This window comes from Embleya sp. NPDC127516 (genome assembly GCF_044765325.1).
Lineage (GTDB): Bacteria > Actinomycetota > Actinomycetes > Streptomycetales > Streptomycetaceae > Embleya.
The window spans coordinates 228,651-285,307 of the sequence record NZ_JBIWJT010000012.1; the positions used below are offsets into that span (position 1 = coordinate 228,651).

Below are 56,657 nucleotides of genomic sequence, written 5' to 3' on the forward strand. Positions count from 1 at the left end.
GGTGGGTGATCACGATCCGGTTGCCGAACGCGCCCGCGCTGCCGGCGGAGGCTATCTTCCCGGCGGCGGCGGCCTTGATCGGCGTACCGGCGCGCGCCGCGAAGTCCAGCCCGGTGTGCGTGTGCGCCCAACGCGAGCCGCTGTTGCCGAAGCGGCCGGTCAGCGTGTAGTCCGAGGTCGGCAGCACCCATCCGGCGGCCCGCTGGGCCTTCGCGCGCTCGGCCTCGGCCTGCTCGGCCTCGGCCCGCGCCGCCGCCTGCCGCTCGGCCTCCTGGGCCTGCTCGGCCTCGCGGGCCCGCTCCGCCTCCCGCTCCGCCTCCTGCGCGCGTTCGAGTTCCTGCGCCCGCTCCGCCTCCGCTCGTGCGGCCGCGTCCGAGGCCGCCGATTCCTTGGCCTGCTCCCCGGTGGCGCTCAGCGCCGCGCGCTCCTGGGAGCGCGCCGCGACGTCCGCACCACGATCGGCAAGCCGCTGCGCCGTGCCGGGATCGGCGCTCGCCGACCCGGCCGCGTGCTCCCGGCCCGCTCCCGAACCCGCCGTCTGGACGCCGGTGGTGACCGCGACGGCCAACAGTGCGAGGCCCGAGACCACGGTGACCGAGCGACTCGGGCGCAGGCCCTTGAGCCGCGCGACGCGGTCGATCGGCCCGGATGTGGGCGTGGGCGTGGACGGAGCTTCGGGGGAGAGCGGCACGAATACCTCGGGGTTTCGACGACAAGGCCGGGATCAGTGGTAGCAATCCGCCGCATATAGACCAAGTCGTAACGGAGCGGCCACTACGACGCCGCGTAGTAATCCCAGTGCGCTCCCGGGCAGCGCGGATCATCGCTTGCGACAAATCCGGACGAATCCATGTCTACGATGCCGCGTAGGAGATCGCGCGACGAGCGTGACGCAGTTCACCGCGCGACCAGGTTTCACGAAGGGCCCGCCATGAATCGTCTCGGTGAACTCGAAACCCAGGTGATGCTCCGCGTCTGGTGGCTCAATCGCCCGTCGTCGGTGCGCGAGGTGCAGGAGGCGCTGCTGCCGGATCGTGAACCGGCCTATACGACGGTGATGACCGTGCTCGACAAACTCTTCCGCAAGGGCTTGCTGCGCCGCCGCTTGGCCGGTCGGGCCTATCTGTACGAAGCCGTGCGCTCGCGCGACGCGTATACCGCCGAGTTGATGCGCGCCGACTGGGCGGCGGGCGACAGTCGTGCCGGTGCTCTCGTGCACTTCGTCGAGGGCATGACCCCGGAACAGATCGAGGCGTTGCGCGACGCGTTGCGGGTCGCGCTGCCGTGAGTCGACCCGCCTGGAACGCCGGATCGGCCGCGACTTCGGGACTTTCCTGGGCTGACCGGAGGTCTTGTTAATTCGTTCGGCGCAGCCGCAGTGCCCCCGGGGCGCAACTCTGCGTAATCGTATTAATGATCTACGTAAGAAAATGCGGACTTCTGCACAGCGGAACGGAAAGTGGGCCGACATGATGCGAGCGAAAACCCGAGCGAGGCACGCCCTCGCGATGGTCACCGTCGGCGTGACCGCCGCGTTGGGCGCGAACCTGGCCGCGGCCGGCCAGGCGACCGCGGTGCCGCAGCTCCTGCCGCAACCGGTCGAGACGTCGTACGGCACCTCGTACACGACCTCGTCGGGCGTGTCGTACGGGACTTCCCAAGGGTGGACGCTGTGGTCGTCCTCGCGGGTGCCCCCGCCGCTGTCCGGGATGACCGCGCTCGACGACGCGATGGCCGAACTGCGCGCCCGACTCGACCGGATGCGCGAGACGCTCGGGATGGGCGTGCAGAGCACGCTCTCGGGCCTGGGGACCTCCCTGGGCACGACGCTGCCGCCGGGCGTGACCCTGCCGGACCTGCTCGACCTCGCCGACCTCGGCACCGACACGACCTCGGTGGCGCAGCCGATTCAGCCGCCGGCCCCGAAGGCTCCGCCGCCGGTGACGCCGGACAAGCCGCCCGCCCCGCCGGTCGACCCGGCCTCGGCGACGAGGCTGGAATTGCGCCGCACGGCCGACCGCGCGCAGGCCAAGCCCGGTGACACGGTCACCCACACGGTGACCGTGCTGAACTCCGGCAGCGCCGAGACGAAGTCCGCGATCGTGCGCAACGCGTTGCCCGCGGGCGTGAAACCGGTGGAATCCAAGCCGTCGCAGGGTGAATTCGACACCGCGACCGGAGTGTGGAAGACCGGCCTGATCAAGCCCGGCTCCGCGATCACCCTGATTCTCGTGTTCAAGGTTCCGGAAGGCGCGGCGGGATCCGAGATGACCGCTCGTTCGAGTTTCGTCAGCGCACCGGGTGCGAAGCCGGTGATCGGCAACGCGTGCGGCGACGATGCCGAAGCGGCCTGTGCGAGCACGCGCGTGGCCGAATCCGGGACCCGGGAATGACCGGGGGAATCCGTCCATATCCGGCCTGATCACTCCACGATCCGTGGACTGGGTCCGTCGGTATCGGTGCCGGATGTATGAAGAACCAGAGGTCCGGGCGGTGGGAAACCCCGCCCGGACCTCTGCCGTCGGTCCGGGTGTTTCCGCGACCACCCGGGCAGATCGGTGGTAAACAGGGCGGAGCGGCGATGCCTATCGTGATCGCGATAGCGTCAGCCCATGGAAGTGACGATCCGACGTGCCAGAACGTCCGATGTGCGGGCCATTCGTCGCCTTGTGGATGGGTACGTGGGGCTGCGTATCCTCCTCGACAAACCAACTGTCACCCTCTTCGAGGATGTTCAGGAGTTTTGGGTCGCGGAGCGGGACGCGGACAGTGAGGTGGTCGCGTGCGGGGCGCTGCACGTGATGTGGGAAGACCTGGCGGAGGTACGCACTCTCGCGGTGGATCCCGTGTGCCGCGGCTCCGGAGTGGGTCACCTCTTGCTCACCAAACTCCTGGAGACCGCGCGTTGGCTCGGCGTTCGACGGATATTCTGCTTGACCTTCGAGGTCGACTTCTTCGCGAAGCACGGCTTCGTCGAGATCGAGGAGACACCGATCGACGGCGATGTCTACAGTGAACTGATGCGTTCGTACGACGAGGGTGTCGCCGAGTTTTTGGATCTGGAACGCGTCAAACCCAACACCCTTGGCAACACGCGGATGCTGCTCCATCTCTGGCAGTGATCTCGATCCGCGTAGACCGGGCGAGTGTGGTGGAGATCGCGTGCCCCGCGCCGGCGAACCTCTTGACGCTTCTTGCCCGTGACGGTGTGGTGTGCGGTGAAGTCGCAACCACAAACCCGGTAACGTATTGCCGACTCGACGGGTTCCGCGCCGGTGGGTTTGTATTTTCCCGCAGAAAGCGGTTTCCTTTTCTTGAGCTGGTTGTGAACCCTCCCGATGAAAGGGAATCCTGGTGGCACAGAAGGTCCAGATTCTTCTCGTTGACGACCTCGACGGCGGCAAGGCCGATGAGACGGTGACGTTCGCGCTCGACGGTGTCTCCTACGAGATCGACCTGAGCGCCACGCACGCAGAGCAGCTCCGCGCGGCCCTGACGACCTACGTCGAGGCCGGCCGTAAGACCGGTGGCCGGGTCGCCGCTCGCCGCGGCGTCCGCCAGGTGGTCAAGGGTGGTGCCGCCTCCGGCGACACCGCCAAGATCCGCGCCTGGGCCAAGGAGAACGGCTACGACGTGAGCGAGCGCGGTCGCGTGCCGGGCAACATTCGCGACGCCTACGAGAAGGCCCACGCCTGATCGTCGACGCCATCATCGAGCGGTGCCCTCCCCCGATTCGTTCGGGGGAGGGCACCGCTCATGTCGTTTTCCGGGGTCCGGGGGCCGGGGCCGGGATCGGTGTCGGCGTCGTCGCGGCCGGGCCTCAGGCCGGCGCCGGGCGGTGGTGGGTCAGCGGCCTGGGCTCGGTCGCCCGCGGCCTCGGGAACAGCCGTACGTGCTGGCACGCGTGCGCCAACGTGCTCAGCAGCCGGGTCACGTCCGGGAAACGCACGTCCACGTGCAGCACCGCGCCGAGGGCCGCGAGGTCCCCGGCGGGGCACACCCGGCCCGGGTCGACCGGTGGCCGCAACCAGCGCGCGTGCTCCCACGACCGCGGCCACGGTGCCCGCCACGTGGCCGGCCACGGCGACGGCGCGGCCACCGTGTCGCCCTCGCCGTACGCGCGAAGGTCGAGGTCCAGATCGGCCCAGTCCAGCCAGTCCAGCAGCGCGGGCAGGTCGCCCGCGACCCCCGGGGCCACGAAGAACTGGATCCGGCCGGTCCCGGTCGCGGCCACCGGCCCGATCGGGACGCCGAGCCGCTCGGCCCGGTCCAGGGCCCGGACACCGGCCGCGCCGGGCACGTCCAGGACGTCGAACCGCACCCCCGCGGCCAGCCGGACCGGGGCCGACGGGGTGGCCGCCCAGTGGCCCGCGAGCACGCGCGGATCGGTGGTCGCGGCCGCGCTCTCGTGCGCCGGGTCGAGCGATCCCGGACCCGCCGGCCATCCGAGGGCGCGCGCGTACCAGAGGGCCTCGTCCAGCGGGCCGGGTACGACGGGCGCCGAACGGGACGCGAAAACAAGCGTGGCTGCCATAACGTGTTCAACTCCGGGACGACAGCGAGGTTACGAAAGGTGATATGGCAGCCGCAATGAGTGACGCAATGCGAGGGACGGCCGCGCCGGCCCTTCCCCGGCGCCCGCGCGGTTGCCCGTACACCGGTCGTGACCTGCCGGTATACAGCAGGTGTCGTCCGGGGTATGACCCGAACATGGAGGGGACACGGGGAGGCGGAATCCGGGCTCGCGCCGGGTCGGACCGGTGCCGGAAAATACCGCGTTCGCTTCTGGCGTACTCGGAATCGGCCTCAGGACGTGGCCGGCGGGAACACCGACACGCACCATCGGGTTTGACTAGTTGTCCAACGCGGTCCGCAACACGTGGGTCGCACGTCTTCACGGACGAATCGAGCGGTCCTGCGTGCAGGACTAGCATGCGGAAGGACAGGGAGGGGACCGTCCCCGATCTGCACGACCGCTCTGAGGAGCGATAACGATGTTCGAGAGGTTCACCGACCGCGCGCGGCGGGTTGTCGTCCTGGCTCAGGAGGAGGCCCGGATGCTCAACCACAACTACATCGGTACTGAGCACATCCTCCTCGGCCTCATCCACGAGGGTGAGGGCGTCGCTGCGAAGGCCCTGGAGAGCCTCGGCATCTCGCTTGAGGCAGTGCGTCAGCAGGTTGAGGAGATCATCGGCCAGGGCCAGCAGGCTCCGTCCGGTCACATCCCCTTCACGCCCCGTGCGAAGAAGGTCCTCGAGCTGTCGCTTCGCGAGGCGCTCCAGCTCGGCCACAACTACATCGGCACGGAGCACATCCTTCTGGGCCTGATCCGCGAGGGCGAGGGCGTCGCCGCCCAGGTCCTCGTGAAGCTCGGCGCCGACCTCAACCGGGTCCGCCAGCAGGTCATCCAGCTGCTCTCCGGCTACTCGAGCGGCAAGGAATCCGCCGCTCCGGGCGGAAGCGGCCAGGAGGGGACTCCGTCGACGTCCCTCGTGCTCGACCAGTTCGGGCGCAACCTGACCCAGGCGGCGCGCGAGGGCAAGCTCGACCCCGTCATCGGGCGAGAGAAGGAAATCGAGCGGGTCATGCAGGTGCTGTCCCGCCGCACCAAGAACAACCCCGTCCTGATCGGCGAGCCCGGCGTCGGCAAGACCGCCGTCGTCGAGGGCCTGGCCCAGGCGATCGTCAAGGGCGAGGTGCCCGAGACGCTCAAGGACAAGCAGCTCTACACGCTGGACCTCGGCGCGCTGGTGGCGGGTTCCCGCTACCGAGGCGACTTCGAGGAGCGGCTGAAGAAGGTGCTCAAGGAGATCCGCACCCGAGGCGACATCATCCTGTTCATCGACGAGCTGCACACGCTCGTCGGCGCGGGTGCGGCCGAAGGCGCGATCGACGCGGCGAGCATCCTCAAGCCGATGCTGGCGCGAGGTGAGCTGCAGACGATCGGCGCGACCACGCTCGACGAGTACCGCAAGCACCTGGAGAAGGACGCGGCGCTCGAGCGCCGGTTCCAGCCGATCCAGGTCGCGGAACCGTCCCTGCCGCACACGATCGAGATCCTCAAGGGTCTGCGCGACCGCTACGAGGCGCACCACCGCGTGTCGATCACCGACCAGGCCCTGGTGGCCGCGGCGACGCTCGCGGACCGGTACATCTCCGACCGGTTCCTGCCGGACAAGGCGATCGACCTCATCGACGAGGCCGGCTCGCGGATGCGCATCCGGCGCATGACCGCACCGCCGGACCTGCGCGAGTTCGACGAGAAGATCGCCAACGTGCGTCGGGACAAGGAGTCCGCGATCGACGCGCAGGACTTCGAGAAGGCCGCGTCCCTGCGCGACAGCGAGAAGAAGCTGCTCGCCGACAAGGCGAAGCGGGAGAAGGAGTGGAAGGCCGGCGACATGGACGTCGTGGCCGAGGTCGACGAGGAACTGATCGCTGAGGTCCTCTCGACCGCCACCGGCATCCCGGTCTTCAAGCTGACCGAGGAGGAGTCGGCCCGTCTGCTCCGCATGGAGGACGAGCTGCACAAGCGGGTCATCGGCCAGAAGGACGCCATCAAGGCGCTCTCCCAGGCCATTCGGCGCACCCGCGCCGGACTCAAGGACCCGAAGCGTCCCGGTGGTTCGTTCATCTTCGCCGGCCCGTCCGGTGTCGGTAAGACCGAGCTGTCCAAGACGCTCGCCGAGTTCCTCTTCGGCGACGAGGACGCGCTCATCCAGCTCGACATGAGCGAGTTCTCCGAGAAGCACACGGTGTCCCGGCTGTTCGGTTCGCCGCCCGGATATGTGGGTTACGAAGAGGGCGGCCAGCTCACCGAGAAGGTGCGCCGCAAGCCTTTCTCGGTGGTTCTGTTCGACGAGGTCGAGAAGGCCCACCCGGACATCTTCAACTCGCTGCTGCAGATTCTGGAGGACGGTCGCCTGACCGATTCCCAGGGTCGGGTGGTGGACTTCAAGAACACCGTCATCATCATGACGACCAACCTCGGTACGCGGGACATCTCGAAGGGCTTCGGCCTCGGTTTCTCCGGATCGTCCGACGTCAAGACCGGTTACGACCGGATGAAGGCGAAGGTCAACGAAGAGCTGAAGCAGCACTTCCGTCCCGAGTTCCTCAACCGTGTCGACGACACGATCGTCTTCCACCAGCTTTCCGAGGAAGACATCATCCAGATCGTCGACCTGATGATCGCCAAGGTGGACGAGCGGCTGCGCGATCGGGACATGGGCATCGAGCTCCGTCCGGCCGCCAAGGCCCTGCTCGCCAAGCGGGGCTACGACCCGCTGCTGGGTGCCCGTCCGCTCCGGCGGACGATCCAGCGCCAGATCGAGGACAACCTCTCCGAGAAGATCCTCTACGGCGAGCTGCGCTCCGGGTCGATCATCGTGGTCGACACCGAGGGTGAGGGCAAGGACGAGCAGTTCACCTTCGAGGGCATGGAGAAGGCCCCGCTGCCGGACGCGCCGCCCATCGAGGCGACCGGCTCGGGCCCGAACCTGACCAAGGAGTAGTCGGCCGCGGGAGACCGCACACGACGAAGGGGCCGCCCCCGGGAAGTACTACCCGGGGGCGGCCCCTTTTCGCGTGACGACCGTGGTGGACGACCGTCGTCGGCGACCGGCGTGGTGTCCGGTACGACGACCGGCGCGAGGGATCAGCGCACGCCGTCGGCCACGTGCTCGTCGACCCTGTCCGCGCTACCCGACCGGGCCGGCGGCGCGGCCGACTCCGCCGGTTCCGCGGCCGACTCGCGCAGGCCCACCCGGTCGTGCAGCCGGCGCAGGACCCGCGGGGAGTACCACGCGTGCCGACCCAGGAGGCGCATCGCGGCCGGCACCAGCACGCCGCGGACCAGGGTCGCGTCCAGGAGGATCGCCAGCGCCGCGCCGAAGCCGAACAACTGCAGGAAGCTCACGCTGCTGGTCAGGAAGGCCACGAAGGTCACCGCGAGCAGCGCGGCGGCGGTGGTGACGATCCGTCCGGTGCGGCCCAGGCCGTGCCGGACCGCGTCCTCGTCGGATTCGCCGGCGTCGTGCAGTTCCTTGATCCGGCTGGTCACGAACACCTCGTAGTCCATGGACAGGGCGAACGCGATGCAGAACAACAACACCGTCATCGACGTGTCCATGGGCAGCGGTGTGAAGCCCAGCAGGCCGGAGAGATGCCCGTCCTGGAAGACCCACACGGTGACGCCGACCGCGGCCACGATGCTGATTCCGTTCAGGAGCAGCGCGCGCAGCGGTTGCAGGATGCTCCCGGTGAACAGGAACAGCAGGACGAACGTGCTGAGCACGATCAGCCCGAAGGCCAGCGGCAGCCGGTCGCCGATCGAGGTCTTGGTGTCGACCAGGCGCGCGTCCGTGCCGCCGACCAGGGCCTCGGTGCGCTCCGGCGCCGGGATCGAGCGGACGTCGCGGACCAGGTCCTGCGCGGCGTCCGACTTGGCGGGCAGTGTGGTGATCACGGACAGCAGGCGGGCGTTCGGCCGGATCCGGTCGGGGCCCGCGCTGTCCACCCGGGTGACGCCGGGCAGCGCGGCGAGGCGCGCGGCGTAGCCGTCCACCGGGGCCTCGGCGCCGGTGCCGAGCAGCACCACGTCCAGCGTGCGGGTGTCGTCGAGGCTGTAGTCCGCGCGCAGCGTGTCGCCGACCTGGCGGGCCTCGGTGCTGGTCGGCAGGACCCGCTCGTCGGGCGTGCCGAACTTGACCCCGAGCAGCGGCGACGCGGCGAACAGCAGCACCGCCACCACCGGCAGCGCGGTGAGCGCGGGCCGGCGGGTGACGAAGCCGGCGAGCCGCGACCACATCGGTGCCTCCGCGCCCTGGACCCCCTTGACGCCCTTGATCCGCATCGACTCGACGCGCGGCCCGAGCACGGTCAGCAGGGCCGGCGCGACGATCAGCGCGGCGAGCGCGGAAATGGCCACCACGCCGATGCCCGCGTAGGCGAAGGAGCGCAGGAAGTACTGCGGGAAGACCAGCAGCACGGCGAGCGCGGCGGCCACCGTCGCGGCGGAGAACAGGATCGTGCGACCCGCGGTGCGCAGCGTGCCGACCACCGCGTCGTGCAGGTCGTGGCCGGCGTGCAGCAGTTCGCGGTGTCGGGCCACGATCAGCAGCGCGTAGTCGATCGCCAGCCCCAGGCCCAGGGCGGTGGTGAGGTTGATCGAGAAGATGGAGACGTCGGTGAGGCTGCCGAGGACGTACAGCTCGGCGAAGGTACCCATGATCGCGATGAAGCCGATCACCAGCGGGACCAGGGCGGCGATCAGGCTGCCGAAGGCCAGCACGAGCAGCAGCAGGGTCAGCGGAACCGCGATCGACTCGGCGATCGCCAGGCTCTTGCCGACCTGGCCGTTGACCGCCGGGCCGATCGAGGCGTCGCCGCCTATGCGCACCTTGAGCGGACTGTCCGGGGGCAACTGGGCGCTCTTGGGCAGTTCGCTGACGTCTTCCTCGACCGAATGGGCGACGAGCAGCGCGCCGCGGCCCCCGTCGGCCTTGAGGCCGGGTGCATTGGTGGTCCAGTACGAGGCCACCTGGTCGAAGCCCGGCGCGGCGGCGAGGGCCGCGGTGAGCCGGCGGCCGGCGTCCGCGACGGCGGGTGTGTCGACGCCGGAGCCGTCCTTGGCGCGTACCTCGACCACCAGGTTGGGTTGGCCGCCGAAGGTGTCCTCGATCTCGTCCTGGGCCCGCGTCGAGGCCGAGTTCGGCGCGTCGAAGCCGCCCGACTGGAGCTTGCCGAAGGCGCCGAAGCCCACCCCGGCCGCGACGAGCAAGAGCAGTCCGCCGACCACGAGCACCATGCGGGCCCGGCGGAATACGAGATCCCCTAGTCGTTCGAGCATGATCATCGACCTTCCATGTGGTCCCCGGGGGACGGAGGTGCCAGGGTTGGGCAAAACGATGTTGACGCCGATAACAATGTTGGCATTGATAACTTGGCATTGAATGTGCGCAGTGTCAACATGGGGTTGGATCGAACGGAGAACCATGGCAAGCGAGCAAGCCGCCGGCATCTCGGGTCGTCGCGGATACCACCACGGCGACCTGCGCAACGCGCTGACCGAGGCCGCCGTGGAACGGGCCCGGGCGGGCGGCCCGCAGGCGATCGTGCTGCGTGAGGCGGCGCGGGCGACGGGAGTGTCCTCCACCGCCGCCTACCGGCACTTCGCCAACCACCACGAGCTGGTCGTGGCGGTCAAGGATCGCGGCCTGGCGCTGCTCGCGGCGGCGATGCGGGCCGAGTTGGCGAACGGCGAGCCGTGCCCGGACCCGGGCGACGAGGCGATGCGCCGGCTGCGCGCCGCGGGGCTCGGCTATGTGCGCTTCGCGTTCGCCGAGCCCGGCCTGTTCCGGACCATCTTCTACGGGGCCGGCGAGGGCGAGTCGATGGTCGGTCGTCGGCAGGCGGCCCAGGCCGCGGGCGAGGCCGAGGGGCAGCTGCCCGGCACGCCGGACCAGTCGGAGGAGTCCTACGCGCTGATGTCGCAGGCGCTGGACGAACTGGTCGAACTCGGTCGGCTGCCGGCCGAGCGGCGCGAGTACTCGGACGTGGTGATGTGGTCCGCGGTGCACGGCCTGAGCGTGCTGCTGCTCGACACCGAACTGGCCCATCTCCCGGACGGGATCAAGGCGGACATCGTCCGGCGCGGGCTGGATGTGGCCCTGAGCGGCCTCTAGAGGCCCGCCGCGGCATCCCCCATTAGGGCCCGTCCGACGGGCGCCGACGGTCGGGCGCTCGCAGGATCGAAGGCATGAGCGCCGACTTCGCCGACAAGACCGCCATCGTCACCGGTGCCGCCTCGGGCATCGGAGCGGCCATCGCCCGCAGACTGGCCGCCGACGGCGCCGACGTGGTGGTCGCCGACCTCGACGACGTCGGCGCGACCCGCGTGGCCGCCGAGATCGAGGCGGCCGGCGGCAGCGCCCGGGGGATGCGCGTGGACGTGGCCGATCCGGAGTCCTGCGCGCTGCTGGTGCGCGCGGCGGTGGAGGCGTTCGGCGGGCTGCACCTCGCGGTCAACAACGCCGGCATCACCGGTCCGCACGCGCACACCGGCGAATACCCGCCGGACGGCTGGCGCAAGGTGATCGACATCAACCTCAGCGGCGTCTTCTACGGCATGCGCCGGCAGATCCCGGCGATGCTGGAGTCCGGCGGTGGCGCCATCGTCAACATGGCCTCGATCCTGGGCTCGGTCGGCTTCCCGAACGCGGTCGGCTACGTGGCCGCCAAGCACGGCGTACTCGGCCTGACCAAGACCGCCGCGATCGAGTACGCGCAGCGCGGCATCCGGATCAACGCGGTCGGCCCGGGCTTCGTGGAGACCCCGCTGCTCGAGGAGTCCGACGCCGAGGCGCACGCCGCGCTGGCCCGGCTGCACCCGATGGGCCGACTCGGCACGGTCGACGAGGTGGCCGACCCGGTCGCCTTCCTGCTCTCCGATCGGGCCGCGTTCATCACCGGCAGTTACCACCTGGTGGACGGCGGCTACACCGCGCCGTAGCCCGGCCCAGCGGATACCCCCACCCCGTAATCCATTCGGTTGGCGAACAATAGTCTGACAAGTGACGTCGCCGGCCCGCCGTGCCACCCGAGCACCACCCGTGTCATCACTGGGGGCCGGTACGCCGGAAAGGGAGAAACCCATGAAGGCCGTCCAATACGTCGAGTTCGGCAAGCCGGTCGAGGTGCGGGAGATCCCCGCGCCCGAACCGGGCCCCGGTCAGGTACTGCTCGAGGTCACCGCTGCCGGCGTCTGCCACTCCGACATCTTCGTGATGAGTCAGCCCACCGGAAGCTTCGGTCCCGACGCCCCGCTCACCCTGGGCCACGAGGGCGCCGGCATCGTCGCCGCGCTCGGCGACGGGGTCACCGGCGTCGAACTCGGCGACGCGGTCGTCGTCTACGGACCGTGGGGCTGCGGCACCTGCCACGCGTGCGCACAGGGCAAGGAGAACTACTGCGCTCGCGCCGCCGAACTGGGCATCCGGCCGCCGGGACTGGGCGCGCCGGGCGCGCTCGCCGACTACGTGCTGATCGACGACGCCCGCCACCTGGTGCCGATCGGCGACCTGGACCCGGTGCAAACCGTTCCGCTCACCGACGCCGGCCTGACGCCGTACCACGCGATCAAGCGCTCGCTGGACAAGCTCTACGCGGGCAGCACCACCGTGGTCTTGGGCGTCGGCGGCCTCGGCCACATCGGCGTGCAACTGCTGCGCGCGCTCTCCGCCACCCGGGTGATCGCGCTGGACGTGAGCGAGGACAAACTGGAGCTGGCCCGGGCGTCCGGCGCACACCTGGCGATCAAGTCCGACGACAAGGCCGCCGACATCGTCCGGGAGGCCACCGACGGCCTCGGCGCACAGCTCGTGCTCGACTTCGCCGGCGTGCAACCCACCGTCGACCTGGCCGCGAAGTGCGCGGCCACGGAGAGCGACCTGACCATCGTCGGCATCGGCGGCGGCACCCTCCCGGTCGGCTTCGGCCTGATCCCGTTCGAGTGCTCGGTCAGCACGCCCTACTGGGGCACGCGGGCCGAGCTGATCGAGCTGATCGACCTGGCCCGGCGGGGCGCGGTGAGCGCGCACGTGGAGAGGTTCCCGCTCGACCAGGCGCCGGACGTGTACGACCGGCTGCACCACGGCCGGATCAACGGCCGCGCGGTGCTCGTCCCGGGCGCCTGACCCGCCCGCCACCGCGCCGGGATGCCTCGGCCGGAATACCTGGCCGGGGTATTCGGTTCTGCCGGGTGTCCGACGCCGTCACGAGCATCGCGAAGGGAGCCACCGTGACGCTGACCCTGGAGAACTACCGAGTAGCCGAGGCACTGGTCGAGTGGCGCGACCCGCTGGGCGCGCTGCGCCTCCTGGAGCCGGTGCTCGAGGAGGAGCGCGACAACGTGGCCGTGCAGCAACTGGCCGGTCGGGCGTACTTCCTCTCGCTGCAACTGCGCCGGGCCGAGGAGACGCTGCGCCGGGTGATCGAGCTGGACCCGTGTGACGCGTGGGCCACGCACGCGCTCGGCCGGACCCTGGAGCGGGCCGGTCGCGGCGCCGAGGCCGCGCCGTTCCTGCGACTCGCCGCGGCGATGAACCCGGAGCCGGAGTACACCGCGGCGGCCGCGAGGTACGCCGACTGACGCTTAGCCCGACGAGGCGGTGGACCGACGGTCCGCCGCCTCGTTCGTGCCCGGACCGGCGAACGGCCAGGCGGCCCAGGTGAGCGCGAGGAGCAACTGGGCGGCCACGTAGGTGGGCATCACCACCGCGTCCTGACCCGGCACCAGGTCCACGTCGGCGATGCCCAGGGCGATCACCGCGTCCGAGAGCAGGAACAACGCGCCGCCGATCCCGGTCCGCCGGCTCACTCCCGCGGCCCCGACCGCCATCGCGGTGAGCAGCAGGCTGTATCCGAGCACCGGCACCAGCAGGTCGTCCAGACCGCGCCACACCAGCGCCATCATCGCGGCCCACGCGAGCAGGTATCCGACGGCCGTCCGGGCCCGGAACGTGCCGCCCAGGCGCCGGAAGGCGATCAGGTAGCACACGTGCCCGACCGCGAACCCGGCCATGCCGACCATGAAGGTCGCGTCGTGGTCCACGAGCAGCCCGACGTCGCCGACGAACCCGCCCACGAGCGCGCCGATCGCCGGCCCCCGAACGCGCTCGGCGCCGGGCCGGGCGGCCACGCACACGAAGGCGATCAGCACCGGCATCAGCAGCGTCTTGGTGACCCAGCGGGGCCCGTCGACATCGGTCGCGGCGAACACCGTGTCGGCGACGCCGAGCGTCAGGTACGCCGCGACCAGGGCGCGTGCCCTCACGCGGTCGCCCGGGCGACGCTCGCGGGCTCGGCCGCCTCGACCGCGGGCTGCCAGCCGGGACCACGAAACACCCGGCCGAACCGCGTCCGCCAGCCGCGCGCCGCCCGGACGTCACGTGCGATGGCCGCGTACTCGTGGAAGGCCACCCGCAGCGGGTTGTACGTCTCGATGTTCTTGGTGAGCCCGTAGTCCACCGGCTCGCCCTCGGGCTCGAAGCTGCGGAACAGGCGGTCCCACAGGATCAGGATGCCGCCGTAATTGCGGTCCAGGTACTGCCGGTTCGAGCCGTGGTGCACACGGTGGTGCGAGGGCGTGTTGAGGACGAACTCGATCGGCTTCCAGAGCTTGTCGATCCGCTCGGTGTGGATCCAGAACTGGTAGAGCAGGTTGATCGAGAAGGAGGTGACCACCATCGTCAGCGAGAAACCGAGCAGCAACATCGGCCCGATGAACACGATGTGGTGCGCCCCGGTCCAGGTCTGCCGCAGCGCGGTGGAGAGGTTGTAGTGCCGGCTGGAGTGGTGCACGACATGACTGGCCCACAGCAGCCGGATCTCGTGTCCGGCGCGATGCTCCCAGTAGTAGAAGAAGTCGACGCCGACGATCACCAGCACCCACGCCCACCACGTGTTCCCCACCCGCAGCGGGGTCAGCTCGTGCAGCCCGTCCCAGGCCAGGACGGTCAACAACCCCCACCCGAGCCCGGCCGCGATGCTGCCGAGACCCATGGTCAGGCTCGTCGCGGTGTCCTTCACCGCGTACCCGCGCTCGTCGTCGTCGGGGGCGAAGCGGTACGACACCCATTCCACGACCATGAGCAGGGTGAAGGCCGGAATGGCGAACACCGTGAGGTCCATGCCTCGGACCCTACTGGCGAGTAACGCCCGGTGGAAGAGGTGATTTCCCGCGAATTTCCCGAACCGTGCCCCGAGCGGGGCGAAGCCCCCGGACGCCGCCGGAGAAAGGCACCGGGAGACGATCGGGGGCTTCGCGGAGCCGGCCGGACGGCCCTACATGTTCGTGTTCTTGTTCTTGTCCAGCCGTTCGCCCTTGCCGTCGAGGACCTGCACCTTGTCCCCGTCGTGCAACTCGATCCGCTCGCGACGGACCTCCTCGGTCACCCGCTGCTCGCCCTGCACCCTCTTGGAGACGAGCCGGATGCGCTCGACCGGGACGACCTCCTTGCGGACGACCACACGTTCGGCGTGCAGCACGATCTCGTGCGCGTTCTCACGCATGTCCGGCCCGTCCAGCGCGGCACGGCGATTGGAGTTGTCGATCGGTTCGCGAACGATCTCCCACTCCTCGTGCGTCACCGGGACGACCTTGTCCACGCGCTCGGTCTCGATCACCTTGCGCAGCGCCGCGCGCCCGGCCTCGATCGTCTCGACGTGCACGTCCAGCCGCTCCTCGGAGCGGGTCATCGCGTCGTCGGAACCGGCCTTGGCGGACATCGCCGCGCCCCGGGCCGTGCCCGAGTCGGCCGAGGTCGAACGGGTCGTGGTCGAGGAGGACATGCCCGCCTTGGCGGTGTCCGCCTCCATCGCCGGCCGACCGGTCGCGGTGCCGGAGGCCGCGGCCGTGGTCGCGGCGGGCGTACCGATCCGCGTCGGCGGGTCGTTGGTGCGCACCGACGGGTCGTGCTTGCCGGTCAACTCCTCGAAGCCGTTGTCCGAGCCCGCGAGCTGCGACTTGGACATGTCCGGATGCCGGCGCGTCTCGGCCGCGCCGGCGGCACCGGCTGCTCCGCCGGCCGTACCGGCGGTCCCGGTGCCCTCGGTGGTCCCGGTGCGCGTCATGCCGGTCGACGGCGTGACGCTGTAGTGCCGATAGAGGCGAGCCTCCTCCTCCGGCGACAGGTGCTCGTCGGTGCCCAGGCTCGGCGCCTCCTTGACGAGTTCCTTGTCGAAGGGCACACGCAGGTCGTCGCCTTGCATGTCGGCCGGGCCCAGCGGCACGAAGCTCTCGCGGCCGCCGAACATGCCGGTCTTGACGGTGACCCACTCCGGCTCGCCGGTGCGGTCGTCCAGATACACCTGGCCGATGGTCCCGATCTTGCTGCCTTCGGAATCGACGACCTTGCGGCCGATCAGTTCCTGCGGGGTGACGTTCGTCTTCACGAGCCAACGCTCCTGTTCCCGGCGCCGCGACAGGGATGTCGCGACACGGCGGTCGTCGTGTGGGAGCTCCGCTCACCAGCAGACGGCTAATCGGCCGATGCGACAACCGGAGCCGGTCGGGGCGGCGCCCGCCGGGCACCCGTGAAGGGCTGCCAGCAGCGGGAATTCGAGCGGTGATGGATTGTCGGCGAGGACCGTGGATTCACCCGAGTGGGTGAGTGACCGCCGGGGGTCGGCCGGTTACCGGCCGGGCGGACGGGACCGTGGGGTCCCGAGCCCGGGGGCGATCCACCGGGGCGTCGTCCGACAGGATTCGAGCCGTGTGGGAGATCACCGATCACGACGAATTGCTGCGCCGCTGCGATGGTGACGCGATGTGTGTCCGGACCGCGCAGGGGCTGACCGGCGGGCGCCGGGCCTGGGCCGACGCGGACGGAGCGGCCGTGGTGGTGGCCGGGGCCGAGCTGTGCCGACACGACCGGCCGGCGGTGCACGGGCCGCCCGAGGCGCTCGTGTGTACGACGGGCTCGGGATGACCTATCGGCCGGTCAAGGCCGCCGGGCGGTCGGGGCGGGCGGGCTGACGCGACGGGTGGGGCGAGTAGGGCCGGTGGGGCGGGTGGGGTGCTCGGCGGGGCATCCGGCGGCGGATGTGTGGTGCGCGTATATCCCGGTCGAGGCCGTCGCGATTTGTAGGCTTTCGGTATGACCATGACGATCCGCCCGGCGACCGCTCGGGATCTGTCCGGGCTGTTGGCGCTGTATGCCGAGTTCCATCCCGACGACGTGCCTCTGCCGATCGAGGACGCCCATCTGATCTGGGCGGACATCGCCACCCAGCGCGGTCGCACGGTGTTGGTCGCCGATCTGGACGGCATGGTGGCGGGCACCGCCGACTGCGCGGTGTTGCCCAACCTCACGCGGAGTGGCCACCCGATCATGTTCGTGGAGAACGTCGTGGTGGCGTCGACCCACCGGCGACGCGGAATCGGCCGCCGACTGCTGGTCGCCGCCGGCACGGTCGCCGCCGACGCGGGTTGCTACAAGGTGCAACTCCTGTCGGCGGACAGCGCCGAGGTGCTCGCGTTCTATCGGGCCTGCGGCTTCGAGGGCGAGTCGGCGCAGGGCTTTCGCCGCTACCTGCGCGGATCCGCCTCCGGGAACGCGCGCTAGATTCGCCGGTTCATCGGCCGGTGCGCCACGGCCCGCCGGGGGAGCCTTCCGGGGGATCGACCGGTCCGTTGCGCAGCCAGCCGGTGCCTCGGCAGTGCGGGCAGCGGGTGCCGGCCCAGATCGTCGACACCTCGCGGTGTCGGCTGCGGTAGACCCGGCCGGAGGTGTCCAGGCCGGTGCCCTGGCAACCCATGCACTGGATCGCGTCGCCCGCCGTGGGCTCGTCGCGCCCGGAGTCCTCCGTCACCGCGTCCCCCTTCGATCCTCGGTGTGCGCCCGCGACCGAGCCGCATCGCGTTCCGTAGCCGGCGCGTGTACGTCCAGTATTCGCGGGTGGCTCGCCGCGCGCCGGGATTCGGGGCAAAAGGTTCCCGGGCGGGTTCCGGCGGCGGAGGTGGCGATCCGTCCGGCCGGGGGGCCGCCGGGCTCCCGGGCGTCGGTCGACGCCGGCCGGTTCGGGGCGAGGTACGGAAATGCGTTTTCCTGCGGGCTTCGTTACGTTGGAAAAGAATGGATATGGATGTCGAAATGTCGCCGTGCCCACTCGGATGATCGACTCGGTTTTCGATCGCATTGTCGAACGTGGTTCGGGGGCAATTCGGACCGCTAATTTTCCCGATGATATTATCGGGCGGATCGGTGTGCGGGACGACTGGAGTTCGGGGGCAGGACGATGGCCGTAGGAAGCACCTTGGCCGAAAAGAATGAGGCCGAGGGCGCGGCGAATATCGATCCGGAAATGTCGCGAAATAGGCCGTGGCAGCGGCTCGACGCGCGGACCGGATGGGCGATCGCCGTCGTGCTGGTGCCGGCCCTGTTGCTCGGGCTGGCCGGCTTCCGGCGGCGCTGGATCGGCGACGACGGACTGATCTTCGTTCGCGTCTCGCAGCAGATCCTGGACGGGAACGGGCCCAACTTCAACGTGGGCGAGCGCGCCGAGGCGGCGACCTCGACGCTCTGGCCGTGGCTGCTCGCGCTGGTCGGCGGGGTGACCGGGATCGACCTGGTCACCATCGCGGTGTACGGCTCGCTGCTGTGCGCGGTCGGCGGTCTGGCGCTCGCGACCGCGGGAACCCGACGGCTCTACCTCGACCTCCCGGGCGGCGGATGGCCCCTGCCCGCAGGTGCGTTGGCGATCGCCGCGCTGCCGCCGTTCTGGGACTTCGCCACATCCGGCCTGGAGATGGGGCTGATCTTCGTCTGGCTGGGCACGAGTTGGTGTCTGCTGGCCCGACTGGACCGCAACTCCTCGTTCGCGCGCCAGGCGTGCACCTCGTTCGCGCTCGGCATGGGTGTGCTGGTCCGGCCCGACCTCGCGCTGGGCACGATCGTGTTCGCGGTGGCCGCGTGGCTGCTGCTGCGGCCGACCGGCAGGCGGTTGGCCGTGCTCGCGGTGTTCGGCGGTCTGCTGCCGGTGCTCTACCAGATCTTCCGGATGGGCTACTACGGCGTCCTGCTGCCCAACACGGCGATAGCCAAGGAGGGCACCAAGACCGACGTCGGTCGCGGATGGACCTACTTCGAGGACTACGCGAGCCCGTACAACATCTGGGCACCGCTGCTGCTGACCGCGGTCGCGGTCGGGCTGCTGGCCACGATCGGCCGTTCGGTCGGCGACTTCGAGCGCTATCGCATCCGGGTGCTGACCGCGACCGCCCTGGTCGTCGGCACGGTGCTGCTCGGCTACGTGATCGTGGTCGGCGGCGACTTCATGCACGCCCGTCTGTTGCTGCCGGGCACGTTCGCGTTCCTGCTGCCGGTCCTGGTGCTGCCGTTGCAGCGGCTGTACGCGGGTACCGCGGCGGGGCTGGCCGCGTGGTCGCTGGTCTGCGCGGCCTCGATGCGGGTGCCGTACCAGGGCTTCGGGCCGAAGAACATCGAGGACACCCGCTCGTGGTACGTGACCTGGACCGGCGAGGAGAACCCGGTCACCTCGAAGGTCTATCGGGACGCGTTCGTGAAGCGGCTCGAAGGGGTCGGCACGGAGTGGAACAAGGACATCGCGACGCCCGGGGCGCAGTTCGTCTATCTGACCTACTACCACGAGCCCGACAAGTTCTGGATGTTGAACTTCGACTTCCGCTCCGCACCGCTCAAGTACCACGTCCCGATCACCGACTCGGTGGTCTACGGCGCCCTCGGGCAGCCCGCGGTGCTGGTGCCGACGTCGGGTCTGGCGATCGACATCTTCGGTCTGGCGAATCCGCTCGGCGCGCACCTGGACCTCGACTATCGGACCCGGTCCGGGCACGACAAGCTGACCTACATCGAATGGATTCTCGCCGACTTCACCCAGCCGGGTACGCAGCTGGACCTGCGCAATGTCGATCCGGCCAAGGTCGAGGCGGCCCGCCGGGCATTGAACTGCGGCGGTATTCGCGAACTCCAGCAGGCGACCCGCGAACCCATGTCGGTATCGCGGTTCTGGAAGAACCTCACCGGGTCGGTGAAACGGAACTCGATGCGGATTCCGACGAATCCGATCGACGCGGAGAAGAAGTACTGCCGCTGAGCGGCCCGGCGGGCAACCGGTACACGCCCGCCGCCAACGGCTCGACCAGGCCGTCCGCGACCAGCCCGTCCAGTGCCCGCGCGCGTTGGACGGGCTCGTCCCACGCCGCGTCCAACGCGGACTGCGACACCGGTCCGGGGCTATCCCGCAGCACCGCGAGCAACCGCCCGCGGACCTGCCGGTCGGTGCCCGCGTAGGTCTGGCCCCGGCGCGGCGGGCCCTCGTACGCGGGCTTGCCCGCCAGGCGCCACGCGCACAGCGCGGCGACCGGACAGCCCACACACTTGGGCGACTTCGCCGTGCACACCAGCGCACCGAGCTCCATGATCGCCACCGCCCAGGTCGCGGCGGTCTCCGCGGCGGCGGGCAGCAGCGTGGTCGCGGTACGGCGCTCGGCCGGCGTCGTGGCCTGCGGGGGGTACTCGACGCCGTCGATCGCCCGGCCGATCACCCGGCGCACGTTGGTGTCCAGCACGATGTGGCGCTGCCCGAACGCGAACGAGGCGACGGCCGCGGCGGTGTACTCGCCCACCCCGGGCAGCGCGAGCAGGTCCGCGTGGGTGGAGGGGACCTCGCCGTCGTGGCGTTCGACCATCGCGACCGCCGCGCCGTGCAGCCGCAGCGCGCGGCGCGGGTAGCCGAGCCGGCCCCACATCCGCACCGCCTCGCCCGGCTCGTCGGCGGCCAGCGCGGCCGGTGTGGGCCAGCGCCGCAGCCAGGCCTGGTAGACCGGCAACACCCGGACCACGGGGGTCTGTTGCAGCATGAACTCGCTGACCACGACCGCCCACGCGGAAGCGTCGGGGGTTCGCCAGGGCAAATCGCGTCGATGGGCCGAATACCAGTCGAGGATCGGCTCGTGCAGTGCGTGTGACATCTCTCCCCGATCCTCGCACGTTATGGGCGGTCACTCGGGCGAGTGACGGTGGCTTCTGCCCGCAAATGCCGGAATAGGCCTGCGACCAGGGCTTCTTCGGGCACGACACGGCGAGAAATTCCAACGCGTCGGACGGTGTGGCTACACCGGACGGCGTAACGATCTCCCCTAGAGTTTGCGCGTGGACTCGATGCGCCGTCCCGTGGGTCACCTGCCGTCAACCGTGTATTGGCGTCGGCGGGTCGTCGTGCTGCTCGCCCTCGCGCTGTTGATCGCGCTGGTGGCCTGGGCATGCACTGCCGGTGGGGACTCCGACGACAAGAAGAACGCCGCGGACAAGAAGCCGGCCCCGAGCGGCTCGGCCTCGCCCGATCCGAGCGCCATCACGCCGGGGCCCAACCCGACCAATGGCGCCAATCCGCCGATCCCGGGCGGTGGCACCGGTACGCCCGGCGCGGGGACCTCCGGCGCGTCGGCGGGCACGTCCGGCCAGCCCGGCGGGCAACCCGTCCCGAGCGGCGGGCAGTCCGCGGGTACCGCGGGCAACTCCGGCGCGGCGAGTTCCGGCGGGAAGGCCGCGCCGAACGGCGGCACGTGGTGCACGCCGAACATGATCCGGGTGCAGATCCAGCCGGTGGACGCGGGCAAGACGGCCTACAACGCCTCGCAGAACGTGGCGCTCAAGCTGATCGTCACGAATCAGACCGGGCCCACCTGCTACGTCGACCTCGCGCCGAGCCGCGCCTACATCGAGGTGCTCTCCGGCCCCGAGCGGCTGTGGAGTTCGGCCGACTGCGTCGCCGGCGCGGCCACCGACGTGCGGCAGTTGCAGCAGGGCGACGCGCAGGCCGTCTCGATCACTCGCGACTGGTCCTGGACCCGCTCCAACGCCGCGCAGTGCGCGACCAACGGCGGGCAGAGCAAGGCCGCGCCCGCGGACAAGGCCGCCTACCGCGCGAAGGGCACGCTGGCGGGCCTGGAGCCGTCCGGCGAGTTCGTGTTCACCGCGGCGGTGGGCAAGTAGCGGCGATCCGCATCCGAACGACGAAGGAGGGCCCCGGCGCTTGCGCCGGGGCCCTCCTTCGTCGTGTGTGCGACGTCGTGACGTGCGGAGCCCGGGGCTACACGTAGCGCTCCAGGATCGAGGACTCGGCGAGTCGGGACAGCCCCTCGCGCACGCTGCGCGCGCGGGCCTCGCCGACGCCGTCCACGGCCTGGAGGTCGTCGACACTGGCCGCGAGCAGCTTCTGCAGACCGCCGAAGTGCTCCACGAGCCGCTCGATCACCACGGGTGGTAGCCGGGGGACCTTCGCCAGCAGTCGGTAGCCGCGCGGGCTGACCGCCGAGTCGAGCACCTCGTGCCCCGAGGTGAAGCCCAGCGCGCGGGCCACGGTCTGCAGGTCGAGCAGGTCCGCGTGGGCGAGACCGTCCAACTCGGCGAGCACGTCGGCCTCGGTCCGGCCGCGCTTGATCGCGCGCTCGGGCACGTAGTCGCGGGCGACCAGCTTGCGGTCGTCCTCGACGCCCGCGATCAGCTCCTCCAGTTGCAGCGAGAGCAGACGCCCGTCGACGCCCAATTCGGTGACGTAGCCGTCGATCTCGCGGGCGATCAGGCGCACCATCTCCAGTCGCTGGGACACCGCGCACACGTCCCGCACGGTGACCAGGTCCTCGATCTCCAGCGCGGACAGCGTGCCCGACACCTCGTCGAGCCGCAGCTTGTAGCGCTCCAGCGTGGCGAGCGCCTGGTTGGCCCGGGACAGGATCGCCGCCGAGTCCTCCAACACGTGTCGCTTGCCGTTGACGTAGAGCGCGATCAGGCGCATGGACTGGCTCACCGAGACCACCGGGTAGCCGGTCTGCTTGTTGACCCGCTCGGCGGTGCGGTGCCGGGTGCCGGTCTCCTCCGTCGGGATCGACGGGTCCGGGACGAGTTGCACGCCCGCCCGGACGATCTTCGTGCACTCGCGGTCGACCACGACCCCGCCGTCGAGCTTGCACAGCTCGCGCAGCCGGGTCGCGGAGAACTCGACGTCCAGCACGAAACCGCCCGTGGAGAGCGCCTCCACCGCCTTGTCGAAACCGAGCACGATCAGGCCGCCGGTGTTGCCCCGGAGAATGCGCTCCAGGCCGTCGCGCAGGGCGGTGCCCGGGGCCACGGATTGCAGCGCGGCCCTCACGAGGGCCGCGTCGGCACTCGTGCCCTTGTCGGTCCGGTCATTCGTAGCCACAGAACTCCCCGTGGTCGTTGCCATCCTCGGCCGGCCATCGGCCGTCACCCGGGCATTTGCTCCGGTATGCACGGCCGGGAGCGCCTCAGGACCTGCGGTCGACACAGGTCGGCCGCTACGTCGGAAGATCGGTGGAAAAGTCTAGTGCCTCCCGACCGCCGACCGGTCGCCTTATCCGGCCCGAAGCCGTGTTTCGGCACAGGTCGCGCATGCCGTTCCGCTTGTCGAGTATCTCCGAGGCGACGCCCGGTCACTCCTCGGGGCACCCGGAAAGTTGTCGGCCGGCATCGGAGCGTCCCGCCGGTGTCCCCTCCGGGTCCGCTTCCCGGGGTGCCGGCGGGTCGGCCCGTCACTCGCGATCGGGCTTTCGCTCGCGGTGCGACACCAGGTTGAACGCGCGCAGCGCCTCGCGGATGTCGGCCACCTCGATCACCTTCATGCCCTTGGGGACCTTGCCGGGGTCGGGCGGCACCAGCGCGTGGGTGAAGCCGAGCCGGAACGCCTCGGCGAGCCGGCGCTGCACGCCGGTGGCCCGGCGGATCTCGCCCGCGAGGCCGACCTCGCCGATCGCGACCAGCTTGGACGGCAGCGGGTGGTCGGCGGCGGCGCCCGCGAGCGCGAGGGCCGCGGCCAGGTCGGCGGCCGGTTCGGTGAGCTTCACGCCGCCGACGGTGGCGGTGTAGATCTCGGTCTTCTCCAGGCGGACCCCGCCGCGCCGCTCGAGCACCGCGAGCACCATGCCCATCCGGGCCGAGTCCAGCCCCGAGGTGGCCCGACGCGGGGTGGGGATCTGCGACGGCGCCACCAGTGCCTGTACCTCGACCACCAAGGGGCGCTTGCCCTCCAGGGTGACCGTGACGCAGGTGCCGGAGACCGGCTCCTGGCGCTGGGTCAGGAACAGGCCGCTGGGGTCGGTCAGGCCGGTGATGCCCTCGTCGTGCAGCTCGAAGCAGCCGACCTCGTCCGCCGTGCCGTAGCGGTTCTTGATCGCGCGGACCAGGCGCAGCCGGGCGTGTCGGTCGCCCTCGAAGTGCAGCACGACGTCGACCAGGTGCTCCAGCAGGCGCGGGCCGGCGATCGAGCCGTCCTTGGTGACGTGGCCGACCAGGACGGTGGCGATGTTGCGTTCCTTGGCGATCCGGATCAGCGCGCCGGTCACCTCGCGGATCTGCGACACGCCGCCGGGCGCGCCGTCGATCGCGGGCGAGGCGATGGTCTGTACCGAGTCGACCACCAGCAGCGCGGGCTTGACCGCGTCGACGTGGCTGATCAGCGCGGCGAGGTCGGTCTCGGCGGCGAGGTAGAGCTCCTCGTTCAGCGCGCCGATCCGGCCCGCGCGCAGTCGGACCTGGGCGGCCGACTCCTCGCCGGTGATGTAGAGCGTGCGCGCGGCGGGCGAGGCGGACTTGCTCGCCACATCCAGCAGCAGGGTGGACTTGCCGACCCCGGGCTCGCCCGCGAGCAGCACGACCGCGCCCGGGACCAGGCCGCCGCCGAGCACGCGGTCCAGCTCGTCGACGCCGGTCGAACGGAACTTGGCGGTCTGCACGTCGATCCGGCCGATCGGCAGCGCTGCCGTGGTGACCGGGCCGGCGACGATCGAACGGGCCTTGGGCGCGCCGAACTCCTCGACCGTGCCCCACGCGTGGCACTCGTTGCAGCGGCCCAGCCATTTCGGCCCGGTCCAGCCGCATTCGGTGCAGCGGTACGACGGGCGATCCTTCGTAGTGGTCCTGGCCATGCCAGGAACGTTAACGGCCCGCGCCGACATCGATGACCGGCGTCCGGTCGATCACGGTCGGAATGTCTTGATCCTGTCACCGAGCCCGCAAAGAGATGGTGACCATGGGCCGTTCTCCCTACCGTGTGGCGGCATGGCGCGTGGGGACGTTGCGGGGCAGGGGTCGGGGACGACGGACGTGACGGGGGCGGTGCCCGACGCGGTCGCGTTGTACGACGCCCATGGCGACGCCCTGTTCGGCTTCTGCGTGGGGCTCGTGCACGACCCCGAGGTCGCCGTGCGGGTGGTGCGGGACACGCTGGCCGTCGGGCCCGAGCGGATCCGGCTGCTGCGCGAGGCCGGGCGGACCCGGGCGCTGCTGTACGCGCTCGCGCGCGCCGAGTGTGCCCGGGCGGCCGGTGGCCGGCGCGGGCCCGGGGTGGTCGAGCAGGTGTTGGCCGCGGGTGGTGCGGCGTGGACGGTGCCCGACCGGCATCGGCTGCCGCCGCTGGTTCCTTACGCGCTGTGGGCGGTGGACGAGGTCGAGCGGATCGCGCTGGACCTGTGTGTGCGGCACGGCCTGGACGGTGCGGAACTGGCCGATGTGCTGGCGCTGTCCGAGCGGCGGGTGGAGCGCGCGCTGGCACGCGGATGGGCGCAGTTCGAGCAGGCGCTGGCGGTGTACGCGGTGGCCACGCACGCGCGCCGGGACTGCCCCGAGCTCGCGTTGTTGTTGCCGGACGAGGGCGCGGCGGTGGAGGCGACGTTGCGCCCGCCGCTGTACCTGCACGTGGACTCGTGCCCGGACTGCGTGGCGCTGCGACCGGGCGAGGTGGACGCGCGGGAGCTGTTGGCGGCGGGCGGATCGCCCGCCGCGCCGTACTCGATCCGGACCGAGTTGCTCGTGAACGGGACGGCGGCCTTCGGTGGGTGGGGCGGTGTCGGCGCGTCGGCCGACCGCGGCGCCTTCCCGAGGGGGACCGGCCGGCCCCGTTCGCGGGTGCCGATGGTGGTGGCGTGCGCGGTCGTCGCGGCGCTGGTGTCGACGCTGGGCGTGCTGGTGCGGCCGGGGGCCGGGGGTGAGGGCACGCCGGTGGCGCTGGGGTCGGCCCAGGTGCCGGATCAGCCCGCGGCCGTGCACCCGCCGGCGGCGCCCTCGGTCGCGCCGAGCAGCGCGTCCGTGCCCGGGCCGACCGCGTCGCGTGGCCCGACCGCGCTGCCGAGCACGCGCGCCGGCAGCGCGAAGCCGACCACCCGGAGCAGCAGGAGCGCCAAGCCCCCGGCGGGCGGCCCGGCTTCGGCGGCCGGCCTTCCGGTGAACCGGCCCCGGTCGCTGGGCTCCACCGAGGGCAATCCGGCGCCCCGGGGCACGCTCGCGTGGTCGAGCCGTGTGCTGGAGCTGGGGTCCGACGGCGCCGCGCGGGTCGTGCGGCTCACCGCCGAGAACGGACCGGTCACGTGGTCCCTGGGCATATCGGAAAATGATTGGCTCACGGCGAGTCCGAATTCCGGAACGCTGGCCAACGGCCAGTCGATATCGATCACGATCTCGGCGAATCCGGACATGGCACCGGCCGCCACGTGGGAAGTGAGCGTTTCGGCGAATCCGACGGGGGTTTCGCTCGCGGTCCGTGGTCCGGGGCGTCGCGTGGACGCTCGATGAAAAATCCGGCCAAAGGTGACGGACATTCACTCGAAAGTATGATTGTCGACCTCGAAAGGCGTATGAAAGTGCAAATCACCTGAGTCGGCGGCTCTCGGACACCTACGTTCACGAGCGTGAAGGATTCGGTAACCGGCCCGGCGGCTGCCCCGGGAGGGGCTCCTTGCTCCACTCCCCCCGCCGCGGTGCTCTCGTGGGGACGCGCCGCCTACGACGCCTACGCCGAAGGGCTCTACACCTACTGCCTCTCGGTGCTGCGCGATCATCGGGCGGCTGCGGAGTCACTGCGCAGCACCTTCGTGCTGGCCGACCGTCACATCGGCCGGCTCCCCGACCTGGACCTGCTCAAACCGTGGCTGTACGCGCTCGCCCGCTACGAGTGCCTGGTCCGTCTGGACGCGCACGTGCGGGTGGGCAGCGGCCCCGCGCGGCCCGAGGACGTGCGGGTGGTGTGGGCGCACGAGCGCTGCCTGCCGCCGGCCTCGGACGCCGACGATCCCGTCGACCTGTTCCCGGGCACCGAGGCCGGTCGCGCCTCCGCGCGGCCCGGCGACCTGGACGAACTCGCCTGGCCCGAGGCCGTGGGCCTGACCCCGGAGCGGCGCGAGGCGCTGGAGTTGTCGGTGCGGCACGGGCTCGACCCACGCGGGCTGGCCGCCGTGCTCGGCTGCGACGAGCAACACGCCCGCAGCCTGCTCCTGGGCGCCGGCCGCGAGGTGGACCGCACCCGGGCGGCGGTCGCGGGCGCCGCGGCCTCGCACGGGTGCGCGGAGGGCCGGGAACTGGCCGGCGCGCGGCTCACCTCCGCGTTGCGCGAGCGGCTGATCGCGCACGTCGAGACATGTCGGCGGTGCGGACCGCGGGTGCGCCGCGCCGCGACCTGCCTGGCGCCGACCACCGGCGCGGCGGCGGCCCCGGTCGGGCTCGCGCTGATCGCCCCGCCGGCGGCGCTGCGGATCGAGGTGTTGGGCGAGGTGGGCAAAGGGCGCTCGGCCCAGCGCCCGCCGGAGCTCGCCCGTCGGGTCGCCGAGTTCGACCGGGCAGGCTTCCCGGTCTTTCGCGCCCGCGTGGTCGAGCGCGGCAATCGCCGCCGGGCCACGGTGATCGCGGCGGTCGTGGTGGCCGCGGTCGTCGCCGCGCCGGCGCTGGCCCTGTGGCAGGCGTCCGGCGGGTCGGCCGGGGAGTCGAGCGCCAAGGCCGTCACGATCGCGTCGGCGCGGGCGGACGGCCCGAACGGCCCCGTCGCGCTCACACCACCGATCGGGCCCGCGCGCTCGCCGGCGGCGGCGACGATGAGTCCCGCGGTGGCCGACACACCCCACGGGAACGGCTTCGCGCCGATCTCCCCGGCCGGGTCGCCCGCCGCGGGACCGGCCGAGGTCGCGCCCGGGGCGGTCCCGTCACCGCCCGCGCCGGCCGGCGTGCCGAGTGCCACGCCGCCCCTGGTCACGGTCACCTCCACCGGTGATCGCACGGTCGTCACGCTGCGCAACGCCGGCCCGGTGCCGGTCGCCTGGCAGGTCGGGACGGCGGCGCCCTGGTTGCGGCTGAGCCACACACACGGCACGCTCGCCCCCGGACAGCGGGACACCGTCACCGTCTCGGTCGACGCCGAGCGGGCCCCTCGGGGGTCGTGGGTGGCCAAGGTGGAGGTGGATCCGGGCGACGTGGTGGTCACCATCGAGGGCCGCACGGGCGAGACGACCTCCCCGAGCGTCCCGCCGAGCACGACGCCCGCGAGCACCACGAGCGCCGGCCCCGAGCCGACCGGCTGAACGGTCCCGAGACCGGATCCGGCACCGGCCCCGCGACCGGATCCGGCACCGCTCAGACGACCGGATCCGCCGGGTGCGGCGCGATCGGCCGCCCGCCCGCCAGCCGGGTCTCGCAGGCCGCGACCAGCACCGCGTACGCCGCCTCGCCCATCAGCTCGCGCAGTTCCGGACCGTACGACAGATAGACCGGCTCGCCCGCGCCGTGCGCCTCGGTGCTCCCGGTGCACCACCAGTGCAGGTCGTGCCCGCCCGGTCCCCACCCCCGCCGGTCGTACTCGCCGATGGTCACCATCAGCACGCGGGTCTCGTCCGGCCGGTCGATCCAGTCGTAGGTGCGCCGGACCGGCAGTTGCCAGCACACGTCCGGCTTGGTCTCCAGCGGGTGCACACCCTCGCGCAGCGCGAGCGCGTGCAGCGAACAGCCGGTGCCGCCGGCGAACCCGGGACGGTTCAGGAACACACACGCCCCGTCCACCAGGCGGGTGCGCTTGTCGCCGTCCTCGAACTCGCTGACGCCCTGCTCCAGGGCCAGGTCGTGGAACTGCCAGGTCTGCGGGGTCAGCCGTTCCGCCCAGGCCAGCACGCGCTTCTCGTCGTCCTCGTCCGACCAGTGCGCGCCCAGCGAGCAGCACCCGTCCGGCGCGCGGCCGGCCACGACGCCGTGACAACCGGCGCCGAAGATGCACTGCCAACGCGACGTCAGCCAGGTCAGGTCGCAACGAAAGAGTTGATCGGCGTCCTCGGGGTCGGGGAATTCGAACCAAGCGCGCGGAAAATCCAGGTCTACCTCAGGCACGGGACAAGCCTAGGGCTCGGCGCGGGGTGGTCCGTCGGGCAAAGGTGTGGCAACCGAGGGAACGCCCCCGCTCGCGCGCCGGGGGCGACGGATTACCTTCGTGACCATGCGACTCGGTGTTCTCGACGTGGGCTCCAATACGGTCCACCTGCTCGTGGTCGACGCCCATCAGGGTGCTCGGCCTCTTCCCGCGTACTCGCACAAGCGCGAACTGCGCCTGGCGGAGCTCCTGGAGCCGGACGGGAGCATCGCCCCGCACGGGGTGGATCTGCTGGTGCGGACGATGGCGGCGGCCCTGGAGGTCGCCGAGGACAAGGGCGTCGAAGACCTGCTGCCGTTCGCCACGTCCGCGGTGCGCGAGGCGGCCAACTCCGAGGCGGTGCTCGATCGGGTGCGCCGCGAGACCGGCGTGGACCTCCAGGTGCTCACCGGCGCCGACGAGGCGCGACTGACCTTCCTGGCGGTCCGCCGCTGGTTCGGCTGGTCCTCGGGCCGGCTGCTCGTGCTCGACATCGGCGGCGGTTCGCTGGAGATCGCGGCGGGCGTGGACGAGGAGCCGGACGCGGCGGCCTCGCTGCCGCTGGGCGCGGGCCGGCTGACCCGGGCCTGGCTGCACACCGATCCGCCCTCGCCGGACGAGATGCGGGTGCTGCGCAAGCACGTACGCGCGGAGATCGCACGCACGGTCGCCGAGTTCAGCCGGCTCGGCCGGCCCGACCACGTGGTGGCCACGTCCAAGACGTTCAAGCAACTGGCCCGGATCGCCGGCGCGCCGGCCTCGGGCGAGGGGCCCTACGTCAAGCGCTCGCTCAGCCGGGCCGGACTGGCCGACTGGCTGCCCCGGCTCGCGGCGATGACCTCGGCCGAGCGGGCCGCCCTGCCGGGGGTGTCCGTGGGCCGGGCGCCCCAACTGGTCGCGGGCGCGATAGTGGCCGACGCGGCGTTGGACCTGTTCAACGTGAGCGCGCTGGAAGTGTGTCCGTGGGCCCTGCGCGAGGGCATCATCCTGCGCCGGCTGGACTGGATGGACTGACCCGCCGCTCACCCGGATGCCGTGGTCCGGCCCCCGGTTCGGACGCACCGATGCGCGCGATACCGCCGTGTCGGCGGTCGATGGTTCTACTCTGGGCGACGTGGCCGACCACGACATACTCCACGGTACGGGGGCCGACACGTCCGAGGCGCGAGGGCCGGACGCGGTTCTGCGCGTCCCCGACGCGAAGATCGCCCTGTCCACCGCCTCCGTCTATCCCGAGTCCACCGCCGACGGGTTCGAGATCGCGGCCCGGCTCGGCTACGACGGGATCGAGGTGATGGTCTCCACGGACCCGGTGAGCCAGGACGTCGAGGCGCTGCGGCGACTGTCCGACCATCACGGCGTGCCGATCCTGTCCGTGCACGCGCCCTGCCTGCTGATCACCCAACGGGTGTGGGGCACGGATCCGTGGACCAAACTGGTGCGCGCGCGGGACGCCGCCGAGCGGCTCGGCGCCGGGACCGTCGTGGTGCATCCGCCGTTTCGTTGGCAGCGCAGCTATGCCCGCGATTTCGTGCGCGGCATCGAGCGCATGGCCGGCGAGACCGATGTGCTGTTCGCGGTGGAGAACATGTTCCCGCTGCGCTACCGGGACAAGGAGGTCGCCGCGTACGCGCCGGACTGGGACCCCTCCGACGAGGAGTACCGCCACTTCACCCTCGACCTGTCGCACACCGCGACCTCGCGCTCGGACGCGATGGACATGCTCGCCCGGATGGGCGACCGGCTCGGGCACGTGCACCTGGCCGACGGCAGCGGCTCGCTCAAGGACGAGCACCTGGTGCCCGGACGCGGCACCCAACCGTGCGCGGAACTGCTCGAACACCTGGCGCGCACCTCGTTCGCCGGGACGATCGTGCTCGAGGTGAACACCCGCCGCTGCTCCTCGCGCGCCGAGCGTGAGGCGGATCTCGCCGAGGCGCTCGCGTACACGCGCCTGCACCTGGCCGCGGAGGCCGAGCCGGAGCGGCGTTATGGCTGAGGCGCGAACGGCCGCCGAGTCGGCGGGCACGCGGCGCGGCCCGGGCCGGCCGCCGGGTCGGCGCGGCAACGCCTCGGCGACGCGCGAGGGCATCCTGGACGCGGCCCGCGCCGAGTTCGCCGCGCGGGGCTACGCCGGTGCCTCGGTGCGCGCGATCGCCCGCGGCGCGGGCGTGGACCCGGCGCTCGTGCACCACTACTTCGGCTCGAAGGACCGGGTGTTCATCGCGGCCATGGACCTGCCGCTGGAGCCCGAGGCGCTGGCCGCCCGGGTGTTCGCGGCGGGCCCCGAGCACGCGGGCGAGCGGCTGGCCGAGGCGTTCGTGACGCTGTGGGAGCACCCGGACACCGGCACCCGGCTGCTGGCCATCCTGCGCACGGCGGTGTCCGACGGCGGCAACCCGGCCTTTCGCGAGTTCGTCGGCGCGGAGCTGATCGCGCGCCTGGCCGAGGGGGTCGGCGGGGCGGACGCGGCGCTGCGGGTGAACCTGTGCGTGAGCCAGCTCCTGGGGACCGCGCTCACCCGCTACGTACTGCGACTGGAGCCGATCGCCTCGACGCCGGCGGCGGAGGTGGCCGCCCGGCTCGCGCCGATCCTCCAGCGGCACCTGACCGGCTGAGCGCCGGCGGGCCGGGTCGGGTCCGGTCGTCGGGTCCGGTCGGGCCGGGCCGGGTTCGCTCGTGGGGGTCGCATAGTGGACGTCCGCGCCGTCGTCGGCGCTCGCGGACGTAAGCTCGAAAGCACCCCGGATCCACCGGTGAATTGCTGAGAGGGTGTGTGCAGTGCCGCAACTCAGGTCTCGGACGGTCACCCACGGTCGCGAAATGGCGGGCGCTCGCGCGCTCCTCATGGCCGCAGGCGTCAAGCGTGAGGACTTCGGCAAGCCGATCATCGCGGTTGCCAACAGCTTCACCGAGTTCGTACCGGGGCACACCCACCTCCAGCCGGTCGGCCGGATCGTGTCCGAGGCGATCTCCGCCGCCGGTGGCATCCCGCGCGAGTTCAACACGATCGCGGTCGACGACGGCATCGCGATGGGTCACTCCGGGATGCTCTACTCGCTGCCCTCGCGCGAGCTGATCGCCGACGCGGTGGAGTACATGGTCAACGCGCATCAGGCGGACGCCATGGTGTGTGTCTCGAACTGCGACAAGATCACCCCCGGCATGCTGATGGCCGCGCTGCGGCTGAACATCCCGGCCGTGTTCGTCTCCGGCGGCCCGATGGAGGCCGGCACCGCGGTGATGGTCGACGGTCGGGTGCGCCCGCACCTGGACCTGATCACCGCGATCTCCGACTCCGCGTCCGACCAGGTCTCCGACGAGGACCTGGAGCGGATCGAGAACGCCGCGTGTCCCACGTGTGGTTCGTGCGCGGGCATGTTCACCGCCAACTCGATGAACTTCCTGGTCGAGGCGATGGGCCTGGCACTGCCGGGCAACGGCTCGGTGCTGGCCACGCACACCGCGCGCAAGGCGCTGTACGAGGGCGCGGGCCGCACCGTCGTGGAGATCACCAAGCGCTACTACGAGCAGGACGACGAGAGCGTGCTGCCGCGCAACGTGGCGACCCGGCAGGCGTTCGAGAACGCGATGGCGATGGACATCGCCATGGGCGGTTCGACCAACACCATCCTGCACCTGCTCGCGGCCGCGCAGGAGGCCGAGATGGACTTCACCATGGCCGACATCGACGCGCTCTCGCGGCGCGTGCCGTGTCTGGCCAAGGTGGCGCCGAACAACGCGCCATACCACGTGGAGGACGTGCACCGGGCGGGCGGCGTGCCCGCGCTGCTGGGCGAGCTGTACCGCGCCGGACTGCTGCACGAGGACGTGCGCTCGGTGCACACCGACTCGCTCGCCGAGTGGCTCAAGACCTGGGACGTGCGAGGCGGTTCGCCCTCCGCCGAGGCGGTCGAGCTGTTCCACGCGGCCCCCGGGTGTGTGCGCTCGGCCACCGCGTTCAGCCAGTCCGAGCGCTGGGACTCGCTCGACCTGGACGTGGCCTCGGGCTGCATCCGCGACGTCGAGCACGCGTACAGCAAGGACGGCGGCCTGGGCATCCTGTACGGCAACCTCGCCGAGGCGGGTTGTGTGGTCAAGACCGCGGGCGTGGACGAGTCGATCTGGACCTTCTCCGGACCGGCCGTCGTGGTCGAGTCGCAGGAGGCGGCGGTCGACGCGATCCTGACCAAGCGGGTCAAGGAGGGCGACGTCGTGGTGGTCCGCTACGAGGGCCCCAAGGGTGGTCCCGGCATGCAGGAGATGCTCTACCCGACGTCCTTCCTCAAGGGCCGCGGGCTCGGCGCGAAGTGCGCGCTGATCACCGACGGGCGCTTCTCCGGCGGCACCTCGGGCCTGTCCATCGGGCACGTCTCGCCGGAGGCCGCGGCCGGCGGCACGATCGCGCTGGTCCGGGACGGCGACATCATCACGATCGACATCCCGAACCGCCGGATCGAGCTGGAGGTCTCCTTCGAGGAGCTGGCCGAGCGCCGCGAGCGGCTGCTGCACGACCTGGGCAAGTACCGCCCGGTCGACCGCGACCGGGTGGTCAGCACGGCACTGAAGGCGTACGCGGCGATGGCCACCAGCGCGGACCGGGGCGCGGTGCGTGACGTGTCGATGTTCGACTGATCCACGGCGGTTTCCGAAAGGGCGTCCCGGCTTCGGCCGGGGCGCCCTTTCGTCGTGTGCGGGGTCGTGCCGGGCCGGGCCTCGACCCGGCGGGCCCGCCGGGTCGGAGGGCCTTGACGAAGCGGGCCGGCGAGCGCATATTCAACACATGATGAATTATGCCGAGGACGCGATCCGGGCCGAGGGGCTGCGAATCGTGCGTGGTGGGCGTGTGGTGCTCGACGACGTGTCGTTCGTCGTGCCGCGCGGGAGCGTCACCGGGCTGCTCGGGCCGAGCGGCTGCGGCAAGAGCACGCTGATGCGTGCGATCGTCGGCGTGCAGGCACAGGTGAGCGGGCGACTGGAGGTGTTGGGCCGTCCCACCGGGGACAAGCGGCTGCGCAGCGCGATCGGCTACGTGACCCAGGCGCCGTCGGTCTACGCGGACCTGACCGTGCGGGAGAACCTGCGCTACTTCGGCGCGATCCTGGGCGCCTCGGCGGGCGAGGTGGACCGGGTGCTCCGCGAGGTGGACCTGACCGATCGCCGGGACGCCGAGGTGGCCCGGCTGTCCGGTGGACAGCGGGCCCGGGTGTCGCTGGCCGCCGCGCTGCTCGGCGAGCCGGATCTGCTGGTCCTGGACGAGCCCACGGTCGGCCTCGATCCGGTGCTGCGCCGGGACCTGTGGGGTCTGTTCCATCGGCTCGCCGCCGACGGCGTCACGCTGCTGGTCTCCAGCCACGTGATGGACGAGGCCGAGCGCTGCGAGCGGCTGTTGCTGCTGCGCGACGGCGCGCTGCTCGCCGACGACACCCCCGCCGCGCTGCTCGAGCGGACCGGGGCCCGGGACGCGGAGTCCGCCTTCCTCGCGCTGGTCGACTCCGCGCGCGGCCCGGCCGCTTCGACCCCGGCCGGCACCTCCGTCGCCGCTTCGATCTCGACCTCCGGGAGCGCGTCATGACCGGCACCGCCACCACCGCCACCGCGCGCCGCGTGCTCGGTCAACTGCGGCACGACCCGCGCACCATCGCGCTGATGCTGCTGGTGCCGTGCCTGCTGCTCACGCTGCTGTACTGGCTCTACGACGCCGAACCGCAGCGGTTCGACCGGATCGGCGGGCCACTGCTCGGCATCTTCCCGTTCGTGGTGATGTTCCTGGTCACCTCGGTGGCCACGCTGCGCGAGCGGTCCACCGGCACGCTGGAGCGGCTGCTCACCATGCCGATCCGCAAGCTCGAACTGATCGGCGGGTACGCGCTCGCGTTCGGTCTGGTCGCGGTGGTCCAGGCGGTCGTGGCCACCGGGCTCGCGATCGGCCTGCTCGGCCTGGACGTGGCCGGACCGACCTGGCTGATCCTGTGCGTCGCGGTACTGAACGCGCTGCTCGGGCTCGCCCTCGGGCTGTTGGTGAGCGCCTTCGCCCACACCGAGTTCCAGGCCGTGCAGTTCCTGCCCGCGGTGATCCTGCCGCAGTTCCTGCTGTGCGGGCTGTTCGTGCCGCGCGCGCAGATGCAGCCGGTGCTCGAAGCGGTCTCCGCCGTGCTCCCGCTGTCCTACGCGGTGGACGCGATGTCCCGGCTGACCACCGACAACGAGGTCTCCGGCCTGCTGCTTCGCGATGTCGCGGTGATCGCCGGCTGCGTCCTGGCGGCCCTGGCACTCGGCGCGCCGACCCTGCGTCGACGCACCCCATAGGACACGTGTACGTACCGTACGGTGGCCACCGGAGGCATCCGTGCCTCCGGTTGGACCAACGAACGCGAGAAAGTGTGGGGCCATGGCTCAGCGGGTTGCCGTCGTCGGCACCGGGAAGATCGGTGAAGCGCTGTTGTCCGGGATGATCCGGGCGGGCAAGAGCCCGGACGACCTCCTGGTCACCGCCCGCCGGGCCGAGCGCGCCGAGGATCTGCGCCGCCGCTACGGCGTGGAGGCGGTCACCAACGCCGAGGCGGCCAAGGCCGCCGACATCCTGATCCTGACGGTCAAGCCGCAGGACATGGCCGCGCTGATGGACGAGTTGGCCCCGCACGTGCCCGCCGACCGGTTGATCGTCAGCGGCGCGGCGGGCATCACCACCAAGTTCCTGGAGGCGCGCCTGGCCGCCGGCACCCCCGTGGTGCGGGTCATGTCGAACACGCCGGTGCTGGTGGACGAGGGGATGAGCGCCATCTCCGGCGGCGCGCACGCCACCGAGGAGCACCTGGGCCGGGTCGAGGAGATCTTCGGGTCGGTGGGCAAGACCATCCGGGTTCCGGAGAAGCAGCAGGACGCGGTCACCGCGCTGTCCGGCTCGGGTCCGGCCTACTTCTACTTCCTGGTCGAGGCGATGACCGACGCCGGCATCCTGCTCGGCCTGCCGCGCGCCGCCGCGCACGACCTGATCGTGCAGGCCGCGATCGGCGCGTCGGTGATGCTGCGCGACTCGGGTGAGCACCCCACGCTGCTGCGCGAGGCGGTGACATCGCCGGCCGGCACCACGATCGCCGCGATCCGCGAGCTGGAGAACCACGGCGTGCGCGCCGCGCTGCTCGCCGCGCTGGAAGCCGCGAGCAACCGGTCGCAGGAGATCGCCGAGGGCCTCAAGTGAAGCCCGAACTGGTGGTCTTCGACAACGACGGTGTGCTGGTGGACAGCGAGCCGATCGCCAACCGGGCGCTCGCCGGGCTGCTCACCGAACTGGGCGTGCCCACCAGCTACGAGGACTCGCTGCGCGACTACCTCGGCGGCACCATGGCGCGAGTGCACACGATCGTCCGCGAGCGGGACGGCGTCACGCTGCCCGCCGATTTCGACCACGTCTACCACGAGCGGGTGTTCGCCGGGTTTCGGGCCGAACTCGAGGCCGTGGTCGGGGTCGCCGACGTGCTCGCCGCGCTCGACCGCGCGGGCGTCGCGTACTGCCTCGCCTCCTCCGGCACGCACGAGCGGATCCGGCTCGCGCTGACCCGGACCGGGCTGATCCGGCACTTTCCCGAGTCGGTCCTGTTCAGCAGCCAGGACGTCGCGCAGGGCAAGCCGGCGCCCGACCTGTTCCTGCACGCCGCCGCCACGATGGGCGTCGACCCGGCGCGGTGCGTGGTGATCGAGGACAGTCCGCTGGGGGTCCAGGCCGCGCGGGCCGCCGGGATGACCGTCTACGGCTATGCCGCGATGACCCCGCCCGAGCGGCTCGCGGACGCCGACTCGCTGTTCAAGGACATGGCGGACCTGCCGGAACTGCTGGGCATCCGAGGGGCTTCGGGCGGTTTTTCCGCCCAGGGAATCTGACGATTCATCAAAAGATCTTCCCGGCCTCTGTCCGTGGAAGTGACCCGTCGGTAGCGTGCACGCCCATGCAGGTGACCGAACCGGCGGCCGGGCCGTCCAAGGAAGAAGCGCTGCGCCGCGCGCGCTTCAGCCTGCTCGCGTGCTTTTTGATCCAGGGCGCCTCCTTCGCGCTCCTGGTGACCCGGATCCCGGCGATCCAGCGCCGCTACGACATGGGCGACGGCACGCTGACCGCGGTCCTGTCGGTGGTGCCGATCGTCGCCGGCGTCGGCAGCGTGCTCGCCGGCGCGCTGGCCAAGCGCTACGGCAGCCACACCGTGCTCCGGGTGTCCCAGCCGATCGTCTGCGCGATCCTGATCGGGGTCGGCGCGGGCGATCGGCTGTGGCAACTGGCGATCGTGCTCTTCGTGTTCGGGCTCTCCCTGGGCGCGGTGGACGCGACGATGAACATGCAGGGCGTGGCGATCCAGGGCCGCGCCGGGCGCAGCATCATGCTCGGCTTCCACGCCTCCTACAGCCTCGGCGGCCTGGCCGGCGCCGGGGTCGCCGGGCTGTGCGCGTGGGGCGACGTCGCGCTGGTGTGGATGTACGCGGGCGCCGCCGTGCTCACCGTGCCGGCTCTACTCGTGGTCGGCCCCGGCTACCTGCGCGCGGACACCGCGGCGCCGGCCACCGAGCCCGTCGACCCGGAGCGGCCCGCGTACAAGCTGCCCTGGCGCCCGTTGATCCCGCTGTGCCTGGTGATGACGTTCGCCTACATCGGCGACTCGACGGTGGCCAACTGGAGCGCGGTCTACCTGGAGAAGGTGCTGGACAGCTCCGAGGCGTTCGCGGTGGTCCCCTACATCGCGTACATGATCACCACGCTGATCGGCCGCGGCGTCGGCGACCTCGGCGTACGCCGCTGGGGCATGGTCAACGTGGTCCGCGGCGGGGCCGTGGTCGCGGCGGCCGGTTTCGCGGTGGTCCTCGCCGCCCCGCACGCCGCGGTGGGCCTGCTCGGCTTCGTGATCCTGGGCGTGGGCCTGTGCGTACTGGTCCCGCAGACGTTCGCCGCGGGCGGCCGGCAGTCGCCGCGGGACGCGGACGAGGCGGTGGCCCGGCTCAACATCTTCAACTACGTCGGCTTCCTGATCGGCACCCCGCTCGTGGGCGGGATCGCCGACCTCGCCTCGTTCCGCGTCGCGATGCTCGTACCGCTGTTCCTGGTGCTCGCCGTGGTGCCGCTGGCCCGTGCCTTCGCCCCGCACGGTGAACCCGCTCACGACCGATGATCGTGAGCCGGGTCGGGCGGTAGCGTGACCGCATGAGTCGAGCGGTGCGGGTGATGTGGGACGACCGGATGACCGGTTACGACTTCGGCTCGTGGCACCCGATGAAACCGGTACGGCTGCGCCTGACCATCGACCTGATCCGCGCGTTCGGCCTGCACAACCTGCCGGAACTGCGGGTGTGCACGCCTGGGACCGCCACCGACGAGCAACTGACCACGGTGCACACCGCCGCCTACGTGGCCGCCGTGCGGGCCGCCTCCGAGAACCCCGGGCGGGCCGATCAGAGCTATGGGTTCGGCACCGTGGACACTCCCGCGTTCGCCGACATGCACGACGTGTCCGCGTTGATCGCGGGCGCCTCGATCGCCGCGGCCGACGCGGTCTGGCTGGGCCCGGAACACCCGGACGGCGCCGACCACGCGATCAACTTCGCGGGCGGCCTGCACCACGCGATGCCCGCCTCGGCGGGCGGTTTCTGCGTGTACAACGACCCCGCGCTGGCCATCGCCCGCCTGCTCGAACTCGGCGCCGAGCGGGTCGCCTACGTGGACATCGACGTGCACCACGGGGACGGCGTGCAGCAGGCGTTCTGGAACGACCCGCGCGTGCTCACCATCAGCCTGCACGAGAGCCCGCGCTTCCTGTTCCCGGGCACCGGCTTCCCGGACGAGGTCGGCGGGCCGGACGCCGAGGGCTTCGCGGCCAACCTCGCGCTTCCGCCCGGCATCGCCGACGCCGCGTGGCTGCGCGCGTTCCACGCGGTGGTGCCGCCGCTGCTCGCCGCGTTTCGCCCGGACGCGCTGGTGACCCAACACGGCGCGGACACCCACGTGGAGGACCCGCTGGCCCACTTCGCGCTGAGCGTGGACGCGCAGCGCACGGCGCATGCCGCGTTGCACGCGCTCGCGCACGAACACGCAGGCGGGCGCTGGATAGCCACCGGCGGCGGAGGCTACGCGGCGGTGGACGTGGTCCCACGCACCTGGACGCACCTGGTGGCCGAGGCGGCCGGCCACCCCATCGAACCCACCCGGGACGTACCGCTCGACTGGCGCGAGGAGGTCCGCATGCTCACCCGCGAGTCGGGACCGCAGCGGATGACCGACGGCGGGACCGGCGATTTTCGGCCGTTCTCCACGGGGTACGACCCGGCGGACCGGACCGACCAATCAATTCTGGCCACCCGCCGAGCGGTCTTCCCGGCCCACGGCCTCGACCCGATGTTCGATCTGTGACCCGTGGTCGCGATGCCTCCCGTGACCTCGACCCGTGACTCAAGGAGCTGTGCGTGACCGTTGCGGTTCCCACCCCCTCGGAGCTTCGCTCCCACCTCGTGCGCGGCCGGATCGCCGGTGACGTGGCGACGTCGAGAGAGAACAACCTCCGGCACTACCGACTGATGAGCGAGCGGCACCCGGGCCATCTGTTCGGCCTCGAACCGGACGGTCGGTGGAACGCGGACGACGTGCTGGCGCTGATGGTGCGCCGTTGCGGAGTGGTCGCCGACCCGGCCCACCGCAGCGGCCAGGACACCATCGACCCGGACCTGACCATCGCCGCCCTGGACGCCTACGCCGATCGGGTCGCCCTCGCCGCGAAGCGCCGCGAGCGGGTCATCGTTGCGACGGGTCACCCGGACGGCCTACAGGATTGGTACCGCACGCTGGCGCGCGTGCTGCGCGACGCCGGGTGTACGCTCCTGCGCCCCGCAGCGGGCTGGACCTATCGCACGCCGACCGCCGAGGGCGGGCAGAGCCGCACCGTGCGCTACCGGGGCGACGTGGCGATGGTGGTCGACGACACGGGAGATTTCCGGCACACCCACTCCGCGCGCGGCGTTCGGGCGATGCTGGCCGAGCTGGCGGCCCGCAACGAGCCGCTCCCGGATCTGCTGATCGGCGACCACGGGTGGGCCGGCGGCGCGGGTCAGGCGGGGGTTCCGGCGATCGGATTCGCGGATTGCAACGACCCCGCGCTGTTCGTGGCGGCCGAGGAGGGCCGGGTCGAGGTGGTCGTTCCGCTGGACGACAACGTCGCGCCACATCTGTACAAACCGCTCATGGCCTACGTCCTCGATCGGTCCGGACTGTCCGGAATCAATCCATAAAACAGCCTGATGGGCGATTCAGGTGGGATAACTACTCCTCTTCCCCACTGGTACCACACGCCACTACTCTGGAGGGACGCACGTGCGTGTGGCAGTCGCCGGAGGGGAAGCCGGCGCCCGACGCGTGCTGAATGGTTCGGTGCGTCATGGCTTCTGGAGAGAGGCCTCTCAACGAGGTCAACTTCTTGACTGTGGCCGAGGTGGCCGCGGTGATGCGGGTGTCCAAGATGACGGTGTATCGCCTGGTCCACAGTGGCGAGATGCCGGCCATCAGGGTTGGTCGGTCCTTCCGAGTTCCGGAGCAGGCCGTCCACGACTACCTGCGAGACTCCTACGTGGAAACAGCGTAGGGGGGCATTACGGACCGCCTCGTTTAGAGGTGGGCCGGGGCGGCGAGTAGGCTGGCCCCCAGTTGTGCGGGCTGATCCGGCTCCGCGCGGTAGGAACGTCACGTGAGCGAGGGTTGTCGGTGGGCTCTGTCATCAAGAAGCGTCGCAAGCGCATGGCGAAGAAGAAGCACCGCAAGCTTCTCAAGAAGACGCGTGTGCAGCGTCGCAACAAGAAGTAGGCATCCCACCGGCGTATGCCGCTGAAGCCTTGGGCGACCGCCCGTCGTGTTCCCTTCCGGGGGGCGCGACGGGCGGTCGTCGTGCTTTTCGGGGCGTTGCCGGTGGGTTTCCCGATCCGCATATGTGCACCACCGGTGTGAACGCCTCGTAAACGTGCGTCCGGTGGGTAGTCGGTACGGATACGTTGGGAACCTGTCGTCTCGCGTATGCGTTCCGTCACCATTCGAGCGCATGGCGATCACCTGGCGAGCAAACATGGGCGGGGGGAGGCACAGCGTGGGACGTGTTGTGATGGTCACCGGGGTCGCTGGCGACCCGGGGGCCGATTTCGTGCGGATGATCCGCGACGAGCCGGGAGTCGACCGGGTGATCGGAGTCGACCTGGTCGAGCCCGGGTCCACTCCGGACGGCGTGGACTTCGTGCTCGCCGACATCCGCAACCCGATGATCGCCAAGGTGGTCGCCTCGGCGGCGGTGGACACCGTGGTGCACCTGAGTCCCAGTGAACTGCCGTCGACCCAGGGCGGTGCGGTCTCGATCAAGGAGACCAACGTCATCGGCACCATGCAATTGCTCGCCGCCTGCCAGAAGGCGCCCTCCATCCGCCGCCTGGTGGTGCGCTCGACCACCGCCGTCTACGGCGGTTCGCCGCGCGACCCCGCGCTGTTCGCGGAGGACACCGAACCGCGCGTGCAGCCCTCCGCCGGATGGGCCAAGGACGCCGTGGAGATCGAGGGCTACGTGCGCGGCTTCGCCCGGCGCCGGCCGGATGTCGCGGTCACGGTGCTGCGGTTCGCGCCGCAGCTCGGGCCGCGGACCGACTCGCCGATGGGCTCCTACTTCGCGCTCCCGGTGTTGCCGACGGTGCTCGGCTACGACCCGCGCCTGCAGTTCGTGCACGAGGACGACCTGCTGGAGGCGCTGCGGATCGCCGTACTGGCCGATCGGCCGGGCACCTACAACATCGCCGCCGAGGGGGTGCTGTTCCTGTCCCAGGCCGCGCGTCGGCTCGGTCGACCGGTGCTGCCCTTCCCGGCCGCCGCGGTCGGCCTGGTCAATCAGGGTTTGCGCCGCGCGGGTTCGGTGCACCTGTCCGCCGAGCAGGTGCGACTGCTCACCCATGGGCGTGTGGTCGACCCCACGCGCGCCCGGGAGAAACTGGGCTTCGTCGCGGCCAGGAGCACGGCCGAGACGTTCGCCGACTATGCCTGGGGTCGATATTCGGCCGGTCTGCTCGACCCCAGGCGCCTGGCACAGGTGCCCGATCGACTCGCCACGTTGCTGCTCACCAGGAGGAGCCCCGATGGGTGACGCCCGGATCATTCCCTTCGACGGCGCCGCCTCCGGAGCGCGGACGCCCGCGCCCCGGTCGGCGCGGCGGCCCGCCCGACCCGCGCGGGCGGTCCGGGTGCCCGAGCCGGTCGAGGGCGAGGTGCCGGTGCGGTCGATCGAGGGGCGGGCGATCCGCGAGCGCGAGGAGGCGCCGGGCGCCGGGCCCAGGCGCGCGCCCGGGACCGGGCGCTCGCTGCTCGGCTCGCTCGCGGGCGCGGTGGGCGGGGTCGTGGGCGGTGCCGCCGCCGGACTCCTGGACGGTGTGGCCGGACCGGGCTGGGAGGACAAGGCCGCGGACGGGCTGGCCTTCCTGCGACGGCGGATCACCGGCGACTACGAGGTGGACGAGTTCGGCTTCGACCCCGAGCTCAACGACAAACTGATGGCCGCGCTGCGGGTGGTGTACGAGCAGTACTTCCGGATCGAGGTCAGCGGCCTGGAGAACATCCCGGCCAAGGGCGGCGCGCTGATCGTCGCGAACCACTCGGGCACGCTGCCCGTGGACGCGCTGATGACGCAGGTGGCGGTGCACGACCACCACCCCGACCAACGCAACCTGCGACTGCTCGCCGCCGACCTGGTCTTCCAATTGCCGCTGGTGGGCTCGGTGGCGCGCAAGAGCGGACACACCCTCGCGTGCCACGCGGACGCCGAACGGCTGCTCGCCAAGGGCGAGTTGGTCGGGGTGTGGCCGGAGGGCTACAAGGGCCTGGGCAAGCCGTTCAGCGAGCGGTACAAGCTCCAGCGTTTCGGGCGCGGCGGGTTCGTCTCGGCCGCGCTGCGCACTCAGGTGCCGATCGTGCCCTGCTCGATCGTGGGCGCCGAGGAGATCTTCCCGATGGTCGGCAACGTGCGCACGCTGGCCCGGTTGCTGAACCTGCCCTACTTCCCGATCACGCCTACCTTCCCGCTGCTCGGCCCGCTCGGCCTGGTGCCGCTGCCCACCCGGTGGCGGATCGAGTTCGGCGCGCCGATCCATACGGACGCGTACGCGGAGGAGGCGGCGGACGACCCGATGGTCGTTTTCAACCTGACCGACGAGGTGCGCGAGACCATCCAGCACACCATCTATCGGTTGTTGATGCAGCGGCGGTCGGTCTTCTTCTAGGGCTTCACGGGTTCCCCGGCTTCGCGGGCGCGCTCCGGCTTCGGCCTCCTCCGGGGCGCGCCTCCCGGGCTTCGGCACACGGCGCGAGCGGCTCGTGGACACTCGTCCACGAGCCGCTCGCGTCTTCACCGGTCGACCGGGCCCGGCCCGGTCGGGGTCAGCCCTGCGGTTCGTCCTCCGCGGGGCCGAGCAGGTTGAGCCCGATACCCGGCAGGCCGGGCAGCAGCGGCGGCAGGATCTGACCCTTGGGCGTCTTCGCCGGGGTCGGCGTCGTGCCCGCGCCACCGGACTGGGCACTGGGGCTCTGCGCGGGCGGGCCGCCGAGCAGCGGGATGTTCAGCCCCGGCAGCAGGCCGCCGTTCTGCGGCTGCTGCTGTGGAGCGGAACCGCCCGGTGCCGCCGAGCCGTTCGGCTGCGGTGCGCCGTTCGCCGCGGTGCCGCCCGAGCCGGGCGGTTGCGGGGCGAGCGGGTGTGACCCGGTGTCCGGCCCGCCGGGCGGGTTCGCGCCCGGAGCGGCCGGCGAGCCGCCGGAGCGCCCATTCTCGGCGGGTGCGGACGAGGTCTTGCCCGCGGTGCCCGCGATCGGGGCGACCTGTTCGTTGATCGCGGTGAGCAGGGTACGGACCCGGTCCCGCTCGGAGGCGAGCTCCGGTGGGAGGCGGTCGCCGATCCGGTCCATGCGCTCGTGGCCGGACCGGGCGAAGTCGGCCAGATTGCGCATCGGGCCTTCGCTGCCGCTCTTGCGGAAGTGGTCGGTGAGCAGCGCGCGGCCCTTGTCGGCCTCTTCGCGCCAGTCGTCGAGCACCTGCCGCAGGTGCCGCACCGTCGCCTTGTCGGCGGGGGTTCGGCCGGTCCGCTTGAGCAGTTGTTCGGCCTCGCCCATTCGGGTCTCGGCCTGCTGGAGATAGCGCTCGCCGCGCTCGTGGTCGTTGTCCGCGAGCGAGATCTTGAAGTCTTCGACCGTGCGCTTGACGCCGTACGTCATGTCGCCGGGCAGCGCGTCGGAGCTGGCGTACGCCACCCCGCCGAGGCCGCTGCCGGTGACCACGACGAACGTGCCCGCGATGGCCGCGCGCCGACGCCAGCGCACGGTGCGCGGCGGGGCCGCGAGCTCCTTGCGCCGGTGCGCGCCGCGGGGCGCGGGCACGGTGGCGCTGCCCTCGGTCGCGGGCAGCGCCGCGGCCTCGTCCAGCAGCCGTTGCCGGAGCGCGGTTCGAAAGTCCGTGCTCGGCACGGGTGCCGACTCGGACCGATCTCGCAGCAGCTCGGCGGTCCGCAGTAGCGGGGCCAGCCCGGGCGGGGGCTCTGCCGATCGGTTGTTGCGGTCGTTCTCGTCGAGGGCTCGCGCGAAGGCGTTCGCGGGTCGCCGATCCAGGGCCGCAATGCTCACAGGCCGCACCTCCTCTCCCCGGATGTCCGTCCAGGGAAGTCTCCGGGTCGGGGGCCACAGGGCGGCTCCCCGCCGCAACGATCCCCGAAGGGGTTCGCTATCGAGGAGAACGATCCGGCGACCCCGAAGGTTACGGAAGTGTGATTCACCGCACGTCCTCGGGCAGCAGTCGGGCGAGGGTCCGTACGGCGCGGTATTGCAACGTCTTGATCGCCCCCTCGTTCTTACCCATGATCTGTGCGGTCTCCGCGACCGAGAGTCCCTGCAGGAAGCGCAGGGTCACACATTCCTGCTGCTGGGGGTTGAGCTTGTGCACGGCGTCCAGGAGGGCCGCGTTGGACAGCGATTCCAGGACACAGTCCTCGGGGCTGGACTCGACCTCGTTCGCGTCGAGCATCTCCCCGGTGGTGACCTCCAGGCGGAACCGGCTGGACTTGAAGTGGTCGGCGACCAGGTTGCGCGCGATGGTCACCAGCCAGGCGCCGAAGTCACGGCCCTGCCAGGTGAAGGTGCCGATCCGACGCAGCGCGCGCAGGAAGGTCTCGCTGGTCAGGTCCTCGGCGACGGCGCGGCCGCCGACCCGGTAGTAGATGTACCGGTAGACGGTGTCGAAGTAGTTGTCGTAAAGCTGGGCGAATGCGTCGCCGTCGCCGTCCTGGGCGAGTTCGACGAGGGCCATGATGCGGCGGGCCTCGCCGTCCGGACCCGGTCCCCGGGTGTACCCGGATCCTCGGGTCGGACGGGTCGGTTCGGTGGTGCCGGCGCGCGACGCGAGGGCGAAGCCCACGGGTCCGGCCGGGGTCGCGTAGCAAACCCCCGCGCCGTAACCGGCGGTGGCGGCGAAGCCGACGGACGGGGGGGCAAAGCTCGCGCACACCGCCGCACGCAGTGTCGCCAGCCCGGACACGTCAACCCGGACGATTCGGTGCACGGGACTCCCTGTTGCTTCAGCGGTAATTACGTTCGGTGCGGAATCGATCACCCATAGTAGGGAACTTGGATACCGCCGTGCGCCGATCGAGAATAACGCTTAGTAAAGGAAGGGATACCAAGTGTGCCCATCGGCGTTGTGAAGCTACCGGGATCGACCGCTGTTGTGTGCTCTTTGCGTGTTTGCCGGGTTGTCACGGGTCGGGTGTGCTATATGCGGACAACTCGCCGTCGATCGGGTGTCCCGGGACAGCCGCAAACGACCCCCTCGTCGCAGGTCGCGGGGGGTGTGGGGGTGTTCGGGCGGACCGCTCAGACGCGGCCCGGCACCCGGCGCCGAACGGCGGTGCCGGCGGCCAGCGCACCCGCGACCGCGCCCACGCCGGCGGCGGCCGGCAGCCCGATCCGGGCGGCCTTGCGACCGGTGCGGTAGTCCTTTACACGCCACCCGTTCGCCCGGGCGTGGCGGCGTAGTCGGGCGTCCGGATTGACCGCGCACGGATCGCCCACCAGGGTCAACATCGGGATGTCGTTGGCCGAGTCGCTGTAGGCCGAGCAGTCGGTCAGGTCCAGGCCCTCGCTCACCGCGAGCGCGCGGACGGCCTCCGCCTTGGCCTCGCCGTGCAGCAGTTCGCCGACCAGGCGCCCGGTGTACACGCCGTCCCGGGTCTCGGAGACGGTGCCCAGCGCGCCGGTCAGACCCAGTCGGCCGGCGATCGTGGTGGCGATCTCGATCGGTGCGGCGGTGACCAACCACACCTGGCGACCCGCGTCCAGGTGCATCTGGGCCAGTCCCCGGGTGCCCGGCCAGATCTTGTCCGACATGCACTCGTCGAAGATCTCCTCGCCGATCACCCGGATCTCCTCGACGGTGTGGCCCTTGGCGAACGACAGCGCCATCTCCTGGGCGTCGCCGACGTGCCCCATGTGCTCGCCGCCGAGCCGGAACCGGGCCTGCTGCCAGCCGAACCGGGCGATGTCGCGGGTGCCGAAGAACCGGCGCGCGTACAGCCCCCGGGCCAGGTGGAAGATCGACGCGCCGCGCATCACGGTGTTGTCGAGGTCGAAGAACGCGGCGCCGATCCGCGGCGGCAGGCCGTCGTCGCCGAGGGCGCGCGGCGGGACGCTCGCGTGTGCCGCCGCGGCGGCGGCCTCACCCGCCCGCACGGCACTGTCGTTGGTGTTCTTGGTCGTCGATCGCCGGCGCAAGAGAACCATGGAGCCGAGCGTAGTAGGCGCGTATTGCGGGTGTGTGGCGGTCGTCTTGCGACGGCGCGCCGCCCGGATGAAGCCCGGCCTCGTCCGGCGCGTCGCCGGGACCGGATCGGGCCGGTCCGGGAGCGGCCTTCTGGCCGGCGCCCTCGGCGGGTGACAATCGAGGACGTGAATCTCTTCCGCCGCCGTACCGACGCCGCGACCCGCACCGTGACGCTGTTGAGCAAGCCCGGTTGTCACCTGTGTGACGACGCCCGCGCCGTCATCGAACGGGTGACCGGGGAGCTGGGCGTGACCTGGACGGAGGTCGACATCACCCAGGACGCGGAGCTGCAGCACAAGTACTGGGAGCAGATCCCGGTGACCATGGTGGACGGCAGGCAGCACGACTTCTGGCGGGTGGACGAGCGGCGGCTGCGTCGCGCACTGGGCGGCTGAGCGGATCCCGGTCCCGGGCCGGCCGCGTGGCGGACGCCGGGCGAGGGGCCGGCGAAGGGGCCGCCGGAGGGAAATATCGCCGACACGTACGGTGAGGGGGCGTGCGCGATCGGATACCACGACTACGCATGGACCACGCGAAGGTCACCTCGTGTGATCGAGTTCACGCTCCGCTTCGGAACCAAGGCGTGACGAGCATCACGACAGGCGCGCAAATCGGACACCTACTTTGTGCGTACGTTCACAAAAGCCTAACCTGGCAATCGAAATCCCAGGTCCCACCCACAGGAGCAGCGTGGCTACAGGGCGTACCGAGCGACCGGCGCAACGGGGACGTGGCATCCCCGAGGCGACGGTGGCGCGGCTTCCGCTGTACCTCCGGGCGCTCAGTGCGCTGTCGGAGCGGGGTGTTCCCACGGTCTCGTCCGAGGAACTCGCCGCTGCCGCCGGGGTGAATTCGGCGAAGTTGCGCAAGGACCTGTCGTATCTCGGCTCCTACGGCACCCGCGGGGTCGGTTACGACGTCGAGTATCTCGTGTACCAAATCTCGCGTGAACTCGGGCTCACCCAAGACTGGCCGGTCGCCATCATCGGCATAGGAAACCTGGGTCACGCCCTCGCCAACTACGGCGGGTTCGCCTCCCGGGGATTCCGGGTCGCGGCGCTTCTGGACGCCGATCGGGCGGTCACCGGTCAGCGGATCGCGGGCATGGCGGTGCGCCATATGGACGACCTCGAGCAGATCGTGCGCGAGGACCATGTGTCGATCGGCGTGATCACCACGCCCGCGCCGGCCGCGCAGGAGGTGGCCGATCGGCTGGTCGCCGCCGGCATCACCAGCATCCTGAACTTCGCGCCCACGGTCCTCTCGGTGCCCGAGGGCGTGGACGTGCGCAAGGTGGATCTGTCCATCGAGTTGCAGATCCTGGCCTTCCACGAACAGCGCAAGTCCGGTCTCGATCCCGTCGCGGGACCGGTTCCGGCGCGACCCTCGAAGCCGGGGGAACGCGGCGACCTCCCCGAGGTGATGCCGGCGTGACCGGCTGTCGCGTGGGTGTCGCGCCCGCGAACACGGCGAACAACGGTAGGAAGACACCATGAGTGTCCTGGCGGTCGGTCTGAGTCATCGGACGGCCGAGGTCAGTCTCCTGGAACGGGTCTCGGTCACCGGGCAAGCCCAGGAGGCGCTGCTGCACGACCTGATCGCGGCCGAGCCGGTCGGCGAGGCCGTGCTGCTGTCGACCTGCAATCGGGTCGAGGTCTACGCGGACGTGGACCGCTTCCACGGCGGGGTCACCGAATTGGGCAACCTGCTGTCGCGGCACACCGGCGTCCCGGTGTCCGAGCTGACCCCGTGCCTGTACGTGCACTACGAGGACCGTGCCGTCCAGCACCTGTTCTCGGTGGCCTGCGGGCTCGACTCGATGGTGGTCGGCGAAGGGCAGATCCTCGGTCAGATAAAGGCGGCGCTGGCGCTCGCGCAGACCCACGGCACCGCCGGTCGGGTCCTGAACGAGCTGACCCAGCAGGCGCTGCGGGTGGGCAAGCGGGCGCACACCGAGACCGGCATCGACCAGGCCGGCCGGTCGCTGATGACCGTCGGGCTGGCCCAGGCCGAGCTGTCGATGGGCCCGATCGAGGGTTGCCGGGCGCTGGTGGTGGGCGCCGGCTCGATGAGCGCGCTGGCCGCGAAGACGCTGCACCGCGAGGGCGTCGGACACATCGTGGTGGCCAACCGCACCTACGAGCGGGCCGAGCACCTGGCCGAGTCGGTGGCCGGCCGGGCGGCGCCGATGTCCGCGCTGCCCGACGCGCTGGGCTCGGTCGACCTGGTGGTCTCCTGTACCGGCGCGGCCGGTCTGGTGATCGGCCGGGACGAGATCGAGGCGGTGCTGGCAGCCCGCCGCGAGCGCGGGGTCGAGCAGCCGCTCGTGTTGATCGACCTGGCGCTGCCGCGCGACATCGACTCGGGTGTACGCGACCTCGACGGCGTCGTGCTGATCGACCTGGAACTGCTCGCCGAGGTCTCCGCCGGCACGGCCGGCGAGGCCGACGTGGACCTGGTGCGCAAGATCGTCTGCGAGGAGGTCGCGGCGTTCGCGACCGCGCAGCAGGCCCAGCAGGTCGCACCGACCGTGGTCGCGCTGCGCAGCATGGGCTCGGACGTGGTCCGGGCCGAGCTGGACCGGCTCAGTGGCCGGGTCCCGGAGATGGACGACCGGGTGCGCGCCGAGGTCGAGCAGACCGTGCGGCGCGTGGTGGACAAGCTGCTGCACGCGCCGACGGTGCGGGTCAAGCAGTTGGCCGGCGAGCCCGGCGGATCCTCGTACGCGGACGCGCTGCGGATGTTGTTCGATCTCGACCCCGGCACCCCCGAGGTGGTCCGCCGGGCGGACGCCCCCGACGCAGTGGAAGGTGTGGCGTGACCGAAGCACCGTTGCGACTGGGCACCCGGCGCAGCAAGCTGGCGATGGCCCAGTCGGGCCATGTCGCCCAAGCCGTCACGCGCCTGACCGGCCGTGCCGTCGAACTGGTGGAGATCACCACGCACGGCGACGTCTCGCGGGAACAGCTCACGCAGATCGGCGGCACCGGCGTCTTCGTCAACGCGCTGCGCGACGCGCTGCTGGCCGGCGAGGTCGACTTCGTCGTGCACTCGCTCAAGGACCTGCCGACCGCCGACCCCGAGGGCATCACCCTGGTCGCGGTCCCGCCGCGGCACGATCCGCGCGACGCGCTGGTGGCCCGGGACGGGCTCGCGCTCGCCGAGTTGCCGGCCGGCTCCCGGATCGGGACCGGTTCGCCGCGCCGCGCCGCGCAGTTGTTGCTGCTCGGGCTCGGCCACGAGATCGTGCCGATCCGCGGCAACGTCGACACCAGGGTCGGCTTCGTGACGTCCGGCGAACTCGACGCCGTCGTCCTGGCCAATGCCGGTCTCGGCCGCCTGGGCCGTGCGGAGGAGGTCACCGAGACCTTCGATCCGCTCCACATGCTGCCTGCCCCCGGTCAAGGGGCACTGGCCGTCGAGTGCGCGACACACGATGTCGCCCTCGTCGAACTGCTCGCCGGTTTGGACGACTCGGACACCCGAGCCGCCGTACTGGCCGAGCGCACGCTGCTCGCCGTGTTGGAAGCCGGATGTTCGGCTCCGGTCGGCGCCCTCTGTGAGGTCGCCGAGGGCGAGCAGGTCACCGAGCTGTACCTGCGGGCCGTAGTCGCGAATGTCGACGGCACCGACAGCGTACGGTTGTCCGCCACCGGAACCCTCGACGAGGCGCAGAAGATCGGTCGCGAACTCGCGACCGAACTGCTCGCCCGAGGGGCCTCCGGTTTGATGGGGGAGCGCGTCCCTTGAGCCCCAGAGCGAAGAAGAAGCCCAGCGGCATCGTGACCTTTGTGGGTGCCGGTCCCGGCGACCCGCGACTGCTCACACTGCGGGCCATCGAGGTGCTGGCCGAGGCCGATGTGGTGATCGCCGACGAGGCGACGCTGCGCCAGGTCCTGTTCCACTGCAAGAGCGGCGTCGAGGTCCTCGACCCGGTGACCGGCGACGACGGGGAACTCCTGTCGGCCGTTGCCCGGGCCAAGGTCGTCGTGGCCGCCGCGCGATCGGGCAGGCAGGTCGTCCGGGCCGTGGCGGGTGACCCGTGCGTGGACCAGTCGGTCACGGACGAGATCACCGCGGTCGCGAAGGCGAAGATCGTCTTCGAGGTCGTCCCGGGTGTCCCGGTCAGCACGGCCGTTCCCACGTACGCGGGCATCCCGCTGCACGCGGCCAAGGGCAGCGGTGGCGTTCGCGTCCTCGACATGGCCGAGGCCTCGATCGACTGGGCCACGGTCGGCTCCGTCGACGGCACGCTCGTGTTGCGCGGTGCGCTCGACTCGATCGCCGAGATCGCGCAGGAACTGGTCGCCGGCGGCCGCAAGCCCGCCACGCCGGTCTCGGTCACCGTCAACGGCACCACCACCGAGCAGCGCACCCTGGTGAGCACGCTCGCGCAGGTGGCGTCCGACGTGCGGTCCGCGAAGATCACGCTGCCGGCCGTCGTGGTCGTCGGCGAGGTGGTCGCCCAGCGCGACACCCTGTCGTGGTTCGAGACCAAGCCCCTGTTCGGCTGGAAGGTGCTCGTTCCGCGCACCAAGGAGCAGGCGGTCACGCTGTCCGAGCAACTGCGCTCGTACGGCGCGGTGCCGCACGAGGTGCCGACCATCGCGGTCGAGCCCCCGCGCACACCGCAGCAGATGGAGCGGGCGATCAAGGGCCTGGTCACCGGCCGCTACGAGTGGATCGCGTTCACCTCGGTCAACGCCGTGCGCGCGGTGCGCGAGCGGTTCGAGGACTACGGCCTGGACGCGCGCGCCTTCGCCGGGATCAAGGTCGCGGCCGTCGGCGAGGCGACCGCGCGGGCGCTGGTCGAGTTCGGCGTCAAGCCGGACCTGGTGCCGTCGGGGGAGCAGTCCGCCGCCGGATTGCTGGAGGACTGGCCGCCGTACGACCCGGTCTTCGACCCGATCGACCGGGTGTTCCTGCCGCGTGCCGACATCGCCACCGAGACGCTGGTGGCCGGTCTGGTCGAGTTGGGCTGGGAAGTCGACGACGTCACCGCGTACCGCACGGTGCGCGCGGCGCCGCCGCCGGCGGACACCCGCGAGGCGATCAAGGGCGGCGGCTTCGACGCGGTCCTGTTCACGTCGTCCTCGACGGTGCGCAATCTGGTCGGCATCGCGGGCAAGCCGCACGCGGTGACGGTGATCGCGTGTATCGGCTCGGCGACCGCGAAGACCGCCGAGGAACACGGTCTACGCGTGGACGTGATGGCTCCCGAGCCGTCGGTGTCCGCGTTGGCCGAGGCGCTCGCGGAGTTCGGTACGGCGCGGCGGGCCGCCATGGTGGAGGCGGGTGACCCCGTCACCCGGCCGAGTGAACGGCGGCCGGGGTCGCGACGGAAGGCAAAGTAGGTTACGTGGAGTGGCGCTCAGGATTCGTGGGGTGCCTCTCAGGGCTCGCGGGGTGATTCCGGGGCTCGCGGGGTGACCCTCGGGAGTCGTGGAGTGGCGCTCAGGTTTCGTGGGGTGGCCCGCACACCTCGCATGAGGAAGGCCGAGTAGTTCCGATGTCGTACCAGGCTGACGCATCGTCAGGGTTTCCCGCGCACCGTCCCCGGCGGTTGCGCACGTCCCCGGCGGTGCGCCGCCTGGTCGCGGAGACCCGGCTGCATCCCGCCGACCTGATCCTGCCGCTGTTCGTGCGCGAGGGTGTGCGCGAACCGGTGCCGATCTCGTCGATGCCGGGCGTTGTGCAACACACGCGCGATTCGCTGCGCAAGGCCGCGCACGACGCGGTCGCGGCGGGGGTCGGCGGGCTGATGTTGTTCGGCATCCCGACGGTCAAGGACGCGGTCGGCTCGGCCGGCTTCGACCCCGAGGGCGTGCTCCAGGTCGCCATCCGCGACGTGGTGGCCGAGGTGGGCGCCGACGCGGTGGTGATGTCCGACCTGTGTCTGGACGAGTTCACCGACCACGGGCACTGCGGTGTGTTGGCCGCGGACGGCTCGGTGGACAACGACGCGACGCTGGAGGCGTACGCGCGGATGGCCGTCGTACAGGCCGACGCGGGCGTGCACATGGTCGGCCCCAGCGGCATGATGGACGGTCAGGTCGGGGTGGTCCGGCGGGCGTTGGACGGCGCCGGGTATCAGGACGTGTCGATCCTGGCGTACAGCGTGAAGTACGCGTCGGGCTTCTACGGTCCGTTCCGCGAGGCGGTCGAATCCACGCTCAAGGGCGACCGGATGACCTACCAGCAGGACCCGGCCAACGCCGAGGAGTCCGTGCGCGAGGTCCTGTTGGACGTGGCCGAGGGCGCGGACCTGGTGATGGTCAAGCCCGCGATGTCGTACCTGGACATCGTCCGGCAAATCGCCGACGAGGTGCACGTGCCGGTCGCGGCGTACCAGGTCAGCGGCGAGTACGCGATGGTCGAGGCGGCGGCGGCGAACGGCTGGATCGACCGGGACCGGGTGGTGCTGGAGACGCTGACCTCGATCAAGCGGGCGGGGGCTTCGTCGATCCTGACGTATTGGGCTGCCGAGGTGGCGCGGAAGCTGCGCTGATGGTGCCGATGCGGCGTCGTCACTCGATCGGTTGATCGACATCGATCCGGACTCACGATGGCACGGCTGCCGGTTACGGTCGAGCGAAAGCTTGTCCGCTACCGGCGACCCGTGGTCCGGACTGGGTCAGGAGGTGTTTTCCGATGGCGATCGCGACGCATGAGTTTCATGTGACTGCTTCCGGCTTCGACGCGCTCGACGATGTGCTCTGGCAAGCGTGGAACGAGATGACGCTGCCCGAGGGACTGCGTGCCGAGATCATCGAAGGAGCCATCGAGGTGTCTCCCACCGGGTCCCGGCGCCATGGGAAGGTAGCGAACCGTCTGCGTGACGCGCTTGGGGATCACTTGGACGCGGATGATTCGCTCGCGGCCTACCAGGACATCAACGTCATTTGTCGCCGCAAGGTGTATATCCCGGATGTTTTCGTGGCTCCCGAGGATGTGGACGAGGCTCCGGATCCCGACGGGCTCGGCGTGTCCGCATCGGGTGTGATCCTGGTTGCCGAGATCGTGTCACCCGGGCGAGAGGCCGGGGCACGCGATCGAGACCGCAAGCGTCGCGCCTATGCCGAGGCCGGCATCGACGTCTACGTGATCATCGATGACTTCGATGAGGACGGGGTCGTTACGGTGCTGAGCAAGCCGGACGCTGTCAAGGGCGAGTACGGAATGGTGATTCGGGCGACCTACGGAACTGTGGCCACCATTCCGGACGGCCCGCTGAAGGGCTTTGCGATCGGTCCGGAGATCACCGCCCGCTGATTCGGCGTCAGGAGCGTAGTCGGGTCAGGGTTGTCGGCGGCAGGTGCCGGCCAGGAGGGCCCGTGCTGCGGCGACTTCGGTGATCACCTGTTCGTCGGTGGTCGCGAGTGCCCGCGGGCGTTCGCGACCGGGCTGCGCGAGGTTGTGGGTCGCGTGGCCGGTGAGGTGGTCGTCGGGTGAGATTGCTGGGTGGCCCGGCCCGTAGTGCCCGTAGCGCCCGTTGTGCCGGTTGTTCGGGCTTGGGTTCGCACTCGGGTTCGGGGACTTGGGCTGGGGCTGGGGTGGTCACTCGTACGTGGGATTTTCGGGGGTTCGCTCGGGGTGATCCACTGGGCGGCGCCAACCTTGCGCCATGGCCAACTCTCGGTTCGCGGCGCGGTGTCTGCTGGTGGCATGTGTGTGCGTGCCGGCTGCTGGGGCCTGCGGTACGGCGGGCGCCGAGGGTGGTGGGCGGGCGGTCGTCGAGGTCGAGTCCGGTGGGGGTTCGGGCGGCGCACGGTACGAGGCGCGGGTTGGGCGGACGGGCGCCGGGTACGCGCCGGGGAGTGAGCGCTTCGAGGGGTCCGGGATGGCGCAGGGCCGGTGGTGAGGGTCGGGGGTGTCACCAAACCGCCGACGAAACCGACGAATCCGCGGCCGCCTCGACCTCCGGCGACCAAACCGCCGAAGCCGCCTGTGCCCAAGCCGCCGGTGTTGGGGTCGTCGGTGTCGAAGTGGTCGGCGCTGCGGTTGTTGGTGCTGGACCCGCCGGAATCGGCGGTGTCAGGGGTGCCGGTGGGGTCGACGCAGTGGCCGATTGCCGGATTGGTGATCGGGCTCGCGCCGGCTTTGCTGATGTCGGTCGGGTCCGTGGCGCTTGTCGTCCCCAGGTCGGGAGTCGGTGGGCACGCGCGACGTTCGTGAGGGGACGAGAATGCCGTCGAGACTTGACGGCTAACGGTGTTAGCCGGATGATGGACGCGCGCGGCTAACATTGTTAGCCTCAGGCGAACGGAGGCGGCGGCATGAGCACCATTGCGCACACGGGAATCGGCGGCTCGGCCGTGGTCCGACGGATCCGACGCGGAGCGTGGATCGCGTCGACGTTGTTCCTGGCCGCCTTCGCGGTGTTCGAGAGCGTGAAGTACGGCTTCGTCACCTCGGCGGCGGCGCTGCTCTTCTTCGTGCTGCCCGACCTGACCATGTTCATCGGCGCCACGGACGCGGCGCGCGACGGTACGCACCAGCCCGGTCGGCTCCAGCCGCGCGCGGTGCCGTTCTACAACGCGCTGCACCGGGTCTGGGTCCCGCTGATCGTGCTGGTCGCGTACACCGTCACGCCCGTCGTCTGGCCGCCGCTGTTCACCGCCGGCCTCGGCTGGCTCACCCACATCGCGATGGACCGTGCCGCCGGGTACGGACTGCGCACTCCGGAAGGATTCCGCAAGCATGTCTGACGTGTTGTCATCGCCCCTCAGCGCCAGGGCTCGCGAGATCGTGGTCGCCGCGCGGGAACTCCTGGAGGGGGAGGGTCCGGATGCGGTGTCGATGCGGCGGATCGCGGACCGGATCGGCATCAAGGCGCCGTCGTTGTACAAGCATTTCCCGGACAAGTCCGCGGTCGAGAACGCACTGATCGCCCAGGGCATGGCCGAACTCGCGGAGGCGCTGGAGGCCGTCGAGGTGGCGGACGGTCCGGGCGATCGGGGGGCCGATGGCGTAGTCGGCGGGGCCGGCGGGGCCGGGGCGGGCAGTCGGGCGGGTGGCCCAGCGGCCGGGGGCGGCTCGTCCGGAGCGGCGAGTGCGGGTCGGGTGGCCGACGTGGTTCGGGGTGAGGGGCGGATCGCGGCGCTGGCGGGGGCGTACCGCGCGTACGCGCTGGCCCATCCGGATCTGTATCGACTGATGAGTGACCGGCCCCTGGACCGCGGCGCGTTGCCGGCGGGACTGGAGGCTCGCGCGGCGGCGCCACTGGTGCGAGCCGTGGGCGGCGACGCCGACGCCGCGCGTGCCGTATGGGGCTTCGCCCACGGCATGGTCGCGTTGGAACTGGCCGGCCGCTTTCCACCGGGTGCGGACCTCTCCGGAGCCTGGACCAAGGGCTGCGGCGCCTTTTCCGCGTACCCGACCGCGATCTGAGCGCGCGGTTGTCGGCTTCAAACGCCGGCCGGGCTGGGTGGGGCGTCGGTTGGGTTGGGGTGGCCTCAAACGCCGGCCGGGCTGAATTGGGTGGCTCGGGCTGTGGGCGTGGGTCGGGTGGGTGGTACTGAGTGGCCTCGCGTTTTTCGGGTGAGGCGGCTTTTTGGGCTTGGGGCCGCCAAGTGGTCGGGGGCCGCTCGGGTTCAAGCGCCCGTCGTTGCCTGCCCGCCTGCCCGCCGTCGCAGGCCGACGTCCGTCGCGCGGTGCTGCCTTCTCGTCGCCGGCCTGTGGTTTGGGAGCCGTGGCTCGGGGGGTCAGGGGGAGTCGAGGGGCGGAGTGGGGTTGGGGCAGGGGAATTTCTGGGCTTTGCGGGTGGGGCGGGGAGTGGGGGAGTGGTAGAGGATGCCGTCTTGGAGCCAGGAGGTGTAGGTGTGGAGGGGGCGGCAGGGGAGTTGGCCGGTGGAGCGGCCGGTGGCCAGTTCGAAGGTGGCTTTGTGGGCCGGGCAGGTGAGGTGTTCGTTGGTCAGGGTGCCTCTGGAGAGGATCGCGCCGGCGTGGGGGCAGCGGTCCTCGAAGACGTGGACCGTGTCGCCGTGGCGCAGGATCGCGACCGGGGGGCTGGTGGCGACCCGGGTCGGGACGTCCTCGGGGAGGCTCGCGAGCGGGCCCAGGCACACCGGCGGGCGCTCCCGGCGG

54 protein-coding genes (2 of these 54 cut by a window edge) are annotated in these 56,657 nt (G+C 71.2%); 39 read left to right on the forward strand and 15 right to left on the reverse strand.

Annotation, left to right across the window (positions count from 1 at the left end; all coding sequences use genetic code 11):
- Positions 1-691, reverse strand: the 5' portion of a protein-coding gene (locus ACIRL2_RS24490) for a M23 family metallopeptidase (RefSeq protein WP_402234523.1). Its footprint begins 200 nt before the window's first position; the window shows 691 of its 891 coding nt (coding positions 1-691); its start codon is at positions 689-691; its stop codon lies off the left edge, out of view.
- A 240-nt stretch (positions 692-931) separates the two neighbouring features.
- Between ACIRL2_RS24490 and ACIRL2_RS24495 the strand changes: the two genes are divergently transcribed.
- From ACIRL2_RS24495 to ACIRL2_RS24510, 4 genes are all read left to right on the forward strand, one after another.
- Entirely contained in the window at positions 932-1,288 is a 357-nt protein-coding gene (locus ACIRL2_RS24495; protein WP_395866833.1) for a BlaI/MecI/CopY family transcriptional regulator, read from the forward strand.
- Positions 1,289-1,469: 181 nt separating this feature from the next.
- A complete protein-coding gene (locus tag ACIRL2_RS24500; RefSeq protein WP_402234525.1) occupies positions 1,470-2,393 on the forward strand; it encodes a DUF11 domain-containing protein in 924 nt (307 codons plus the stop codon).
- A gap of 219 nt (positions 2,394-2,612) precedes the next feature.
- Complete coding sequence (locus tag ACIRL2_RS24505; protein ID WP_395866837.1) at positions 2,613-3,122, forward strand: amino-acid N-acetyltransferase; 510 nt, start codon at positions 2,613-2,615, stop codon at positions 3,120-3,122.
- Between the two features lie 232 nt (positions 3,123-3,354).
- Positions 3,355-3,696 carry an Lsr2 family protein gene (locus tag ACIRL2_RS24510; protein ID WP_355542767.1) on the forward strand — a complete coding sequence of 114 codons (342 nt, stop codon included), beginning with the start codon at positions 3,355-3,357 and terminating at the stop codon, positions 3,694-3,696.
- A 124-nt stretch (positions 3,697-3,820) separates the two neighbouring features.
- Here the strand turns inward: ACIRL2_RS24510 and ACIRL2_RS24515 are convergent, their stop codons facing one another.
- The gene (locus tag ACIRL2_RS24515; RefSeq protein WP_395866839.1) at positions 3,821-4,534 is read right to left on the reverse strand and encodes an SCO3374 family protein; all 714 of its coding nucleotides are present in this window, start codon (positions 4,532-4,534) and stop codon (positions 3,821-3,823) included.
- Positions 4,535-4,994: 460 nt separating this feature from the next.
- On the opposite strand from ACIRL2_RS24515, the gene ACIRL2_RS24520 reads away from it, so the two are divergent.
- Complete coding sequence (locus tag ACIRL2_RS24520) at positions 4,995-7,517, forward strand: ATP-dependent Clp protease ATP-binding subunit (protein WP_395866841.1); 2,523 nt, start codon at positions 4,995-4,997, stop codon at positions 7,515-7,517.
- 143 nt (positions 7,518-7,660) lie between these two features.
- Here the strand turns inward: ACIRL2_RS24520 and ACIRL2_RS24525 are convergent, their stop codons facing one another.
- A complete protein-coding gene (locus tag ACIRL2_RS24525) occupies positions 7,661-9,853 on the reverse strand; it encodes an MMPL family transporter (protein ID WP_402234528.1) in 2,193 nt (730 codons plus the stop codon).
- Positions 9,854-9,998: 145 nt separating this feature from the next.
- Between ACIRL2_RS24525 and ACIRL2_RS24530 the strand changes: the two genes are divergently transcribed.
- The 4 genes from ACIRL2_RS24530 (at position 9,999) to ACIRL2_RS24545 (ending at position 13,153) form a co-directional block, all read left to right on the forward strand.
- Positions 9,999-10,688 (forward strand): TetR/AcrR family transcriptional regulator, encoded by a 690-nt coding sequence (locus ACIRL2_RS24530; RefSeq protein ID WP_402234530.1) that lies wholly within the window; start codon positions 9,999-10,001, stop codon positions 10,686-10,688.
- A 74-nt stretch (positions 10,689-10,762) separates the two neighbouring features.
- Positions 10,763-11,515: an SDR family NAD(P)-dependent oxidoreductase gene (locus ACIRL2_RS24535; protein ID WP_402234532.1), complete on the forward strand. Its 753-nt coding sequence runs from the start codon at positions 10,763-10,765 to the stop codon at positions 11,513-11,515.
- Between the two features lie 142 nt (positions 11,516-11,657).
- The gene (locus tag ACIRL2_RS24540; RefSeq protein ID WP_402234534.1) at positions 11,658-12,698 is read left to right on the forward strand and encodes an NAD(P)-dependent alcohol dehydrogenase; all 1,041 of its coding nucleotides are present in this window, start codon (positions 11,658-11,660) and stop codon (positions 12,696-12,698) included.
- A 104-nt stretch (positions 12,699-12,802) separates the two neighbouring features.
- Positions 12,803-13,153: a tetratricopeptide repeat protein gene (locus ACIRL2_RS24545; RefSeq protein ID WP_395866851.1), complete on the forward strand. Its 351-nt coding sequence runs from the start codon at positions 12,803-12,805 to the stop codon at positions 13,151-13,153.
- A 3-nt stretch (positions 13,154-13,156) separates the two neighbouring features.
- Here the strand turns inward: ACIRL2_RS24545 and ACIRL2_RS24550 are convergent, their stop codons facing one another.
- The 3 genes from ACIRL2_RS24550 to ACIRL2_RS24560 form a co-directional block, all read right to left on the reverse strand.
- A complete protein-coding gene (locus ACIRL2_RS24550; protein WP_395866853.1) occupies positions 13,157-13,837 on the reverse strand; it encodes a lysoplasmalogenase in 681 nt (226 codons plus the stop codon).
- Positions 13,834-14,694: a sterol desaturase family protein gene (locus ACIRL2_RS24555; RefSeq protein WP_395866855.1), complete on the reverse strand. Its 861-nt coding sequence runs from the start codon at positions 14,692-14,694 to the stop codon at positions 13,834-13,836. Before ACIRL2_RS24555 ends, ACIRL2_RS24550 begins: the two co-directional genes overlap by 4 nt.
- Before the next feature lie 153 nt (positions 14,695-14,847).
- Positions 14,848-15,957: a DUF2382 domain-containing protein gene (locus ACIRL2_RS24560; protein ID WP_402234536.1), complete on the reverse strand. Its 1,110-nt coding sequence runs from the start codon at positions 15,955-15,957 to the stop codon at positions 14,848-14,850.
- 320 nt (positions 15,958-16,277) lie between these two features.
- On the opposite strand from ACIRL2_RS24560, the gene ACIRL2_RS24565 reads away from it, so the two are divergent.
- A complete protein-coding gene (locus tag ACIRL2_RS24565; RefSeq protein WP_402234538.1) occupies positions 16,278-16,493 on the forward strand; it encodes a hypothetical protein in 216 nt (71 codons plus the stop codon).
- 168 nt (positions 16,494-16,661) lie between these two features.
- Positions 16,662-17,129, forward strand: a complete 468-nt coding sequence (locus tag ACIRL2_RS24570; protein WP_402234540.1) for a GNAT family N-acetyltransferase — start codon at positions 16,662-16,664, stop codon at positions 17,127-17,129.
- Positions 17,130-17,139: 10 nt separating this feature from the next.
- On the opposite strand, the gene ACIRL2_RS24575 is transcribed toward ACIRL2_RS24570, so the two are convergent.
- The gene (locus ACIRL2_RS24575) at positions 17,140-17,376 is read right to left on the reverse strand and encodes a hypothetical protein (RefSeq protein ID WP_395866860.1); all 237 of its coding nucleotides are present in this window, start codon (positions 17,374-17,376) and stop codon (positions 17,140-17,142) included.
- Positions 17,377-17,820: 444 nt separating this feature from the next.
- On the opposite strand from ACIRL2_RS24575, the gene ACIRL2_RS24580 reads away from it, so the two are divergent.
- Positions 17,821-19,641, forward strand: a complete 1,821-nt coding sequence (locus ACIRL2_RS24580; RefSeq protein ID WP_395866862.1) for a hypothetical protein — start codon at positions 17,821-17,823, stop codon at positions 19,639-19,641.
- Here ACIRL2_RS24580 and ACIRL2_RS24585 read toward each other — a convergent pair.
- A complete protein-coding gene (locus ACIRL2_RS24585; protein ID WP_402234542.1) occupies positions 19,565-20,518 on the reverse strand; it encodes an A/G-specific adenine glycosylase in 954 nt (317 codons plus the stop codon). The genes ACIRL2_RS24580 and ACIRL2_RS24585 overlap by 77 nt on opposite strands.
- A 181-nt stretch (positions 20,519-20,699) precedes the next feature.
- Here ACIRL2_RS24585 and ACIRL2_RS24590 point away from each other — a divergent pair, with 181 nt between their 5' ends.
- Entirely contained in the window at positions 20,700-21,542 is an 843-nt protein-coding gene (locus tag ACIRL2_RS24590; RefSeq protein WP_395866866.1) for a hypothetical protein, read from the forward strand.
- 97 nt (positions 21,543-21,639) lie between these two features.
- Here ACIRL2_RS24590 and disA read toward each other — a convergent pair whose 3' ends face one another.
- Both disA and radA read right to left on the reverse strand, forming a co-directional pair.
- A complete protein-coding gene (disA, locus tag ACIRL2_RS24595) occupies positions 21,640-22,749 on the reverse strand; it encodes a DNA integrity scanning diadenylate cyclase DisA (RefSeq protein WP_020549623.1) in 1,110 nt (369 codons plus the stop codon).
- 349 nt (positions 22,750-23,098) lie between these two features.
- The gene (gene radA / locus ACIRL2_RS24600) at positions 23,099-24,490 is read right to left on the reverse strand and encodes a DNA repair protein RadA (protein WP_395866868.1); all 1,392 of its coding nucleotides are present in this window, start codon (positions 24,488-24,490) and stop codon (positions 23,099-23,101) included.
- A gap of 133 nt (positions 24,491-24,623) precedes the next feature.
- Here radA and ACIRL2_RS24605 point away from each other — a divergent pair, with 133 nt between their 5' ends.
- Positions 24,624-26,132, forward strand: a complete 1,509-nt coding sequence (locus ACIRL2_RS24605) for a hypothetical protein (RefSeq protein ID WP_402234545.1) — start codon at positions 24,624-24,626, stop codon at positions 26,130-26,132.
- A 116-nt stretch (positions 26,133-26,248) separates the two neighbouring features.
- A complete protein-coding gene (locus tag ACIRL2_RS24610) occupies positions 26,249-27,907 on the forward strand; it encodes a hypothetical protein (protein WP_402234547.1) in 1,659 nt (552 codons plus the stop codon).
- A 52-nt stretch (positions 27,908-27,959) separates the two neighbouring features.
- On the opposite strand, the gene ACIRL2_RS24615 is transcribed toward ACIRL2_RS24610, so the two are convergent.
- Positions 27,960-28,703 carry a hypothetical protein gene (locus ACIRL2_RS24615; RefSeq protein WP_395866874.1) on the reverse strand — a complete coding sequence of 248 codons (744 nt, stop codon included), beginning with the start codon at positions 28,701-28,703 and terminating at the stop codon, positions 27,960-27,962.
- Positions 28,704-28,809: 106 nt separating this feature from the next.
- On the opposite strand from ACIRL2_RS24615, the gene ACIRL2_RS24620 reads away from it, so the two are divergent.
- The 15 genes from ACIRL2_RS24620 (at position 28,810) to ACIRL2_RS24690 (ending at position 42,993) form a co-directional block, all read left to right on the forward strand.
- Entirely contained in the window at positions 28,810-29,736 is a 927-nt protein-coding gene (locus ACIRL2_RS24620) for a Ppx/GppA family phosphatase (RefSeq protein ID WP_395866876.1), read from the forward strand.
- A 169-nt stretch (positions 29,737-29,905) separates the two neighbouring features.
- Positions 29,906-30,721, forward strand: a complete 816-nt coding sequence (locus ACIRL2_RS24625) for a sugar phosphate isomerase/epimerase family protein (RefSeq protein WP_402234617.1) — start codon at positions 29,906-29,908, stop codon at positions 30,719-30,721.
- Positions 30,714-31,340, forward strand: coding sequence for a TetR family transcriptional regulator (locus ACIRL2_RS24630; protein WP_395866877.1), 627 nt, complete (start codon positions 30,714-30,716; stop codon positions 31,338-31,340). The genes ACIRL2_RS24625 and ACIRL2_RS24630 overlap by 8 nt, the downstream gene beginning before the upstream one ends.
- Positions 31,341-31,503: 163 nt before the next feature.
- Complete coding sequence (gene ilvD / locus ACIRL2_RS24635; protein WP_395866879.1) at positions 31,504-33,357, forward strand: dihydroxy-acid dehydratase; 1,854 nt, start codon at positions 31,504-31,506, stop codon at positions 33,355-33,357.
- 148 nt (positions 33,358-33,505) lie between these two features.
- Entirely contained in the window at positions 33,506-34,297 is a 792-nt protein-coding gene (locus tag ACIRL2_RS24640) for an ABC transporter ATP-binding protein (RefSeq protein ID WP_402234549.1), read from the forward strand.
- Entirely contained in the window at positions 34,294-35,031 is a 738-nt protein-coding gene (locus tag ACIRL2_RS24645; RefSeq protein WP_402234551.1) for an ABC transporter permease, read from the forward strand. Before ACIRL2_RS24640 ends, ACIRL2_RS24645 begins: the two co-directional genes overlap by 4 nt.
- A gap of 82 nt (positions 35,032-35,113) precedes the next feature.
- The gene (proC, locus tag ACIRL2_RS24650; RefSeq protein WP_395866885.1) at positions 35,114-35,923 is read left to right on the forward strand and encodes a pyrroline-5-carboxylate reductase; all 810 of its coding nucleotides are present in this window, start codon (positions 35,114-35,116) and stop codon (positions 35,921-35,923) included.
- On the forward strand, positions 35,920-36,603 hold the full coding sequence (locus tag ACIRL2_RS24655; RefSeq protein ID WP_402234552.1) for an HAD family hydrolase: 684 nt from the start codon (positions 35,920-35,922) through the stop codon (positions 36,601-36,603). Before proC ends, ACIRL2_RS24655 begins: the two co-directional genes overlap by 4 nt.
- A gap of 65 nt (positions 36,604-36,668) precedes the next feature.
- Complete coding sequence (locus tag ACIRL2_RS24660) at positions 36,669-37,877, forward strand: MFS transporter (RefSeq protein WP_395866889.1); 1,209 nt, start codon at positions 36,669-36,671, stop codon at positions 37,875-37,877.
- 32 nt (positions 37,878-37,909) lie between these two features.
- The gene (locus tag ACIRL2_RS24665) at positions 37,910-39,112 is read left to right on the forward strand and encodes an acetoin utilization protein AcuC (protein ID WP_395866891.1); all 1,203 of its coding nucleotides are present in this window, start codon (positions 37,910-37,912) and stop codon (positions 39,110-39,112) included.
- A 53-nt stretch (positions 39,113-39,165) separates the two neighbouring features.
- Positions 39,166-39,984, forward strand: coding sequence for a phosphatase (locus tag ACIRL2_RS24670; RefSeq protein ID WP_395866893.1), 819 nt, complete (start codon positions 39,166-39,168; stop codon positions 39,982-39,984).
- A 146-nt stretch (positions 39,985-40,130) separates the two neighbouring features.
- Positions 40,131-40,334, forward strand: a complete 204-nt coding sequence (locus tag ACIRL2_RS24675) for a helix-turn-helix domain-containing protein (protein WP_020549639.1) — start codon at positions 40,131-40,133, stop codon at positions 40,332-40,334.
- Positions 40,335-40,453: 119 nt separating this feature from the next.
- Positions 40,454-40,552, forward strand: coding sequence for a 30S ribosomal protein bS22 (locus tag ACIRL2_RS24680; RefSeq protein WP_012854759.1), 99 nt, complete (start codon positions 40,454-40,456; stop codon positions 40,550-40,552).
- Between the two features lie 277 nt (positions 40,553-40,829).
- Positions 40,830-41,864, forward strand: coding sequence for an NAD-dependent epimerase/dehydratase family protein (locus ACIRL2_RS24685; protein ID WP_402234557.1), 1,035 nt, complete (start codon positions 40,830-40,832; stop codon positions 41,862-41,864).
- Positions 41,857-42,993 (forward strand): lysophospholipid acyltransferase family protein, encoded by a 1,137-nt coding sequence (locus tag ACIRL2_RS24690; RefSeq protein WP_395866897.1) that lies wholly within the window; start codon positions 41,857-41,859, stop codon positions 42,991-42,993. Before ACIRL2_RS24685 ends, ACIRL2_RS24690 begins: the two co-directional genes overlap by 8 nt.
- 157 nt (positions 42,994-43,150) lie before the next feature.
- On the opposite strand, the gene ACIRL2_RS24695 is transcribed toward ACIRL2_RS24690, so the two are convergent.
- From ACIRL2_RS24695 to ACIRL2_RS24705, 3 genes are all read right to left on the reverse strand, one after another.
- Positions 43,151-44,383: a DUF5667 domain-containing protein gene (locus tag ACIRL2_RS24695; RefSeq protein ID WP_402234558.1), complete on the reverse strand. Its 1,233-nt coding sequence runs from the start codon at positions 44,381-44,383 to the stop codon at positions 43,151-43,153.
- Positions 44,384-44,528: 145 nt separating this feature from the next.
- Complete coding sequence (locus tag ACIRL2_RS24700; RefSeq protein ID WP_395866901.1) at positions 44,529-45,314, reverse strand: ECF subfamily RNA polymerase sigma factor, BldN family; 786 nt, start codon at positions 45,312-45,314, stop codon at positions 44,529-44,531.
- A gap of 311 nt (positions 45,315-45,625) precedes the next feature.
- Complete coding sequence (locus ACIRL2_RS24705; protein ID WP_395866903.1) at positions 45,626-46,531, reverse strand: HAD family hydrolase; 906 nt, start codon at positions 46,529-46,531, stop codon at positions 45,626-45,628.
- Between the two features lie 165 nt (positions 46,532-46,696).
- Between ACIRL2_RS24705 and ACIRL2_RS24710 the strand changes: the two genes are divergently transcribed.
- The 9 genes from ACIRL2_RS24710 (at position 46,697) to ACIRL2_RS24750 (ending at position 55,961) form a co-directional block, all read left to right on the forward strand.
- Complete coding sequence (locus tag ACIRL2_RS24710) at positions 46,697-46,966, forward strand: glutaredoxin family protein (RefSeq protein ID WP_395866905.1); 270 nt, start codon at positions 46,697-46,699, stop codon at positions 46,964-46,966.
- 295 nt (positions 46,967-47,261) lie between these two features.
- Complete coding sequence (locus tag ACIRL2_RS24715) at positions 47,262-48,005, forward strand: redox-sensing transcriptional repressor Rex (protein WP_078976624.1); 744 nt, start codon at positions 47,262-47,264, stop codon at positions 48,003-48,005.
- A gap of 58 nt (positions 48,006-48,063) precedes the next feature.
- On the forward strand, positions 48,064-49,392 hold the full coding sequence (locus ACIRL2_RS24720; protein ID WP_402234561.1) for a glutamyl-tRNA reductase: 1,329 nt from the start codon (positions 48,064-48,066) through the stop codon (positions 49,390-49,392).
- Positions 49,389-50,321 carry a hydroxymethylbilane synthase gene (hemC, locus tag ACIRL2_RS24725; protein WP_402234562.1) on the forward strand — a complete coding sequence of 311 codons (933 nt, stop codon included), beginning with the start codon at positions 49,389-49,391 and terminating at the stop codon, positions 50,319-50,321. Before ACIRL2_RS24720 ends, hemC begins: the two co-directional genes overlap by 4 nt.
- Positions 50,318-51,925, forward strand: coding sequence for a uroporphyrinogen-III synthase (locus ACIRL2_RS24730; protein WP_395866910.1), 1,608 nt, complete (start codon positions 50,318-50,320; stop codon positions 51,923-51,925). The genes hemC and ACIRL2_RS24730 overlap by 4 nt, the downstream gene beginning before the upstream one ends.
- 155 nt (positions 51,926-52,080) lie before the next feature.
- Complete coding sequence (gene hemB / locus ACIRL2_RS24735; protein ID WP_395866912.1) at positions 52,081-53,079, forward strand: porphobilinogen synthase; 999 nt, start codon at positions 52,081-52,083, stop codon at positions 53,077-53,079.
- A gap of 143 nt (positions 53,080-53,222) precedes the next feature.
- A complete protein-coding gene (locus ACIRL2_RS24740) occupies positions 53,223-53,843 on the forward strand; it encodes a Uma2 family endonuclease (RefSeq protein WP_402234564.1) in 621 nt (206 codons plus the stop codon).
- A 1,004-nt stretch (positions 53,844-54,847) separates the two neighbouring features.
- Positions 54,848-55,279, forward strand: a complete 432-nt coding sequence (locus tag ACIRL2_RS24745) for a DUF4260 family protein (protein WP_402234565.1) — start codon at positions 54,848-54,850, stop codon at positions 55,277-55,279.
- Positions 55,272-55,961 (forward strand): TetR/AcrR family transcriptional regulator, encoded by a 690-nt coding sequence (locus tag ACIRL2_RS24750; protein WP_395866917.1) that lies wholly within the window; start codon positions 55,272-55,274, stop codon positions 55,959-55,961. Before ACIRL2_RS24745 ends, ACIRL2_RS24750 begins: the two co-directional genes overlap by 8 nt.
- Before the next feature lie 314 nt (positions 55,962-56,275).
- Here the strand turns inward: ACIRL2_RS24750 and ACIRL2_RS24755 are convergent, their stop codons facing one another.
- Positions 56,276-56,657 carry the 3' portion of a Rieske (2Fe-2S) protein gene (locus tag ACIRL2_RS24755; protein ID WP_402234567.1) on the reverse strand. Its footprint extends 11 nt past the window's final position, so only the last 382 of its 393 coding nucleotides appear in the window; its start codon lies beyond the right edge, outside the window; it ends in the stop codon at positions 56,276-56,278.

What these genes read in the sequence shown, in the direction of transcription:
- ACIRL2_RS24495 (WP_395866833.1), top strand. Translation starts at nt 932, where the DNA reads ATGAATCGTCTCGGTGAACTCGAAACCCAGGTGATGCTCCGCGTCTGG.
- ACIRL2_RS24500 (WP_402234525.1), top strand. Translation starts at nt 1,470, where the DNA reads ATGATGCGAGCGAAAACCCGAGCGAGGCACGCCCTCGCGATGGTCACC.
- ACIRL2_RS24505 (WP_395866837.1), top strand. Translation starts at nt 2,613, where the DNA reads ATGGAAGTGACGATCCGACGTGCCAGAACGTCCGATGTGCGGGCCATT.
- ACIRL2_RS24515 (WP_395866839.1), bottom strand. Translation starts at nt 4,534, where the DNA reads ATGGCAGCCACGCTTGTTTTCGCGTCCCGTTCGGCGCCCGTCGTACCC.
- ACIRL2_RS24520 (WP_395866841.1), top strand. Translation starts at nt 4,995, where the DNA reads ATGTTCGAGAGGTTCACCGACCGCGCGCGGCGGGTTGTCGTCCTGGCT.
- ACIRL2_RS24525 (WP_402234528.1), bottom strand. Translation starts at nt 9,853, where the DNA reads ATGCTCGAACGACTAGGGGATCTCGTATTCCGCCGGGCCCGCATGGTG.
- ACIRL2_RS24530 (WP_402234530.1), top strand. Translation starts at nt 9,999, where the DNA reads ATGGCAAGCGAGCAAGCCGCCGGCATCTCGGGTCGTCGCGGATACCAC.
- ACIRL2_RS24535 (WP_402234532.1), top strand. Translation starts at nt 10,763, where the DNA reads ATGAGCGCCGACTTCGCCGACAAGACCGCCATCGTCACCGGTGCCGCC.
- ACIRL2_RS24540 (WP_402234534.1), top strand. Translation starts at nt 11,658, where the DNA reads ATGAAGGCCGTCCAATACGTCGAGTTCGGCAAGCCGGTCGAGGTGCGG.
- ACIRL2_RS24555 (WP_395866855.1), bottom strand. Translation starts at nt 14,694, where the DNA reads ATGGACCTCACGGTGTTCGCCATTCCGGCCTTCACCCTGCTCATGGTC.
- ACIRL2_RS24570 (WP_402234540.1), top strand. Translation starts at nt 16,662, where the DNA reads ATGACCATGACGATCCGCCCGGCGACCGCTCGGGATCTGTCCGGGCTG.
- ACIRL2_RS24585 (WP_402234542.1), bottom strand. Translation starts at nt 20,518, where the DNA reads ATGTCACACGCACTGCACGAGCCGATCCTCGACTGGTATTCGGCCCAT.
- radA (WP_395866868.1), bottom strand. Translation starts at nt 24,490, where the DNA reads ATGGCCAGGACCACTACGAAGGATCGCCCGTCGTACCGCTGCACCGAA.
- ACIRL2_RS24605 (WP_402234545.1), top strand. Translation starts at nt 24,624, where the DNA reads ATGGCGCGTGGGGACGTTGCGGGGCAGGGGTCGGGGACGACGGACGTG.
- ACIRL2_RS24620 (WP_395866876.1), top strand. Translation starts at nt 28,810, where the DNA reads ATGCGACTCGGTGTTCTCGACGTGGGCTCCAATACGGTCCACCTGCTC.
- ACIRL2_RS24630 (WP_395866877.1), top strand. Translation starts at nt 30,714, where the DNA reads ATGGCTGAGGCGCGAACGGCCGCCGAGTCGGCGGGCACGCGGCGCGGC.
- ACIRL2_RS24640 (WP_402234549.1), top strand. Translation starts at nt 33,506, where the DNA reads ATGATGAATTATGCCGAGGACGCGATCCGGGCCGAGGGGCTGCGAATC.
- ACIRL2_RS24645 (WP_402234551.1), top strand. Translation starts at nt 34,294, where the DNA reads ATGACCGGCACCGCCACCACCGCCACCGCGCGCCGCGTGCTCGGTCAA.
- proC (WP_395866885.1), top strand. Translation starts at nt 35,114, where the DNA reads ATGGCTCAGCGGGTTGCCGTCGTCGGCACCGGGAAGATCGGTGAAGCG.
- ACIRL2_RS24660 (WP_395866889.1), top strand. Translation starts at nt 36,669, where the DNA reads ATGCAGGTGACCGAACCGGCGGCCGGGCCGTCCAAGGAAGAAGCGCTG.
- ACIRL2_RS24665 (WP_395866891.1), top strand. Translation starts at nt 37,910, where the DNA reads ATGAGTCGAGCGGTGCGGGTGATGTGGGACGACCGGATGACCGGTTAC.
- ACIRL2_RS24675 (WP_020549639.1), top strand. Translation starts at nt 40,131, where the DNA reads ATGGCTTCTGGAGAGAGGCCTCTCAACGAGGTCAACTTCTTGACTGTG.
- ACIRL2_RS24690 (WP_395866897.1), top strand. Translation starts at nt 41,857, where the DNA reads ATGGGTGACGCCCGGATCATTCCCTTCGACGGCGCCGCCTCCGGAGCG.
- ACIRL2_RS24705 (WP_395866903.1), bottom strand. Translation starts at nt 46,531, where the DNA reads ATGGTTCTCTTGCGCCGGCGATCGACGACCAAGAACACCAACGACAGT.
- ACIRL2_RS24720 (WP_402234561.1), top strand. Translation starts at nt 48,064, where the DNA reads ATGAGTGTCCTGGCGGTCGGTCTGAGTCATCGGACGGCCGAGGTCAGT.
- hemB (WP_395866912.1), top strand. Translation starts at nt 52,081, where the DNA reads ATGTCGTACCAGGCTGACGCATCGTCAGGGTTTCCCGCGCACCGTCCC.
- ACIRL2_RS24740 (WP_402234564.1), top strand. Translation starts at nt 53,223, where the DNA reads ATGGCGATCGCGACGCATGAGTTTCATGTGACTGCTTCCGGCTTCGAC.
- ACIRL2_RS24745 (WP_402234565.1), top strand. Translation starts at nt 54,848, where the DNA reads ATGAGCACCATTGCGCACACGGGAATCGGCGGCTCGGCCGTGGTCCGA.
- ACIRL2_RS24750 (WP_395866917.1), top strand. Translation starts at nt 55,272, where the DNA reads ATGTCTGACGTGTTGTCATCGCCCCTCAGCGCCAGGGCTCGCGAGATC.